This window comes from Traorella sp. mt218, from assembly GCF_055420025.1.
Genome location: NZ_JBVAYM010000001.1, coordinates 1 through 55,335, shown reverse-complemented (window position 1 = coordinate 55,335; position 55,335 = coordinate 1). Strand labels below are relative to the sequence as shown.

The following is a 55,335-nucleotide window of genomic DNA, read 5'->3' as shown; positions in this document are numbered from 1 at the left end:
TATCAAAATCCAATGGTTTTACGCTTGCATATTCAATGCCTGTTTCACAATCTACAAATATATTAGTGATCACACATTTGAATCCATCATATACAACTTTTCACCAATTTTAAATGTTTTCATCGTTTTTCCTCCTGCATTTTGCTTTTATTTCCTATTTATTATATAATATAAGTGTGATTGGGAGGGGCTAACTCCCAATCACTGAAAGCTCTAAGCTTTCTTGACGATGGTTATAAACTTGTGGAGTGCTGATCCATTTGAAGGTTTATAACCTTTTTCTTTGCACCATAATTTATACAGTGCTATAAGTTCCATGTTTACACCTCCTTCCTTACACTATTATTATAAAGGTTTTCCTTTATAATGTCAAGAAAAATATTAAGTTATGTCTATATTTTTTATATTTTTTTATTGATTATATCAAACTTATCCTTTATAATATTTATGGGAGGTGTGCAAATGACTATAACACAAAAAATAAAATTAGCTATTACATATGCAGGCATAAGTGAAGCTGAACTTGCTAGAAGAATTGGAAGCAGTCCCGCTGCTTTTAACCAAAGAATGAAAACAGGTAAATTCTCTGATGATGATCTAAATAAAATTGTAGGTGCTTTAAATGCTACTTTTGAATTTAAAATAAATTTTCCTGATGGTACATCTATTTAATAATAATTAACGATAATAAAAAAACACCCACCCTCAATTAAGAGAGTGGGTATATTTTATTTCTTCAAATCAGATTTCTTGAATGCAGTATTTAAACCATCGCCTAAAACGACACGATCACCGTTAATCTGCGTTACTGTGTATTTATGCTTTAATACATCAGCAATCAGCAAGACTCCTTCATATGAATATCTTGTAGTCGGCGTTACCTTATCTCCTACTTTGATCTCAGATGAAGTAGTAGAACCACCTGCAATATCGCCATCATTGACCCAGCATAAGCCATTGTCTAATAAGTATGTAGATACTCCATTGACTTTTAAACGTCTAGTGATCTTCCCTGTATCACGCATCATTTGATTTGCCGGAATATAATTCCTGATAGCGGCGGCATCCGTAGATGATCTGTAACAAGTCGTGAATCGTACTGTTTCACCTAAAGCATGGGCAAATTCATCACTTGTTTCTTCCGATACCGGATTATCATATTTCAGATAAGGCATCTTAAACCAGTGCGTCCATGTCGTACGCTTGTAGCTTGTATCAGGATGGTTTCCCTTGAAGTATGTAATGACGATCTTCTTGTCAAAGGCTGCGGTAGCTTCGATGACCTGTCCATTTCCTAAGTAAACTCCAATGTGACCCGGTTGGTAGACCATCAGTCCCGGAATTTCAGGAATCGTATCGATCGTTCCTTTTTCTGTTGCTTCATTGAAGAAGCCCGTTTCATTCTTATCCGGACAGGTCTTTCCATAATACGAAGCATTGGAAGAAGAATAATCATGCCAGATAAAGCACTTAATCAATCCTACGCAGTCAAAGATACGTACTCCGTTTTCATAACGACCGATACCGCCTAAACGATAAGCATTTGCTTTATTCTTTTGTTCTTTGCACCATGATACTAAATCTGATGCCTTTGTATAATCATATGCCATATTACTTTTCCTCCTCTTTATTGATCATCTTATCAGCCACTTCTAAGCCATTAACTAAAATAGCCGGTACATTAAAACCAGCTTCTACAAAATTCTCAAGGATACTTCTCAATTCATTAACGATCAATGAAGCCAGTACGAAGTATCCCAGCAAAGTGGTAATACCTAAATCGATTCCGATCGTGTTTCCGATCTCGATAAATACAGCGCTTGCCGAAAAAGCAACAAGGATCATCAGCCAGTAGCCCAGCTTCTTCAATACTCCCTGCCAGCCTTTCATACTGTTTTCTTTGCCGGCAATACGCGACTTCATCCAGCCAGTTAGCCAGTCGATAATGTTGAACAATAGGAAAAGAGCGAACAGGATCCAGTGATCGCCAAATACTACGCTCAACACTGCGATAATTCCTCCTACGATAGCATTATAGGTGTCCATGAAATTAAATACTTTCATTTAAATGTTTACCTCTTTCTGCATTGTTTAGAGCCCCGATGCTTGGCTATAAAAAAAAGAGCTCAAGGCTCTCTCTATACCAGTTCAAAATAATTGCCAACCAAACTTGCACATGTTGCATATAAAGGCTGATCACTATCTCTTATACATTTATATTTCACATCATTTTCAATGTAATATTTATCCTTGAATACTTCCATATTCATGTCATATGGAATCGGGTCCTCAATCGTTCCTGCGTGTTCAATGTCGATAACCTCATATAAAGCAGCAGTTGCCGTTGATGGTGGCTGATTCTCTAGCACTGCTGAAATGTCCTGTCTTACCTTCCATAGCTTCCCTTCGTACTCTATGCGGTCGCCTTCCGAAAATGATTTTCCGATGTATGAAGCCCATGACGGATAACAGCAAGGAATTGAAGCAGCGGTTTCATCATCAAGATTTAATAAAACTATTTTCTTATTTTGAGATACAAGATTGTTAAACTGACTTTCCTGTTTCAACACCTCTTGCATAGGTAAATAAATAAATCTTCCACCTTCATATTTGAAATCATGCAGAATGCCAGCGAATTCATTATATTCTAAAGGTAAATCCTTTCTTTTAAGTGTAATAACATTATCCTTATTTGTATAAATGCAATCCATCGCAATACATCTATTGGTATCATCTAATAATATTGCTGAATCAAGTTCAGATTCTTCTGCGACTGGAATTTCCATAATTTCATCACTCATATCATCACCTCCTAATATTTAATGATATAGTTCATTACTAAGCTTGGCTGAATAAGATTGAAAGCAGCGCCTCCGCCAGTATTTCCAACAGATAACGTAGCATCATGACTATGGCTTCCTGCATCTTCAATATTGATTTCATGTGTATGGGTGCCTGCCGAATTACTGGAAGCGGAGTGACTGTGAGAACCTCCCGAATTGACAGTAATTGTATGTGAATGGTTTCCCGCACTTGCCGCCGTTCCGGATATAGAATGTGTATGTGCACCAGCGCTTCCCATCCCACCAGTATAGGTTGGACTTGTTCCATTACCATTGAGGCCATACACTCCTGTGTTTGACGAGCTTCTAGCAACCCACTCTTGTGCATAAGCATGAATATGATTGCCAGCACTTGCCGCCGTACCACTCACTGTATGCGTGTGTGCTCCTGTTGAATTGCTTGAGGCAGTATGTGTATGTGCGCCACCTGAATTGACGGTAACTGTATGAGAATGATCTCCTGCTGAATCGCTTGACGCATCATGGGAATGGCTTCCTGCACTGCTTATAGAGGCACTGGCACTATGGGAATGTGATGGTATTTCAATGGTTGACAATTGATGCTCCTTTGCACCGGCTGTTTTTCCAAGTGCATTGAATTCTGTATCCGCACTATCCATACCAACTGCCACCCTTGATCGAAGATCAGGAATATTGAATGTAGTTGCACCGTCGCCGGCTCCATACAATGTCTGAATCACATTGAACAGATCACTATATGTTGATCTACTTACTTCCTGCCCTTGACACAGCAAATAACCGTCAGGAGCATTTGCTCCTGCAAATAGAAGGATAGTACCTGCCGGGTTTGCATAGCCTTTAGGTCCTTGTTTTCCTTCCTGACCTTGTGGGATACCTAGATTCAACACTGGTTCTTCGCCTGTTCCTGTGATACTTGCTGTTGCATCTTCCCCAGCTTCGAGTGTCGTCACTTCGCCGATCGTCAAGTTCGGTACAAAGTCGCCGTTTTCAAGCTTCTGCTGAACCTGCTGGGCAATGCTGTTTGCTGACTGGGCAGCTGAATTTGCTTGATCTCTTGCAGTATTCGCTTGTGATGTAGCGGTATTTGCTGATTGAGTGGCATTATTCGCATTTGTGATTGCCGTATCAGCCTCCTCAATCTTCTCATTCGTTTCTGTAATCAAACCATTTACGGATGTGATTAACCCGCTGACTGTTTTCTGCTGATCCTGCGCTTCATCAATTAGATCGTTCAAATCACTTTCGATTTCATCAAACTGGGCTTTGTAGTCACGATCATAAAGCTCACGCATATAATCTTCTACAACCTGAGTCCACTGATCATCAGAAGGAAGAACGACCGTTCCATAAGGTGCAGGTGTACATCTCAGAGAAAGCTGTAATGTCTTTTCAATATGATTCGCATCCTTAGGATCGACTAGACCTATGGATATGTAAATCTGTCCATCCTGTAAAAAAGCTTCGGCCGGAATGTCGAAGCTGTCATTTTCAAATACTGCCAGTGTTGCCTTGAATGCTCCTGATCTCATGAACCAGCCAATGGAAGGCTGAACAATATATGAAGCGTATTCATCATCATCATTCACGAAAGTAACCGGAACATTCGATGATCCCTGTGCTGGAATAATATCCGAATCACATGTCAGCTTTAGTCCGTTTCGAGTAATTGTTATCATTTATTCATCGCCTCCTCCAGCCTTTTTAATCTTGATTCAAGATCTTCAATCTTTTTCTGCTGTTTCTGATATCCATAAACTAATAAAGATGTGATCTGAGAATAATCAATGGAATACATTCCTTCTATTTCGTCCTGATCAACGATAGGATAATCTTCAATTCCGTATTTCTTGAATATTTCAAGCACATCCTGAGCTATCAGTCCGATATTTAAGTTTTGGTCGTTTTTCTTATACCGGTAAGTTTTTATTTTAAGATCATTCAGAACATTAAGATATTTTTCATCCACCAGCTGAATGTCTTTTTTCAACCGAATATCAGATGCACTCGATATACTTGGATAAGCGGTTATTCCACCTCCAGTATTGCATAGTAGTCTATGAGTGTAATCTGAAGTAGAATAATCGTTTCGAAAATCTATAAAGCAAGGAGAACCCCAAATTTCAAAGCCTTGTCCTGCATTACAATAAAAATCATGGTATGATCCATGATAATAAATAGGTTGATCACCTGCATTTATTTCAATAGGAATATCTCTGCTAACCTGACCACCGGTATAAATTGTACTAATTTGAAATCTATATTCATTGTTGTTATGAATATTTATTCGAATACCTCCGCCTGCGCTGTTTTGCTGATCTCCTATCTGAATCATTTCAGCATCTATACTATTTGCATCAAGACCACCAGTATAGATATTCGTTACGTTTAACGCTCCAGGATTCAGAGTAGATTCAAATGTTACTGTTCCGTTTGTAGATGTGCTTTTCATCGTCAGCACACCATCAACAACACCGATAGTCAATGTCATAGTGAAAGTACCTGACATTTCGCCATTGTAGATTCTTTCTGCATAAAGCATATCTCGTGAAGATATATAGCCACTGTTATCAATATCCCAGTTGCTAAATTCTTCATCAGTTGGAGTATAGTTTCCTAGAATGGTTTGTTTAATTTTTTCAATATCACCATTTTTTATGACATACGTCTTTTGGGTCGTTGACGATATAAGTGAACCGTTTATGTTGGTACCATTGATATCCCCACCATTAATCGTTGAGCCTTCTATCTCACCGCTGAACGTTCCGTTTTCCACAACAATATCTTTTGTTGTCAAAACACCAGTATCAAGATTCCAGCTGTTTTTTCCTAGCCTATCGGACAGTATGCCAGTTATGATAGCATTTGCTATCAAGCCATTAGGTCCAAATGCATTTTCCCAAATCCAATCCGTATTTTCAGGATTTCTTTTATTTGAAAATTCCAAACCGGCAGTACCGTATGCAGTTGCACCAAAATTAGGTGAATCAGGATCAAGATCTTCCATTTTTATTGCCCTGACGTCTAACAGTTGAGCAATTTGCCTTTGGATCTGCAATGATGCTTTCGTACCGTCAATGATACCTTGAATATACTGTCCCATGACCGTACCTGTTCCTTTATCAATGACCTTGTCAGCTGCTGAAATCGTGCTGGATACATTATCGATGTAATTGTATGGTTTCGACCCGATTACAACACTCTTAACACAATCCAGGATGCAGTCATAAACTAAAGACTGTACTCTTGATGTAGTTGTTACTCCTAGAATCTGATTCTTGCAGTAGATTGTATCACCTAGAGATACTGTTTCCAGCTCTTTTATATCAGCATAATTTATAGTATTAGCAAGAAGGACCATATCGCACTTAATCGTTACATTAGGTGTATCAATTCCTGCTTCATACTGTTCTTCACATTTTGCCTGTAAGGCATTGTCCAGCTCTGCTTGCGAGTTACAGATGATCATACCTTCAGTATCTTCACTAGACTGGACATCTTCTGCTAAACGCACATCAGAAAACTCCATAACAGCCTGTTTTACAGTTGGATAATTATCAATATTATCTGAATCTACGTAGCCGTTATTGCTCATCATGCGTCCGTTATAGGCTTTTGGATAGATACGAGTTACGACCTCTGAGCTATCTATTTCAACGCTCATTCCATTCTCGGGAATATTTTTTCCGTAAAGCAGCTGTACTCCATGATCAGATCCAATCTTTTTATTGATAATGACCTCATAGTTGTTATAAAGTACCTCTCCACCCCATCGATTGATAAATGAATTTTCATCATCGCTCGTCAGTGCTTCCATAAGATTTTTCATGACATAGTAAGCAGTCGATAGTGATGTAATATCAGATGATCCACTATACTTTGTTCCCTGTGTCATGATATCCAGGGCCTGTTGGCCGTTCTTGTCTGTTGGTCGTACATCAAGCAACATACAGTCATTTTTACTATCAAAGAAAATTGGCTGGGCAGTTGCACTTACTCCGCTTTCATCTTTATCGGTATTGAATATACGGAAAAGCTGATCATCTTCAAGAAAAGACGGCACCTTTAATACAGCACCGTCTTCAATCAGTTTCCATCTTCCTTCCGGATCTCTTGGATGCTCAATAGTAAGCTGCCACGTTTCTGTATCTATTTCACATACAGTAGGCATCAGCACAGCATCACCATTGACATCGTAATTGGTATTTGCTGGCGAGTAAATTTGAATCATGCTTTCCACCCCCAGTATGGTATAACTTCTAACTGAAATCCCGATGAAACACTGATTTCATTGGATCCATGCAAAAGATGAAGCTTGTCATAATCGCCTGTAACAGATGTATTCATGACCGTTCCATCTGTCCTATAAGCACTCATCCTTCGTGTATCGATCGTAAGATTCTGGCCAACATTTGCCGTCATTTCATTCCCATTTACACTAAGAGTACACATTCCTTCGCCAGTGATTTTATATACTGGCATCGATTCCTGAAAAGAGTTATTCAATATTCCTGATGAAGGAAGCGTATAAGATTCCTTTCCTGTGATTTCGAATTCATATGGAATACAAATGAATGTAACAGTAAACTGACCATATTTTCTGACCTGTCTTGCAATATCACCATGATCAACCCATAATACTTCATAATAGCTGTCTGGAGTTTCCGTAAATGAAAGTTTACCATGACCTAACAGCCATTCTTTTAGATTACGCAAAGTTGATAAAAATCGTTTGTTTACAATAGAAAGAGTACATTTTATTTCTATATTCTGTACGGATCCATTTGAAGTTACCAGCGATCCTACTCTTCCAGGAATGTTTGTTTGAGTATATTTTTCATTAGCAGATTTGATTTCAGGGAGATCATACAGAAAACTTCCAAATTCTTCTGGGCGTTTTTCTTTAAAGTAAAAACTTACTGCTTCTTTTACCATCTCATCATCCTCCCTTCACAGCCAATACAGCTTTGTATCTATTTCCAATCTTTTTTATCGTATAATTTGCGATATCTTCACGAATCGTACGATCGCCTACATTTACAGAATTATCAATTTCAATGATTAAACCTTCAAGAAGTCTGCCAACATCAAAAGAATCGCTTGAAGAGATAAAACCGGATGACAAATCAACACCTGTATCAATCGTTGCCATCGCATCTTTATTCATTTTGTCTAGCGCTTCATTTACAGCCCCTGCTTCATCGTCAATACCTACTGCCATTCCTAACGGAATCCATTTTCCAATTTCTTGTTCCATAAGCTTTGATGGAGAGGCAATTCCAAAGAAACTTTTAACGCTATTGAATACATTTGAAGCAGCATCTTTTACACTGTTTACAAGACCTCCTACTGCTCCAGTGATACCATTTTTTATTCCATTGATGATATCTTTTCCAAGTTGAACCCATTTAATATTTTTAAATCCTTCCAATGCTTTTTTGCCAATTTCTACAATTTTTTCCTTAATTGTAGATCCTACGCTTCCGATTCCTTTTCCAATGCTGCTGATAATCGTCGAACCTAAATTCAGCCAATTGATTGCTGTAATAGTATCCCATATAGCAGAAATGATTTGTGGCATATTGGCAATAATGACAGGTATTGCATCAATCAACCCCTGAACAAGCGTTACAATGATATTAAATGCAGTTTCCAGTATTTTAGGAAAATTATCATTAATGCAGCCTGCAATATTTGATACGATTGTAGGTACATATGCAATCAGATCAGGCATTGCATTTGCAATACCTTGTGCAACATTTAATAAAAGATCCATTCCTGCATCTACTATTTCACCAAAATTTGTTCTCATTTCTCCTGTAAACTGCATGATCATTGGCAATACATTCGATAATACTTCAGGAATACCAGAAGCAACTCCTGAACTGATAGATTGTATAAACTTTAATCCTTGTTCTTTCAGCAAAGGCATAGCCGTTGTGATAAAGGTTCCTACTGCACCTGGAAGAGCCATGATAATGTTTCCGAGAGCTGGAAATAAATTATCAAAAAGATAGGTAGATGCAGTTTCGATCAATGCATTCAATGATGGCTGAATATCTTTTCCAAGGGTTAAATTTCCTAAAAAATTCTGTGCAGCAGCTTTCATGGATGCAAATGATCCTGAAAGTGTTGTTGCTGCTTCTTTAGCAGTTGTACCGGTAATATCTAAATTTTCCTGAATAACATGTATGGCACTGTAAACATCCGAAAGATTACTTATATCATATTCAACACCGCTTAGTTCTTGTGCCTTAGCAAGGAGTCTTTCCATCTCTTCCTTAGTGCCACCATATCCTAATTTCAAGTTATCCAGCATGGTGTAATTCTGTTTTGCAAATCCTTGATATGCATTTTGAATGAGCTCCAAGGATGTACCCATTTTATTGGAGTTATCAGCCATATCGATAATAGCCTGATTGGCTGCTTCTGCCGCCTTAGCAGTATCTCCACCTAAAGACTGCAATAATGAAGCAGCGAAACTTGTTGACTGTTCCATATAACTGTTTGCACTTATTCCAGCAGTCCGATATGCTTCAGCCGCATAGGCTTTCATTGTATCAGCACTTTCTTTGAAAAGTGTTTCGATACCTCCGATAGATTGTTCAAGTGCTGCTCCTTCATTAATCGCCATTGATAATGCTTTTCCGATTCCTGCAGCAGCTATGGCTGCTTTAATTTTAGAAACAATAGAACTCCCTGCTCGTTCTCCGGCAGCTTCTGCTTCACCGCCAAGAACATTTTCAATACTTCCTTTTATTCCATCGGCTGATGGTATGATCTGGACATAAGCTTTAGCCAGTTCTGTTCCTGATGACATACTATCCAACCTCCTTTAAAATTCTTTGTCTTTCTCTTTCAAAAGCATCCGCTGATCTGAATGATAAAACATTGCTTTCATTCGATAATTTCCCTGTCAGCTTATCTGTTATTGATGTAGGTCTATTCCTTCCCTTGGAACCATCCTTTGTTTTTGACCATAAAAGATAGGTAAGCCTGTCAACAGCCATAGCCAACAGTATTGTTTCAAACGGATAATTTTGTTTCTGCATTTTTAGTTTTATTCGGGATCCCTCTTTCAGGCCAGCAGAAAAAAGAGCTACCTTACGCAAAGGAAGCTCTCTATAATTGAAAATATGATATGTTTCAGCAAGATCGCACTGAAGCGCATCTTCATCCTCCTTTATCATGCTGGCGAGGGTCATTAGTTTTTTAATTCTTTTGTTGACGTCATTATTTCTGTGAATTCCTGTATAAAATCTGATGCCTTTATTCTTCCGTTTTTTCTCAGAAAATTTTTCAGATTTTTATATTGCTTTTCTCCAAGCAAATGAATGCTGGCATCAACGATCACGCTCATCTCGCCTTTATCAAGCTTTGTCAGCAATTCAAGAAGTTCCCAGTCATCCAAAGCAGTATCGCTTATTGTGTATGAGAACCCTTTCTTGGTTTTTCCTTTAATCATTATGCTGACGCTCCTTTGATATATTCGTAATGTGTGTTTCCATCACTGTCAGGAACCGCTGCAATCGTCACTTCATATCCGATAGCTTCATCATCTTTATATACGATATCGCCCAGTTCCGTTATATTGGCACATGGAATCACGACTCTTTTTAGGATTCCGCCTTTTAATACCATATCGACAACCCATGAGCATGGATCCAGCTCATCACTGTTTGCTTTCACTGTCAGTCCTTCAGCCAGTGTTCCTGAAACATTTTTTTCTCCATAGATTGATTTCAGAACTTCGATATTTGCTGACTCGATTAGTGTGAAGCTGAACGTATCCTCCTTGCTTGTTTGTAGTGTCAGCACTGTATCTCCACCCCAAGCTTTCACATTATCGCTTTCAGGTGAATTTGAATTTGTAAGACCGTCCTCACTGATATACCCAAGAGAAACAAAACCTTCGTCAAGTTCAGCACTTGCATCTGTTGGAAGTGCAGTTTTAAGCGGAGCACGATAAATAGCACCGCCAATCTTAGGTTTACCGGTAGAAACATATTCTGCATTTGACATTCCTATAATCCTCCCTTTCAAAAAGTCAGGTCATATACCGCCTGATATCTGTATTGCTTTTTTGTTGTATCTGTGAAATTGTAGTCTCCGTTTAGTCTTGATTTTGAAACTGAAGGAAGTGAAACGATACTGTCCATTGCCTCTTTCACTTTCTCATTCAGATTCGCAGCTTCATACATGGATTCAGCATAGGACTGAATTGCAATCGTTGCTGAATTGATAAAATTTTCCCTGCTGCTTCCTGTTTTTTCAAAAACTACATATCTTTCAGGAACGCTTGCAGGCTTTTCAAGATAAACAGGAACATCCAGTTTTTCACTCAGATAGTCAAGAATAATCTTTTCAATCATCATTGACCTCCTAACGATTTCAAAATCGTATTATTTTGATAGTTTTCTTTAATTGCTTTTGCACTTACAGCTCCTATGGATGCATTCACACGTGTTTTTCCAGTCATGTATGTAACCTCATACCCGTCACCAAGTTTTGACTGTGCCTGATAAGCAAGGTGTGTGCATATATTCATCATTTCCTGTGATTTCAACAGACTGCGCACTCCTTTGCTGATCAGTCTGACTCTGACCTTACTCATATCTTTCCACCATCACTTTTTTATTCCATGAAAGAGGAATGTTCTCTTCAATTCCTTCTATTGTGAAAGCGAATGAATGCCACGTCTTTCCAAAAAATTTGATTTTTTTGTTCTCCCAGTCGTGAGTGTCTCCTTTTGGAATTGCAAGCGTGTAGACAGCTTTTTTCCCTGTAAGATCAATCGATGTAGTGATATCATCCGTTGATGAAGGGGCCACAAGAACATTTTCAACTTCTACTTCTGTTTCAGTATAAATCGGCCGATTAAATGCATCAGCACCCGTCTGTGTCTGTTCACAAAGTATAACGGTAATCCCTTTAATCATCATAAAATTCAATCACTCCGTATCTTTGTCTTTTAAGACCAAGTCTTGAAAGCTCTGATTTTTTAATGAAAAGGCCTCCGCCTGGTACTAGGAAAGTACCGCTCACTGTATATCCTAAAGCTGACTGACTTGCCTGTGTCATAGGTTCACTGTTTGTAGATGTCATAAGCGTTCTAGCTACAACATCTACCACAACAGATTTGAACACATTTTCAAGAAGTTCACCACTAACCAGCATTTCATCGATATCTTTTCCTACTTTTTTTGCTTCCTGTCTCAAGCTGTCACATACTACAGGAATGAGCTTTTCTGCTTTTTCTGCTTCTTCTTCCGACAATGGCCGAAACAGACTGATAATATCTTCTACTTTCACATAGTCTTCCATAATCATCACTGTTCCTTATTTCTCTGCTTCTTTATCTGTGGCTTTGGAACCTCTTTTTTTCTTCAAGAGGTTTCCAGTCGCCACCTTTGATTGTACATTCTGTATCAATAACTGATTTTGTCTTCGTATTGATATACTTCATTATGCACCCTTAATGATTCTTGCGAAAGAAGAAGCATCAAGAATGCCCCATCCCAGATAGATTTCTGCACGAATATATACCTGATTGTATCCCTGCAAATCCTTTCCTGAATTGTCAGGGTCACCATATTCGATTACTTTCATAGGGATTTCCTTTGCATAGCCCCATTTGAACATATTGGCGAAATCTCCAACAATGGCTTCATCAACATCTCCATTGGAAACTGTCTTGTTCACATCAACAGCAAGTCCGTTGATTGTTCCAGGCTGTCCGCCCCATGCCAGTTCAGGGTAAAGTCTTTCATTTGCAGAATTTTTCAGCGCAGCCAGTGCCTGACGTGCTGTTGGTGATAAAGCCATACCGCTAACTTCACCATCAGAACCTTCAACAAGCGCAATTGCAGATTCAATATTGTCATCAATGCTTGCTGCTACATAAGTTACAGTCTGAGTGACTTTAGAATCAAAATGATTATTTCCAACTACTGAAGAAGCTGATCCTGTACGAGGATTGAACCCGTGGAATGCAGCAATATCAAGACCCTTAGCTACTTTAGCAGCAAATCCTTCATTGAATGCTTTTAAGATATCCACCTTTGCTTCCTCTGAAGCATACATGAATTCATCACTGACACGTGCACCATACTCAAATTTAATAGGCACGATCGTTACTGGTGCAAGCGATACACCACCATGACTCTTTTTACCATTTTCAGCTACGATATCGATTTCACTATCCATCGTAAACGTGAATTCTTTCATTCCATTGAAAGGAATCGGCTGCTGTGTTCCAAGCTTTGCTAAAGATGATTTTCCTTTCACTTTGTTAATAAGATCCGTTACTAATTCAGGATCAAACAATGTTCCTTTACTTAATTCTGTTGCCATTTTTCTACTCCTTTGTCAAACTTTTTGCTAATTTTAAATACGCTTCATCCTTGGTATCTTTCAGAGGATCCTCTGTTGATCTCAAAGGTGCTGTACTCTTGCGAGCTGAACTCAATAACTTCGCAAATGCTTCTGCATCATTGCGAATTGATTCTTCATCAGTTCCCGTAAGTCTGCTAGCCATTTCATAAGGAATTCCATACTCCTGTGCGATTCTCGTTTTTGCCGAGTCGGACTCGTATTTCGCATTTTTTGTCTGTAACTCCTGAATGGATTGCTTATTTTTCTCCAGCTCTCCATTCACCTTTTTCAATTTGGCTTCATAATCAGCGACTGTTGAATCATATTTTTCAGCCTTTTCTTTTAGTGATTCATAATCGCCATACTTCTTGGTGACCGTTTCACGCTCTCGTTTCAGGCGATCAGCGATCATAGAATCAAATTCTTCTTGTGTTTCAATTGGTTTAAATTCTGTCATGTTTTCCTCCATTCCCACTTAACCCGGTGGTATCGGTCATCTATACTAAAAAAGACATCCTTTTTTTAGAATGTCTTTAATAGCTAATTTTTTGTTTTCTCTTTTCCTTACTTTGACTGCAGGCCCAATAGGCTAGAATAACACTATCCATAAGCGATATATCAATATCTTCACGTAATGATCTATATCCAAAACCACCGTTTGAGCCAATAGCTCTTTTTTCACAATTCGTTACTGATCTTGTCAGTGAAGGCTGATTCATGTGAGTCAGCTTTTGTTGAAAAACAGCCAGTTCAAAAGAAGCATTGGCATTGATGATTTCCTTGACCGCTGGCAGAATGATTGATTTTTTAAATTTCGCATCTTTCAGTTCTTCCTTTAGAATATTCTGACCATTTGCACCATCGATTACGACCTGAGCAATATCTGCCTTTTTAAGAAAAGCAATGATCCATGCATTGCCGGCTCTTACTTCACGGCAATCAATAGCCTCTACGAATATCTTCCCATCAGATGTTTTAACAGCTATAGACATAGAAACATTGTTCCCCTCGTGTCCATATTTGATACCTACATATAGCTTTCCTTTCAGTTTAGGAAGTGATCCTGCTTTCAATTCAAGCCATTCTGTTTCACTGATAGCCGATTTCTGATTATATCTAAGCCATAGGCCCAAACGCTGTATGTTAAAGTCAATCTCATCACTTCCAATTTCATCAGTGACCGACCTTTCTGTAAAGACCGTTCCTAATGACGGATTGGTTTCATACCACAGATCTTTATCCCGTACATCTGACTGACGGGCAACTGACCATTCTGCCCATCCTGAATTTTCAAGACCGCCTTCTAAGCATTTCTGACGATACTTCATGAAAACTGTTCCTGAAGAAACTGGCGTAGGCGGTGTACCGCAAAAAATTGTCTGTGGATTTTTGCTATCCGTAACTACATACTTCAATGCTGATTCCTGATCATCTGTATATTCCTGTGCTTCATCTATGACAAGAAGATCAAAACCTTCACCAAGGCCACCTTTTGAAGATCTAGTGCGAAAATCAACACGTGCATCGCTTTCTCTTATGTAGATACACTCTCTTCCAGTGGCTCTAATAGATTTATAATATATACCAGCTTTATCTAAAAGACTGCATAGCCTTTCCCATGCACTGTGTGAAGTTGTAGTTCTATGGGCTGTATGAAGCACTCTCTCGCCGTTTTTTAGAGCATAAAGCTCACGCATGGCCACAATTTCATTTTTTCCATTTCGTCTTGGTACAGAATAGCCGAATTTCGTATGAACCCATAGTCCATCCTCATTCACGGCAAGGATATCCGCCATCATAAGCTCCTGCCATTCCTGTGCTTCCCTACCAGTTGAATTGTATATTTCAATTGCTTCCTGACCTTTTGTTTCAAAATAAGGTAAGATAACGGATTGAGTGGGTGTCTGACGACCTTTTCTGTGTTCAGCCATTTACACCCTCCTGTTTTTATCTTTTTCTTTTATGTCCGACAATCATAGGACATCACCCCCATCATTCATTGATTTTATTCTTCAAATAATGTATAATAAACGTAGATAGAGGTGGTCCTTCGCCCCATATTGGCGGGGGGTCACCTCTATTTTTTATATCTATAAACTTTTATTGAATTTGTTTGTAATACAATAACATCCATGTCACTTTTACTACTTCTTCTGATTCTGTAATCAATATTTGCAACTATTCCCTCAAGTGATACAGATTTTCCTCTAAAATCCAGGATTATACCTCCCGGATTTTCTTTAATTTGCTCTATTCCTCTTCTTACTGCTCCATCTACTGATTTTATCCCTGATACTGTTTTTAAATCCCAGTAATGATTCCTCCATAGATAATCTGGTGTCTTAACACCATCAACTAAAGATTCAATTAGCAGCTTTATATTTCCACCAAAAGTTTGATGTATTAATTCAGCAACTTCAATTTCATTTCTATGCTCATTAACTTTATAGCCATTTTCATAAATGACCTCACCTTCATTCGGAGTAGCAGTACCGTAATAAAAAGGAGTTACGTCTTTCCCCAACAACTGACTAACTCCGACTGTTTTTCTTTTTTCAATTTCCTCTTCATTTCGCCAATCCTTTGAATGAACGTTTTGTATTTTTCCATCACCCGGATAATAGTCAACGGTGCAGCGGCAATTGTTATGTCTGCGATATACATCACGAGGTACATTTGGATATGAATATGTGCCAGCTAATGATCTGCACCAGTCACAGCACCCGCCCATAAGCTTTCTGACAATCTTAGGCTTCATCCCACTTGATGCATGAAATTCAGCATTTGCTTTGACAGAATCATCCACGATACTTTGCGAAAATGTTTTGACCGGATCATTGAGAATCCATGAAACATCATCGAAGTTATCTTCTTTCGCTAAACGATTTATAATTCCATCAATGCGTTCCTGATTCAATTCAGGAATGATTGCTTTGATTCCTAAGTTTGCCTGATCATTTAGAAGTGTCTGAATCTGTCCAGTAGCTTCAGTAATCAATGTATAGTTATTCTTCATCGTTGGATCAAGGATCTTTTGTGCGATGTTATAATACATTTTTCCATCCGGAAGAACATCTGATGAAAGATTGTTTAAATAAGACTTGGAAAGCATTTTACCAACTTCGTAAGCATAGTCATATGCATCTTCATAGGTAGCTTTACCGGATGTTATCTTTTCAGCAATCCTTTTCACAGTATCATTACTGTTATATTGATTATCAAAATCATCTCTGATTTTTTTTAATAGTTCAGGTGCGATATCATCCATATCAGCACCTCCTATTCTTCTTCAGATACGATTGGATCCAGCTCACTTGATTCAATTCCCGTAAGATCTCTTAAGTTATCTTTGTTGAAATAATTTGGTACAGCCTGATTGATCTTTACAGCACCATCACCAATTATAGAAAGCATAGCTGCATCCGGTTCAAATATTGGTTCCCATACAGGCTTTGTTAGATAAAGTTGCCTTCTTATGTAAGGAAAATCATCACGTACACATGCTGCCAGAAAACCGACATTAAGAAGGCAGCTTCCAAATACCCGTTGTGCTTTTCTAGCTGTTAGTCTGAGATTTTCATGAGAAGCTTTGATTGCTTCCGCACTTGATGGATTATCCGATACGAATCCAAGATCATCAAGTGTCAGTCCATTTTCTCCTGCAAAAAGAGAAGCAAAGGTTCGCAATTGTTCAGTATAAGGACTCATGCTTTGTTGTGTAAACTGGCCTAATGTAGGACTGTCACCATCTTCATCTTTCGTAAAAGAAAGCATTGAGCTCATTGTTGCTTTCCATTTTTCAAGTGGATCTGCATCAGGATCAAGTCCTACTACATATTTCTGTGGAAACGAATAAAACTCTGCTGAAATTTCAGAACGCTTGATGGTTCTCAATGCTGAATTGACGATTGACATATTTGCTCTGGAAATACGTGAATGTCCAAACGGACGAACCGCATCAGGACGATAAATAACCGGTACCAGCAATGGATAAGAACAGTTATTCGTGATAATTTCAGATCCCTTTATATTCTTTCTAAAGATTTCTGTTTTTCCTGCTGTAAAATAAGCTTCTATTGACGGCCGACCGTAATTATCACGATCTAACACTGCATATCCTTCAGTCAAAAGATTTGTAATCGGATCAATGATGCCTGTTGCATTGGCTCCGTCTATGACCTGCAGACGTGGAAAACCGTCATCATCTTCAGAAATATAAACAAAACAGCATGATGAAATTAAAGCTGAAAGAATCGCTGAATCAAAAAAGATATCCTGATTATTCATCTGGAATATCTCCATTAAATTGAAGTTATCGTTTTTAAAATCTCTAAATACAAGTCTGTCTGCCAGATTATCCACTGACTTTGCACACCATCCTAAAACAGACTTTAGATTTTTCATGGATGGCGGTGTCATCGGACTGATATCCTTTGCGATATTCTTCATCTCGTAATATTCGTAGCGCAATTTAACTCTTGTCCTTTTTTGATTAAGCTTCTTTCTTAAATATTCGATACCTTTGTAATCCATTTTCTACTCCTTTCCATTTTCACGAGAAAATTTGTGCAGTACGGCAGGGAAGATCTTTCGCCCTCGCGGGGAGGGAGGTATGCCCCCATGTAAAAATGCGCTTTTTTACAATTTATTCTGATCTATAACTAGCCCAATCCATTGATAAAGGCAATATTCGATTACTGATCACTTCTTCTTCCTTTTTAATTGCATTTGGAAGGTGATCAGCTTTGGCTCGGTTGCAAGCCCAATGGGCCAATTGCAGATTGTCAATATCCGAAGGGTGGCCTCCTCTAGCAATCGGAATGATGTGATCTACACATGCTGACAAAGGATGAGGATATTTCAGTGAAAAGTCAACAGGTTTTCCGCAGATACCACAAACTGTCTGAGTAGCAAATACTTTTTTCTTATTCTTCTCAAACGATCCTCTGTGCGTTCCGTATCTTTCAGCTCCTTTATTTGCCATTCTTCCTTCACTCTCCTTTGTTGCCTCAAAGCAGTACATGAAAACAAAATAATAATTAAGGAGGTATAAATTTCTTCATGTACTGCTCCCAGATAACAAAAAAGAGATCTTTTTGATCTCTTTCCAATTTATCTACGATAACATAATAACACGTTTTTTTGGTTACATTGTCGCAACTTTCATTTTTTCTTAAAAATATTTGCTAATGCTTTATTAACATGCTTATACATATTCTGTCTATTAAAATGATATTTTTCAGCAATCATTTCATGATTCTTTTTATAAACATATAAATCTTTAATCAATTTTTCGTCCCGTTTGTTTAACATTCCAAGAATTGAATCCACTTTTTTATTATTGCGAATGCAATCTTCTTTTTCTTCGATAATCTGCGATTCAATATGAAATAATTCATTTCTTCTATCCTTATGTAAATCATGAACAACATAAACACCATCTAATGTTGGAGATTTAACACCTAGAATCTGTACACCTATCTCTTCTAACTTATATTCACATTCAATTTTCTTTTTTTTGCAGTAAATATATCTTTTACATTGAATTTTGAAATCCTCAATTTCATCTTTTATTGTGACCATCTCTGATCCTCCAACTCAGCGATCCTTTTCAACAATACTTTATTTTCCTTTTTCAATTCTTTGATATTATCCAATTCCTTATCTATTTCCTTTTTAACTTCATCTGAACATTTGGAATAGATAAGATTGTTATGAATAAATTTTTCTAAGTCCATGATCTCACCTCCAATAACCAAGTGAACGCAGCCACTCAATAAAATCATTTTTATTTATGATGACATCCTCATCTATGTGATTATTCCATTTAAAATCACTTATTGCCATTTCTGTTGTTATCACTCCATCCGCCCAATCTGTAAATGTCTTTTTATCTCGGTCTGCCGCTAAAGGAGTAGGCCATAACAATTTATAAAAGTCCATATTATAAGCTCCTAGAATGGAAGATCATCCGATGAAATATCCACTGTATCACTGCCAAATTCGCTCTCAACGTTCGTATATTCGCTTTGGTTATAATTTACCTGTCCATATGTGTTTGGTGTTTCCTCTGCCCTCTTTTGAGCCAATATTTGTACACTATCACATACCACCTCAGTCACATAAACAGTGCGATCGCTTCTATCTTTGTAATTACGTGTCTGTATTCTGCCTTCTACTCCAAGCAATGCTCCCTGCTTTACATAATTTGCCATAAAATCAGCACTTTGCCTCCATGCTTGGCAGTTAATGAAATCTGCATCCTGCCCGCCTTCCTGATTGCTTGAAAATCTTCTGTTGACTGCAAGTGTAAAACTTATAACAGAAATACCGGTGTTTGTTTTTCTTAATTCCGGATCCCGTGTAATGCGACCTACCAATACAACTCTGTTGATCATTCTTTCACCTCCTACAAGCACTCATATATTTCAATGTATGTCTTTAACATTTCTCTGTAATTCTCGTTGATATTTTTGAGGATCTCTAACGCTTCAAACAGTGTCATATCCTTTTCATTAAGCTTATTGACCTGCTCTAATCTCATGACCTTCTCTAATGCACTGGTGAAGCTAGGATGATAGGTCAATGCTTTATAGCATACCTCATCATTTTTATTAATGTATTTCTCGCATACTGTAAACTGATCATCCTCAGCTTTGATAAAGTATTTATTGTTTATTTGAATCATACTTCAACCCCATTCTTTTTGCATAATAACACTCCATGTTTCGGCATAGAATATTCTTGTTTTTTAATAAAATAATCGCACTCGATATATACGTGAGCTGGGTATAATTCACTTTTTATGGATGTATGGGCTACTGATAATTCATTAGCATTAGTTATACTTGCAGCTTCTATTTCTCTAAGAAGAACATTAAAATTATTTTTCTTTACACAAATTTGATCATGAATACAATCCTCGCATTTTGTCCTGTTAATTATTGTTGCCATATTATCTCCTTTCACTGGTTAGCTTTTGTTATCGGATAAAATCGGTCCTCTTGATATTCAATAATACTTTCAAAATGATATGAAACGCTCAATTTATCAAAGCTCATTACCTTCAAAATTTGACAAGGTATCTTATACTCATCATCCCAAACCCACATGCCTTCATGAAGTTCTTCAAATTTGTATGGATCTGGATATAATAATTCATAATATCCATCAAGCTCTTGTCTGCAAGATTTATATTCCTCGACAAATTCAAAGTGTTCATTTATGAGCTGAACAATTAGATTATGCTCCTTTTGCAAATCTTCACCAGCCAAATTCGCTGAATTATTTGCTTCGAACCATATCGCATCAAATGCAAGGATGATTTCTTCTTTAGTCATCATCATCCATGCACCACTCTTTCCATTCTTCATTATCCCACGTGCTCATTATACTCTCGGTATCGTCAATGTTTAGTGATAGAAATATACACGCTTTGTTTAAACCTTTTTCAAGCTTTCTTATATACTCAATATCATCTTCTGCTCTACTGTTCCAAGCCTTAACAGCTTTCTCACCATACTCTGCATTATAAAAGCAAACATCGGCGCCACAGTTTAAGCATGTAAACACAACTGTTTTCATCATAGGTGCTACCATCTTTTTAACCTTTTTTCCACAAAACGGACATGGTTTTAATTCTTTCATTCAATCCACCCCAATTCTTTGCATTGCTGATTGATTGCTTTCAATTCACTAATTGTTATTGGAAGGCATGCATCCTCATCAGTTAAATCGCTTTTTAAAAAAGTTTTTGTATCCAAAAGAAAAGTAATTACTGCTTCTTTTTCTTTACTTTCATACAAACTGCAACAAGAAGCTGACAGAAACCTTTCCTGTTCCTTAGGATCTAAGTCCTTTCTGATCCCTACATGCACGTATTCATTCTTTTTACATCCATAATGGAAGAAATTATATTCCGTCTTCTTTTTGCTTCTGTTCAGATACTTGCATGTTGAACAACTTCTTTTCATCGCATAACCTCGCTATACCCCATCAACAAAAGCTGATTCTTTAATCCATTAACACTCCTTGAATACTTTCCCAAATGCTCCCATCTTTCCGATGTAGAACCTTTTTTCTTGTTTGTCACTGATGAATGAATTTCATGTCCATTGAACTCTTTCATGTAGATGCTTGAAGCAGTTTCTCTGATCATCTTCACTTCATACATGATTTGCTTCCTCCAACAACTTCTGAAACTCTGCAATCTCTTCTTCACTTGCCTGCTGATATGTTTCATCGTCATTTTCATACCAATCAGGTAATTTACGCTCTTTGGAATTACGCATCTTCTGCTTCTTATGTTTCTCTATCTGCTCCTGTGCTTCTACAGCAGTCTTGATTCCTGCGCCTTTCCAGTTTCTCAAGATAGTGTCAATGTACGCTAAAGACCTTGCATTGTTCTTTACCGCTTCACTTAATGCCAGTTTTAAAAGATCATCGCTGTACTCATTCTGCCAGTCTGCTATTGTCTGACATTCGATTGATGAAAGTGGTCGTTTAAACTCGTCCTCAAAAAAACCTAACACATTTTCATTTTCATTATCATTCTTCATTCTACATTCTTCATTTTCATTTACATTATTCATTTTCATTGCGTTATGCTTAGGTTTGCTTTTGGTTTCGATTAGGTTTTCACTTTCTTCTTCTTTAGGTTTCTGCTCGGTTTCCTTTTTTGGTCTGCCACCTTTTGAACCATTTTGATATTTTTTAATGTTTGCAATAAGCTGTGGTTTTATTAAAGTCCATATAGCTTTTGGTGTTGCTTTTAATTCGGGTTCTTCTTCATCAAATATAAAACCACAGATACTGCTCAACACTTTTTCTCTTTCTGCTGGCTTCAACTCTTTTACAGCTTCCCAAAAACTTCTGTAAAAGATAAAGCTATCTCTTTTCATGTTTCTTTCACCTCGATTCCAAAACGTTCTGCCATAAGCCTTTTCTTAAGCTTATATAAAGGTGTCAGAACACCTTTTACATCTTCCACTACCAATTTGTCGTCCTCATAATAAACGAAGTCAGCAACGTATTTTATGGCTTTTCCATAACGTGATTTATCTATTAGAGTATATGGCACTTGACGTTGAAGGTCTTTTATTACTCCTGCCTTTTCCAATATCTTTAATTCAAGATATCTTTTGGCTTCTTTCTTGCTGTCAAATCTGATTCCATCTACTATCGTTTTGCAGTTATGATACTTAGGCATGTAGTTGATCCTCATGGTTCTTCAAATATTCCCTTGCAAGCCTGCACATTTTGAATAAGCTCTTGATTCTTTTTGCATTCTCACTTAGAAAATCTTTGACTTCTTCTCTATTGGTAGGTCTCCAATATCCGTCAAATCCACTCTTTGAACAGATCAATTCAAAATCTCTTAATTCAGCAATGATGTCTCTTACTTTTCTGTCATCCATATGTGTTTTTTTACATAGCTTTTCACGTGTTACCGCATTATCTTTTCCATATGGAATTGCATTTAATACAAGCTCCTGTGCCTGTGTTCTCAATTTTTCTGCATCCATTTTTACTCCTCTTTAAATACTCTTAATTTTCCTTTTTTAATGAAATACTCAATTTTCTTATCAATTGTTATCGGTGAAAGCTGATATTTATTTATGAATGCTTCGTTTCCGATTGTGTGACATTCAATATGATGTTGTCTGCACAAAGGCAAGGCTCTTTTTCCTAGATGCGAAACATTCTTTCTGTTTTCGCCCATACCGATAGAATCAACATGATGAATATCTGCCCTTGATCCACATATTACACATATCCTTTTTAAACACATGGAATAGGTCTGCTTTTCATCAAATGTATATCCATAATCATCAATTAATTTCTTCGCAAATGGTATTTCCTGATCTATGCAGAAATTGATGATCGTATCTATCAGACCGTTTGCATAGGTCATATCGCATGTGCTAAGGCTTTCTACCTCTATATCTCTCAGCTTCGCATTATACGTCTGTAAAAGCATTCTTACCCATTCCTTATCCTCGCCTGTGTAATAAGAAATTTCGCCACACAAAGCAAATATAAACGCTCTCTGCTTATCCGTTATTGCCCTGTTGTCTACGAGCTTTACATTCACCTCAAGTGCTTTTCCAGTTTCGAGATACATATCATTGGCAAGCGACAATTTATAGTCCTTTAAGATGTACTCACCATGTAACTTTTGTAGCTTCGCCATATCTTTCAAGCACCTCCAAAATTTCTTCTTCTGTCTTAGGGTCTATTTCTACAAGCTGTCCTAAATCCTTCTTAGGAAGCCATATACAGTAGCACTTCTTATATTTTTTTCCTTTCGCTAACTGATACATACCTAACTGCCATTCAAGGCTTTCTATATCAACTTTTGTAGTTGTTTTTGTATCAATCAGACTTTCTTCATCCAATACATAAGCAGTCATATCCAGCCTTCCAGCGAAGCGATCCCCATAATGAACGATTTCTTCCATTGTTATCGGCTTAATTTGATACTCTTCCTTGAGCTTTAGATACTGGTTGAATGTTACCTTTTCCATATCCGTCAAACATGGCTCTTTGCCTTTCTCGTATGCTTCAATCGCTTCATGGATATGTGTACCAAAGAGTGCCTTTTCTTCAAGCACTCTCGCTGGTACATCTTTATATTTCTTAGGAAATATGAATCTTAATATTTCACTAACACTGGGTACTAGAACGCCCCCAACTAAATACTGGTGTGTCTGTTCGATAAATTCTACTTCCATGTGACCATCACGCTCGATTTAACTGGTGATTCTTTCAAAAACTTATCATAAAGCCCTTGATCCTTTAACTCTTTTGTATCGACTGTTTTACGTGTTGTTGGAGCCTTATATATAATCGTTACAAATTCATTTTCAAATGACTTTATGCCATTCTTTTCCATTGCATTAAGCATCGCCTGCTTAATTTCCTTTTCCTGCATTTCCATCTTAGCTTTTTCCACTTGAAAGTCATGCAGTTTCTTCATCACTTCTTCTGCCACTGTAATATGGCCATCTTGAACCTTAACCAATTCCATTATTTATTCCTTCTTTCCTTTTAAAATTCCAATTGCTTCTGAGGCTTGATTGATAGTCAATTCGCTTAATTCATTGACTTTGTAATACTTCTTCATCCCCTCGATTCTTTCCTCACTTCCTAATTCTTGAATTATTTTAATTTGATTTTCAGTAGCCATCACTTCGGCTTTTTCTTTTTTGTTTTCTGCATTTTTAGCATTCGCCTTTGCTCTTGCTTCGATTTCTTCTCTTTGCTCCGGTGAATCTGAATCCTTGTTGTCATCAAGATTGAACAATCCATTCAAAGCATACTTTCTAGCATAGGAAGAACATGATCCTGTGACCTGTGAAGCATCCATCCCTTTCTTGGCTTCTTCCTCACGAGCATAAGCAATATTGGTGACTTCCTTATCACTATCCCAGTCGCATAATGTCGCAATTCCTTTAATATAAAAGCGACCGTCAACATTAACGACCTCATCGCTTACTACCAGTGTTGTCCTATACTTCATGCACACTGGCTTTGCAGTGTCGAAGATCGTTTCTGCATTTCTGTAATAATAATTTCCAAATTTATTGTATAGATTCTTTGGCACATTGATTTCATTCTGAATGTGTGATAGCTTTTCATAAACGCTCATTGTCTTGAAGCTATCATTGATTTCCTGTGCCATCTCTTTACTCACTTTCGGTACTGCCATTTTCAAACATCCTTTCTATCTTTTCCTCACGCCATTCTTCTTCATAAGCTAATGCTTGAAGGTCATAATATTCTTCATTCATGGCTAGTCCTCCTTGAAATATCCTTGTAAATCAGCTACTAGGAAACAGCCAATCACAATTACCAGTAAATCGAATCCGTTCATGCTTTCGCCTCCTGTGCCCTAATGACTTCATCAAGTTCTTTTCTTATCGTTTCCAGAAACTCGTCATATCGTCCTGCTGGCACTTTCACAGTCGTAGGATAACCCATCTTTAAAGCAACGGCTGTCCTTACTGCATTCCATGCTGTGTACCAGTTGAAGCTGAGTTTCTTACTTGATACTTCATCTCTGAAATACAGTTCCAATTCTTTCATTCTTTTGTCTTTGACTGGCTTTGTGTGCTCAACTGCTTTCTGCACTTCTTCGCTGATAAGCTGTCTTAATCTTTCTTCTGATAAAGTTACTTGTTCCATATAAAAAACCTCCTGTAATTTCTAACTAAACAAGTTGCTTGAAATCCTCAAGAGGTTGCCTTAAATATTAAATTGAAAATATCATACCTTATATGGTATAATTCTTGTGCAATCTCTTTGAGGTTGTTGATTGGGTGTTGCTCTCTGGTTTGCCGACTAAATAGCAACGCCCTTTTCTTATTTGATATATTCTTTTAGTGCTTCTCTTACAACTTCGCTAAAAGTCATATCATTTCTTTTCGCATAATTTTCGACTTCTCGTAATAGAGCTTCGTCAAATTTTATGCCCTTAAAGATTTTAATTGGGTTATCTTTCATAGGTCTACCCATCTTTTTTTTAGGCTCGGGCATCTATCCTCCTTTCTCTCTGGTTTGCCTATAGATATTATACTTTAGGTTAAACCAAAAGTCAAGGAAGTTTCTATGGATTTCAAAGAAATGCTTTAATTTATTTACACGTAATAATACATACTTTTTCTATTGACATACGTATTATTACGTAGTATAATATAAGCGTGATAAGGAGGTAAACATATGCCAATGACGTCTAAGGAAATGTGTAAACTCCTTAGGAAGAACGGATTCATCGAATTGAAGCATGCCTCTACTGGGCATCGCAAATTCTACAATCCTAATTCAAAAAGGACTACGATCGTTCCTTGTCACAGCAAAGACCTAAAGAAAGGCATGGAACATGCTATTCTGAAACAGGCGGGGCTTAAATAGCCCTGCTGGGTCTTATAAAAGAAAGTGAGGTATTTCTCTATGTCTACTGTTTTCTATCCTGCTGTCTTCCATAAGGCAGAACCAGATGAAGTTGGTTTCTGGGTTGAATTTCCAGATTTGCCCGGATGTTTCACACAAGGCGATACGTTTGAAGAAGCATTCAGCTATGCCCAAGAGGCTTTAGGACTCTATTTAGACGATGAAGCAAATGCCCAGTCATTCAGCAGTCCTTCGACAGTTGAGCATATTCAGCATGAATTTCCAAACGATACAGTTATGCTTGTGGGATATGACTCTATTGCTTATGCCAAAAAGTATAAGAATAAGGCAGTCAAGAAAACCCTTAGTATTCCCGAATGGCTGAATGAAGAAGCTACCAAAAAAGGCATCAACTTCTCTCAAGTCTTGCAAGAAGCACTTATATCTAAACTCTAGCATTTCTTTTGCACCCTCACGGGTGCTTTTTATTTGCAACTTTATTCAGTTTTCAAAGAACATTCTTTTTATTTCTTCACATACACATCTGTATAGAACATGTCCATGTATTCATCTTCAACGAATATATCAATCACATTGCCTTTGACTGCTCCACCGCAATCCTCAGCAATATATACATGTCCATCTATAAGAACCTCAGTTCCATATGGAATTACATTAGGATCAACCGCTATCGTTCTTCCCTCTGTGGCTATTGCACCTGTGGATGTGTTTCTGCCATTTTCTGATAACCAGTAGAACGTAATTTTGAACTTACCTAGGTATTCCCACGTGTTCCATTCCTTAATAGCTATATTCTTATTTGTTTTTTCTTCATATGCCTTTACCGGCTTCCTTGCTGGGTTCCCAAGCATAAGCACAAGAATAATTAATATAATCTTCTTCAAATTGAATTTTCCTCCAATTTATGCTAAAATTTAAGTGTCTTATTTAATAAGACGTTCTTCTGGACACCTTGGATTTTCCACACTCGAAGGTGTCTTTTCTTTTGCCTGCTTTTCCTCAATCTGTTGCATAAAGCGAATGCACGCTTTTTCAATTGCTTTTTTATCAGGCGGATGATCATAATGAATAGTTACCGAAACACCATTCAATTCAAATTCTTTTTTCATGTACGACTCCTTTCTTTTATTGCTCACTTTCTAATTGATTTATGGTAATATTTATCTGCTGGAAAGCGAGGATCATAAATGAAATCAAATAAAAAACAAATAATAAAATTTATCCTTAAAAACGAACCTGTATTAACACAAACTATTGCTGATAAATTCTATAAATCTGATTATTACAAGGCCCATGTTGATTTAAAATTACTACAACAAGATGATTTAATAATGACCCATGAAGGAACATCCGATAATATAGAATTTTTCGAGCTTACAATTAAGGGGAAAGAATACTTGAATGTCTTTAAGGAAAAAACCTTTCGCTTTTATCTTCCATTAGTTATTTCTATTTTTTCTTTAATCGTTTCAACTATCGCTTTATTGACACAGTTTCATTAATGTCAAGATGGATACAATTAAAGCTATAATAGAAATAGTCAAAGCAATCCAAAATAAAATTTCTTCCTCGTTGTAATAGATCCAATCTTTTATTTTTTTCTTCAATGTTTCACCTCCCTAATCACACTTTAAAAACCACACTTGATAAAGATCAGCAACCATTCTGTTTCTTTCTTCGTTTGAATGTTCATAAGTTAAATCAACCAATTTTTCACTCATATTCAGAACCTTTTTTCTGTCAAATAATTCATGATATTTAATCATATCTAAATAGCGATTACTGAAATCAGTTACGATCAATTCTGTTTCATGACGTTTTTTGCATTGCTTGCATTTACATATGTAGCTGATCTTTCCTATTTTCCCTGAAGATAAGACTAAATACATTTTTTTCACCTCCTTATTCCTTGAAAATAAATTTCTAATGGTGAATTTAATTCACAGTATCTTTAAAAAAAATATCCCTTGAGCATTTTAACAAATTACAGATTGACTGAATTTCGCTTGCCTTAAACTCATTTTGATTGTTTAATTTTAAAAGAAATCCCTGCTCAGATAAGCCTATTTTAAAAGCTACTTCCTTTTTTGTTAAACCTCTTTGACGAATAATTTTTTCCAATTCAAATGTGTCAGTCATATTATCCTCCTTTCGTGAATTTAATTCACACTCATAATATATACTATCTGTGAATTGATGTCAACAAAAAAATGTAATAAATTAAAAAAATGTTGAATTAAATTATACTTAATGTTATTATCATTATACGAGGTGGTTATATGCTAGACTTATATAAAAATATAAAACGATTAAGACAGCAATTAAGTATGTCGCAAGATGAACTTGCACAAAAAACTGGATATACATCGAGAAGCAGTATAGCAAAAATAGAAGCTGGTGAAGTAGATCTAAGCCAATCTAAAATTAAGGCTTTTGCTGATGCCTTATATACAACACCTCAAGCATTAATGGGATGGGGGAATGATGAGCAAATATACAAATCTGCTGGCATTGATTTCATTCGTGTTCCTTTATACTCTAATCTATGCTGTGGAAATGGTGGTTTTGTTGAGGATAACATTCTTGAATATGTTCCTGTGCCTAGCAAGGGCTTATCTGCAACTGCTGAATATTTTTGCCAAATTGCAGATGGTGAGTCCATGAAAGATGCAGGCATTAATAATGGGGACTTGCTAGTGTTTGAAAAAACAACATACATAACTAATGGATCTATCGGTTGCTTCTGTGTAGATGACAATGTAGCTACTTGCAAAAAGTACAAAGAACAAAGTGGAATGATTATGCTTCAGCCAATGAACAGTGAGTTTGATTCTATACCTGTTGATCCAATGAATTCAAGTTTTAGATGTTTGGGAAAATTAAAAAAGGCTATCAAAGATTATGATAAATAGTTAATACGTTAGCAAAATAATATATCTGGTAATCACACGAACTGTGTTTACATATATCAGGAGGGGGATAAAATGAAGTTTAAACTAAACAAAGAAAATAACGCACCGAAACAACAAGTTGAGATTTCTTCCGCAGTATATAGTAGAGCAAAAGCTATACTTGATGAAGAAGGAGGGAAAGAGGTTTCATCAATAAAAAAATTGAGAGAAGAATTTGGTCTTAATCTTATTGAAGCTAAAACAATTATAAGCAACATTCATGATGGTGATCACACTTCATCAGAGAACATGCCAGTTTCTAAACCTGTTTCATATTCAATCATCTATAAAGGCGGACATCCTAAATTAAACAAAGAAAAGAGTGGAGCAATCACAATATATGATACAGGAATCACTATAACCTGTGGTCTTAGTGGTTCAGCATATATTCCATTTAGTGATATGGTAGGCGTTCACTTTGAAACTACAGATCAAATAGAGAAAAGAATTACTGCTACCCGCTTACTGACACTTGGTGTTTTTGCTTTAGCATTTAAGAAAAAGAAAAAAACAACTGAAAAATTCTTCACTATTGATTATGAAGAAAATGGTCTTGAAAATACAGTTTTATTAAGCGGTCCAAATGCACAGATTGCTCATTCTGAAACATTTAATAGATTATCAAAATATAAACTTAATAATAAGCCTAACGAGAGCGTACAACAAGAAACAGTTCAAACAAATGATCCTTATGAAGAATTAAAGAAGCTAAAAGAATTGCTGGATATGGGAATTGTTACCCAAAAAGAATTTGACAAAAAGAAAAAAGAGTTGCTAGGATTATAAAATAAAAACACCCCAAGGAGTTATGATATATGAATGATGAAGAATTACAACATATTTACCTCTATATGGATGATTCTGGAAAGATATCCAAATATGAAGATTATGCAATTTTTGCAGGTATCGTTTTCCACGATAAAAATGAAAAATCTGAATTCACAAATAAATACAGATCTATCTGTAATCAAATAAAGTGTAATTATTGCTGGGATACAATATCCTATTGCAACAATGATTGCCCAGAAGTAAAAGCTAACCATATCAGTAATTCTGATAGAAGAAGAATTATGCAATTAAGCAAGAAATTTGTTACTTTTGGTGCAATTATCTATAATAAAAATTTGCGACAAGACATTATCAATCGACAAGCTTCAAAAGGTAGGTTTGTAGAATATTCTCAGCGCCGTATTATTAAAAAAACTATACAACATTTGATTCATAAAAATTATATAAATCCTAATAAGCCAGTTTATTTACATATAAATATCGATGAAATGCCAACAAAGACAAATGGATACTATACCTTACAAGAAGGTTTATTGGAAGAACTTTGTCATGGTATTTTGAATTTTGATTACGGAAGATCTTTCCCTCCAATCTTGTTTAACGAATTAAAAGTACAAGTTATTTATAAAGATTCAAAATATGATTATGGAATCCAGATGGCAGATATTATTGCCAATACTATTCGTAGGGCATTTGTATTTAATAACAACTGGTTTAATTCACTCAATTATATAAAAAACAAGCTAAAAATAAATGTTGTGTTGAGATTACCTAATTAAAAGAAAAAGAAAAGGCCTGCCTTGCAGACCTTAACCTAACTGGGAAGACGTACTTAACATACGCTTAGTTCTTTGAACCATTCACCAATTATTGACCAGTCGAGAATAAAGTATCTCCGGTATTTATATTATACAATATTGTTCGAAAATTTCAACATTTTAACTCGATTTCACACAATTTAACTTAATGATTTTTTCGTAAGAAATTCATTAAAAATATCAATTGCACACTTATTTTAGGGCTTATTTTCGTGAGATTTTCATGAGAAATAAAAACCACCCTACGCCAATAGGATGGTTCAACAAGCAGTACGCCAATACTGCCGTATAGAAAAATTGATTACCACACCAGTTTTTCTATACCCAATTTTACCAAAAAAGGAGGGTATTTACAAATGTTATTTATCAACTGCTTTTATAAACTGAATACATGCCTCTTCTATATCTTCTTTTTTAGGAAGATCATTATAATGAATGACTACAATAATATTATCTATCATCATTTCTATCGTTTTCATTTTTCTCCTGAATATAATGAGTGTGAGGTGAAAGCATGTCTGAATATCTGATGTACCTGAGAAAGTCACGTGCTGACTCTGAAAGTGAATCTGTTGAAGAAGTCCTTGCAAGGCATGAAAAGCAACTGCAGGAATATTCATTAAAAGAGATAGGCTATCGAATACCAGAAGATGATATTTATCGTGAAGTTGTTTCCGGTGAAACGATAGATGACCGTCCTCAAATCAATATACTGCTTCGTAGAATCGAAAACAAAGACATCAAGGGTGTTATTACCATTGAGCCACAAAGGCTCACTAGAGGTGATATGCTGGACTGTGGAACGATCGTTCATGCTTTCAGATACACAGATACACTTATCATGACACCTACTAAAGTATATGATCTATCTAATAAATTTGACCGTAAATTCTTTGAAATGGAATTATCAAGAGGTAATGACTATCTTGAATACACTAAAGAGATTCTTCAACGTGGAAAAATGGCATCAATTAAGAATGGTGACTACTTAGGAAATTTCAATCCTTTAGGCTATGACAAGATAAAAATAGGAAAAAGCAGCACTTTGGTCCCAAACAAAGATGCTGATACTGTACGATTGATATTTGATCTATATGTAAATAAAGGGCTCGGATGGACACGCATTGCAAGGCAGTTAGACGCTATGGGAATCAAACCAAAAAGAAGTGATCACTGGAATCCCCAAACGATCCGTGCTATTCTTCAAAACCCAGTCTATATTGGTAAGATCCGTTGGAATTATAGAAAAGGTATTAGGTCGTATGAAAACGGCAGGCTAGTAAAACACACTCCACGAAACAATGACTGCATGATCATTGATGGAAAGCATCCAGCTATCATAGATGAAGAATTATTTTATAAAGCACAAGAGATCATAGGGTCAAAGCCTAAGAATACACCATCCGTGAAACTGATAAATCCGCTAGCTGGCTTACTGTTCTGCAAGAAATGTGGCAAGGCACTTTCCTATCGAACTTATAGCAACTGTGAACCAAGATATCTATGTAATAATCAAGTGTATTGTGGAAGCCGTTCCTCAAAAGCTGAAGATGTTATCAAAGCAGTTGTAGATTCTCTATACAGAAATATTGATGATTTTGAGTTTAAATTAGAGCATCAGAGCGTAGATAACACCGAGATGTATGAGAATATTATCCGCAACCTAGAAAAGGAGCTGAATAAGCTTGAAATACGTCAAAATGAATTGTATGATTTACTTGAAGATAAAATTTATACACGAGAAGTCTTTACTGCTAGAAACAACATGCTAGCGGTTCAAAGAAATGATCTAAATGAAAAACTTGCCAACGCTAAACGAATGAAGCCTATCGTGATCAATTATCAGGAAAAGATCGTTAAGTTTAGTAAAGTCGTTGAATATCTTAAAGATAAAAAGGTTGATGCTGATGCGAAAAACAGATTGCTGAAAGAAATCATTGATAAGATAGAATACAGCACATCCCCAATAAAAGGCGGTAAAAAAGGCCGCTGGGATAAGCATCAGGTTAAATTAGATATATACTTAAAATAACATATAGCATGCTGGCAACATTTCCTCACTGCCGATGTCTGTTAATAAAGCAACGATCTGTGGATAAGGCATCGCATAACGCTGATGAAGATAGCGATTGCTGGCACCCATTTCACCATCAGGTCCGCCCAAAGCGGTTAATATAAGTCTGGCCATTTCTGGATCAGCTTTTTTAATATTTACTGGAAACTGAAGCATTTTTTCATAAGTCCACATAAATTATTCCTTTCCTTCCCAAGGCCATGGGCACGTTGCCCATTCCCAACCAAATTCGGTATCGACGCCTTGATTTGTCAGAGGACCGAATTTACATTCATAAAGTCTTTCTAAACGAGCCAGTTTTTTTCTAATGATACGATAATAGCGTAAAGCTTCAAAATCGCAAGGATGCGTATCTAAAAATAATGCGGTTTCTACTAATGCGAAATCTAAAACCTGAATACGGCACTTTAATTTTCTCTTAAATTTTTTTTCTTCTTCGCACAATTCACGTGAACGCTGGCAGCACTCATCTTCTTCTTGACAGTCGAACCATGACTCATCACTTTGTGCGGCATCACATCGAGAGTTACATCCAAATCTTTCATCTTCATTAAAATCTCGACATTCGCTACAACGTGCTGTTCTTTCACAGCATTCGCCATCAAAATCGTTATCATGACAGCAATCATTTTCTCGTTCATGGCAGTGACACTCATCATGATCATGACATCCTTCTCTGCCTCTTTCCTCACACTCACACTTCCGTCTGTGTCCATCATCACAGTCACAATCCCTGTCACTATGATACGTATCATAGTCATCACAGTCGCAATCTCTGTCACGGCGATGGCAATCAAAATCATCACAGCCGTTTCTTCGATCATAATCGCCTATGCGACGGCGATCATATCCGTTATATTCACAATCATCATCACAAAAATCAAAATCGCGGTCACAATCATAATGGTTTTTTTCGCAGAAATCAAAGCTATCGTTATTTCTCACAATGTCTTCCTCCTATTCCACATCCACTAAAAGGCATATCCAGTTCATTAAACAGTGTGCCACGTGCAAGTGCAACATCTAACTTATAGATTCTGCGCCATGACTGCTTACGAACATAAGCCATTGCCAAAGGACGTGAATCCCTACGGTTACGGCTACATCCAAATTCTTTGCTCATATTTAGCTGATTCCTTTCTGAGGTATTCCTCACTCATAGAATATGGAAGAAGATACCTCCTTCCTAGGTAAATTTCTTATAGACAAAAACATATCGATCATATCTTTAATCAGTAAAAAAAATGAGGAAGTTATTCTTCCTCATGTTCAAACTGTGAATTATACAAGCGATAATAGAAGCCTTTCTTTTCCAAAAGTTCTTCATGCCTGCCTTGTTCTACGATATCGCCATGATCCATACATAAAATGAGATCAGCATCCCTGATGGTAGAAAGACGATGAGCAATGATAAAGCTTGTTCTTCCCTTCATCAGATTATCCATTGCTTTCTGTATCAGAATTTCCGTACGTGTATCAACACTAGAGGTTGCTTCATCAAGGATCAGGATCTTCGGATCTGTCAGAATGGCTCTGGCAATCGTTAAAAGTTGTTTCTGACCCTGTGATATATTATTGGCATCCTCATTTAAAATGCTGTTATAGCCATCCGGCAAAGTCTTGATAAAGTGATCGACCTGAGCGGCCTTTGCTGCCTGGACGACCTCCTCATCCGTCGCATCCAATTTTCCATAACGTATATTATCCGCAATAGAAGCACTATATGACCATGTATCCTGTAAGACCATGCCAAACAAGCTTCGCAGATCATTTCTGGTAAACTGTCGGATATCCAAGCCATCGATACAGATTGCACCTTCATTCAGTTCATAGAAACGCATCAGCAGTTTCACGATCGTTGTCTTACCGGCACCCGTAGGACCTACGATTGCTACCTTTTGTCCCTGCTTGATATCCGCTGTAAAATCATGGATGACGATATTATCCGGCTGATAGCCGAATTTCACATGGGCAAAGATGACATCGCCTTTGATATTCTCGACATTCAATGGATATTGGGTATCCGGTTCTTCTTCCTCTTCACTTAAAAATTCAAAGATACGCTCACTGCTTGCCATCGTCTGCTGTAAGACATTCGAAATATTCGCTACCTGTGTCAAAGGCTGTGTAAAGCTTCTCATATAAGAAATGAAAGACTGAATATTACCTACTGTGATCACACCGATGGATGCATAATAGCCTCCCAGAACACAGATGGCAACATAGCCGACATTACCGATAAAGCTCATGATCGGCATCATAAGCCCTGACATAAACTGGCTCTTCCAGCCTGATTCATACAGACTGTTATTTAATTTTTCAAACTGTTTCGTACTTTTTTCTTCACCGTTATACGCCTTAACGATGATATGAGCACCATACATTTCTTCTATATGACCATTGACATGACCTAAATATTCCTGCTGGCTGACAAAATAGCCCTGACTCCGTTTAACGACCACGCTGATGAAGATCATCGAAATCGGCAAGACAAGCAAGGCAACGCATGCCATCTGCCAGCTGATAGAAAACATCATATATAATACACCGATCACCGTAGTCAATGACGTTACGATCTGGGTCAATGACTGGTTCAGAGAATTGGAAAGAGTGTCCACATCATTGGTGATACGGCTAAGTACTTCACCATAGCTTGTTTTATCATAAAAGGACAATGGAAGCTTATGAATCTTTGCTGCCAATTCCTTTCGCATCTGATAGCTGACCTTGTTGGCCACACCGCTCATCAGCCAGCCCTGCATGTATGAAAATAAAGCACTCAGAACATAAAGCCCCAGCAAAAGAAGGATCGTTCTGAGGATTCCGTCATAATCCATACCGCCACTATTTGTAATGATATTCATCAATCCCTCATAGATTTTCTGAGTCGCATCACCCATGACCTTAGGACCTATGATTGAAAATACCGTTGAACAGATGGCAAAGATCATAACAAGGATGATCGTGATCTTATATTTTCCGAGATATTTCACCAGCTTGATAAATGTACCTTTAAAATCTTTCGCTTTTTCCGCAACCATCATGGCATTAGGGCCGTGACCTCTTCTAGAAGGTCTTTTAGATGTCATATTTGCTTCTGCCATCTTATAATTCCTCCTTTGATAACTGACTTGAGGCGATTTCATAATATGTCGGACAATTCTTCAGAAGCTCTTCATGCGTTCCTTTGCCGACCACTTTTCCCTCATCTAATACAATGATCTGTTCAGCATGCATGATGCTGCTGACACGCTGTGCAACGATCAAAATCGTTGCATCGCTGGTATGCTTTGCAAGAGCAGCACGTAAGGCTGCATCGGTTTTGAAATCAAGTGCACTGAAGGAATCATCAAAAATCAGAATAGGCGCTTTTTTTGCCAGCGCACGGGCAATGCTTAAACGCTGACGCTGACCGCCACTGACATTGGCACCACCCTGGGCAATATCAAAATCATAGCCTTCTTCCTTGGCACTGATAAAATCATCGGCCTGAGCTACCTTCGCAATCTCACGGACCTCATCATCACTTAAATTTTCATTGCCATATTTAATATTTTCCTTGATCGTTCCCGATAAAAGAATGCCTCGCTGAGCAACATAACCGATCTGATCGTGAAGATCATGCTGAGTCACATCCTTAACATTGACACCATTGACCAGGATCTCACCCTTGCTCACATCATAGAAACGTGGAATCAGATTGACGAGCGTGCTCTTACCGGAACCCGTAGAACCGATAAAGGCAGTCGTTTCCCCAGGCTTTGCGACAAAGGAAATATCCTGCAGCACATTTTCATCGGCATCTCCATAATTAAACGATACATTTCTAAATTCAACATAACCCTTATATTCTTCTTTAAAAGGAAGCGGATGAACAGGATCCTGAATCATGCTCTCTGTTTCTAACACATCCGCAATACGTCCCGCACTGACGCTGGCTCTTGGAACAAGGATAAAGATCATGGCAATCATGACAAAGCTCATGACCACCTGCATCGAATACTGCATGAAAGCCATCATATCACCAACCTGCATCTGGCTTTGGGCAATCTGATGGGCACCAACCCAAATGATCAAAAGCATCATGCCATTCATCATCAGTGTCATAAAAGGCATCATCACGGCCATCGTACGATTGATGAACAACTGGGTCTTCGTAAGATCGGTATTAGCCTTATCAAAACGCTTCTCTTCAAATTTCTGATTTTTAAAGGCACGTACGACCATCAGACCATTTAAGTTTTCTCTGGCAACCAGATTTAATTTATCAACCAATTGCTGGATGATCTTAAACTTCGGCAAAGCAAAGATAAACATAAAAATAATCATCAGCATGACTACCGTTATTCCTAAACCTAATATCCAGACCATGCTTGTATTACGTTTAAAAATCATGATCAAGGCTCCAATTCCCATGATCGGTGCACTGATGATCATTCGCAAACCCATCATGACCAATTGACTGACCTGTGTCACATCGTTTGTATTTCGCGTGATCAATGAAGAAGTTGAATATTTATCAAACTCTGCATTTGAAAATCCTTCGACCTTCTTAAAAATATCTTCTCGAAGATCTCTGCCGACACCGTTGCTCACACGTGAAGCAATAAAGCTGACTGCAATCGTGGCACAGATGCCGATAAAGGCAATACCCAGCATCTTAGCGCCGCTTTTTAAGATATATTCGCTCTGCATCGCTGAAGGATCCTCACCGGCTTCCTCATAGAACATCTTGGCAAAGACAACACCTGTACCACTGCGCATCGTTTCATCTAAGGCAAGCGCACTGCTGCGAGCATCACTGAGATCCATCATTTCAAAAAATGGCTTTGCGGCATATAATTTCTGAATATCAATATCATTGACGGATTCACTGAGATCACCCGTACCTTCTGCCGGCTGCATCTTTTGAAGGGCATTGATCAGCGTCCATTCACTTACCGAAAAAATCTCATCTAAGGTTTCACGATCCACATCTTCTTTCAGATGATAATATCCATCCTCCAGCACATAGGAATCTTTAACCAGGGAAACCTCATCTTCTTCCATGAACACGCTTAGAAAATCAAGACCATCCTCACTAATGACATCCACGGATGCGTGTTCGATCCCGCTTTGCTGGATGCCGACATTGACGATATCGCTCATCACATCCGGAAGCTTTAGATCACATATATTAGAAGCAAACAAAAGTCCAATAGCTACCGCGATCATAAGCAGATACGGCTTTAAGTATTTTTTTAGTCGTAGCATTTCTAACGTCCTTTCTTTTCAAAATCATCTAAGATCTGATCAATACGCAAGATCAGGTTCTTAAATTGTTCTTTTTCATCATCACTGAATTGGGCAACGATCCAGCTCATAGATTCTTTGATTTCAGCTTCTGCCTGAGCAATCACTTCTTTTCCCTTTTCTTTCAGGCTTACATAACTGAAACGCTTATCTTTTTCGCTTGTAAACCGACAAATATAACCTCTAGATTCACACTCCTTCAAAGCCTTGGATATTGCCGGCCGGCTAACATGAATCGTATCAAAAAGATCATTGACCCTCATGGCTACTATTTCTTCACCGGCTATTTTCATAGGCACTGCTTGTGCATCGATCGTTTTCAGCATCGAAAACAATGACATCGAAAGCGTCGGTGACAGTCGCAGATGATGCATTTTTTGTTTGATCTTTATCAAGGTTTTCATCTGCTCCTTATTGATTTCATACATGCAATCACCTCCAATAGTTAACCATATTAACTATTATAATCATCTCATCTTCTAAGTCAAGAATTAATACCATCTTTTAAAAGGATATGCTCTGCCAAAGAAACATTCATTTCCACTGCCTTAAGACATTCCTCTTCTTTCAGATCAAAACGCGATGAATGAAGATCCTCTTCACTGCTTAAGCCGCAAAGATATAAGCAACATGAACACTTTTTGCGATAAAATGAAAAATCTTCGCTTAAATAAAGGGGTTCCATCGTCACATAATCCTTTTTAGCAATTTGCGAAACGAGCCGAACCAGTCCTTCATCATTGACGACCCTTTCATAACCATCTGAAAAGCAGATCTTCGATAATGTATGATATTTTTCATCCATTTCCTTTAATTTATCGATCATCTGGCAACGAAGCTCATCAAAGCTCTCATCTTCAAAACTGCGTAAGGTACCTTCCAATATACCATTGGCAGCAACTGCATTACAGACTTCACCACAGTTCATTTTCCCAAAATGAATCAGTGATGGGCTTGATTTTATTTTCAGCTCAGCGATCCAATCTAAAAATAAGCACAAAGTCCGCATGACATCAATTCCTTTTTCAGGATGAGCCGCATGAGCGCTTTTGCCTTGTACAATGATCTTGATCTCACTGCTTCTTGCCATCAACACACCGCTGCGGCATCCGATCTTATCATTTAAATGCGGATAGACATGTGCCGCTATCAGATATTGAACCTTATATTTTTCAAAAATACCTTTTTGGATCATATGCTTGGCACCACCACCGCTCTCCTCTGCCGGCTGAAAGATAAAAAGCAGAGAATATTCAAAAGGATGCTGAATAAAATAATGCAAGGTACAGATCATGATCGCCATATGTGCATCATGACCGCAGGCATGCATCGCCTTGTTTTCAGATGCATAAGAAAACAGGTTTTCTTCCTTTACAGGCAATCCGTCTAATTCACAACGAAAAGCAATACATGCCGTATTTTTCCCCGGCAAATAAAAAACACCGCTGAAGCCATCATACGCATCAGCCGCTATGGGAATACTATTTACAACATAAGCCATCGTATTAAAGGTATCAAAGCCTGTTTCGGGCATTTGATGCAAATCTCGTCGGATCCTTACAAGCATATCATAAAGAGCCTTTATTTCATTTCTTATTTTCATGATTTATTCTATGCAAAAAAAATCATGTTCATGAAAAAAAGGATTTCAAGTGAAATCCCTATTTTAAATGACTCTTATAAAAAGATCTATTTTCAAGTGCAAACTGTCGTGAAGTAAATTCTCCTTCATTCACACCTTCATAAGCTTTCGTGATCACATTCATTCTGGCATCGATATTATCGATATAATGAAGGATCTCAGCTTCCGGTATCATCGGCAAGACAGGTGAGCCATATTCATATTCACCATGATGTGAAAGGATCATATGACGTACAAGCATAATTTCTTCACCTTCCAGACCATTTTCATGTGCAATTTCAGCTACGATGGCCTGCATGATGGAAATATGACCCAAAAGTCTTCCTTCAACTGTATATTCCGTAATGACCGGTCCGCTCAATTCCACACATTTGCCAATATCATGCAAGATCACTCCCGTTATCAGCAATTCTTTATTTAACGAAGGATAGCATTCACAGATGGCAAGCGACAGGCGGATCATTCCCCAGACATGGGTAGCCAGTCCTCCTACAAAATCATGATGGATCTTGGCCGCCGCAGGATAATTATAGAAATCAAGCTCATAATGCTCCATGACCTTGAGAATCAACGTCTTTAATGTCTGATTTTCAAAAGAATCAATGATTCCTGTAATCTTCTTTTTTAATTCACTTCGAGGAATATCCCCCTCTTTGATGAAATCATTTAAATCGATCTGTGAGCGATCAATGACCTTGACAGCATTGATCTTCATCTGAAGCTGCTTATTGTAATTTAAAACTTCACCGTCAACTTCCAAAACCATTCCTGGTTTAAGCATTTTTACTTCTTCACTTGATGGGGACCAGTATTTCGCATCCATGCTGCCCGTCTTGTCCTGAAGCACACAGGAAAGATAGGTGGCTCCTTTGCTGGTCACTCCTTTGGTAAGTGAGCTTAACAAAAATGTAAAACGTCCGCGTGATCCATCCTTCAACTCATTAATTTTCATCATTAAAAATCTCCATTTCTTCTATTGCGACAAGTACATCCTCAGAGCTGAAGCCCTTACGGATCAACTGATTGAGCACCCTACGTTTGAGATCCTCTCCGCTATATTTTCGTGAATATGTCCGAATTGCTTTTTGGATCGTCTTATATAAAGAATCTTTATCATTCAGAAACTCATCCGTAAATTCATAATGATTGACGACGTCTTTCGCAACATCAAAAGAATATCCATGATTGATCAGACGAGAGATCAGCATCTGTTTTTTCATCTTGACGCTGCCTTCCTTCATCGTCTTTTCATTTTTTGAGATATAGCGGATCGCCTTCGCTCTTTCTGAAGCATCGCTGTAAGAATCCACCGCTTCTTTTACCATTTCATAAGGAAGTCCTTTTTTTACCAATGTACGAATGATCTTCTCTTTTCCCTCTAAAGAATCGCTCATCTTCTCCAAGTGATTCATCAGATAGGCTTGATCATTGATATATCCTTTTTCTTCCAGCTTATCAATGATATCATTCATCGCTTTCGCATCCAAAGTATTCTCTTTTAAAAGGATATCGTACATTTCCTTCCGGGTACGATCTTTGGCAGCAAGCTTTTTGATGCATAAAATCCATGCTTTTAAGATAACTTCTCTGCGCTGAAGCTCCTGCAGGGTCAGTTCATGGACAATGCCGTCTTTTTTCAATTCAAAGGCAAAATAATCTTCGAGTGAAACCATACACTTGATTTCTTCATCCTGTGAATCCTTCAAGGTCAATGTCACATATTCACTGTTACTTTTGACTTTTTTGATCGTCAAGGTCTTAAAATAAGAAGCATACGCCTGTTCATAGCAGGCAATCACTCTCTCATAAAATACTTCTGTATCATATCCCATGACTTTTTTACGGGCATAGTGCCCCATTTCCTTCCGCTCTTCTTCACTGAGAGCAAAGAAATCAGCCAACCGGTCCGAAAAAGTATCCTCTTCGATAAAATAACCGCTTTTCCCTTCATCGATCAAATCCAGCAGCACCTCATCTTTTCGCGCAAACACAGGAAGCGAACAGCTCATGGCCTCAATATAGGTCATGCCCTGGGTTTCGCTCGTTGAACAGCTGACAAAAGCCGCAGCACATTCATAGAACGCCGGTATCAATTCTCTTTCCTGGCGATCTGTAAAGATGACATTTTTTTCGATTCCTTCCGTCTTGGCCAGCTCCTTTAATTCTTCTAAGCTCGGCCCGCCGCCAACGATCATAAGCTTATGATGTTCGTCAGCCAGTGCAAATTTTTTAAAACCGCGAATCACGACATCAATCGACTTTTCACTGGCAACTCGCCCGACATAAATGATGACCTGGTCTTCCTGCCTTATTCCATATTTTTCTTTTAGACCAGCTACCAGTACCGGATCGATATTATCGGCATTGAACTGACTCAGATCGATTCCCGTAGGAATGACATGGATCGGTGCCTTGACGCCATATCGGATCAACGTTTCTTTTGTCTTCTGCGAAGGTGCGATGACTACCTGTGCCGCATCATTCCAAATTTTAGATAAGGTGCTTACCAGCGTTTTTGTCGCCTTATCCACGATTTCCAATCCGAAGATATTCAAATAATGCGTATAATCCTCATACATCGTATGATACGTCGAAACGATCGGTATATTCAGATCCTTCGCAATATTACGCCCGAAAATGCCCACACCAAATTCCGTATGCACATGTACGATATCCAGATTCATCGCCTTGACCTCTTCTTTAGCCTTGAGCTGTAACGGTGAGGACATATTATAGCCATAGAGCCATTTAAGCTCAATGCCCGGAAGCCGTAAGATATTGCCTTCGCGTTTTAAATGCAGAAGTCCCTTGTGATTGGCAATCACAAAGACATCATGTCCATGCGCTTCCAATGCCTTACGCAAGGTTTCAACGCTTGTGGCAACTCCGTTGAGATCCGGCAGGTAGGTATCCGAAAACAGACCTATTCTCATGTGATGATCCTCCTTCTTCTAATCTTCTCGATAATAAACATAATACAGCCAATGATCAAAGCCAGATGGAAGGTAACCACCCTCCATAAGATCAGTATCGTAGATACTTGTGTCAGCGGCAGGATCAGCGAATAAAGCTGAAGGAACATCATCTCTGTACCACCGCTGGCTCCGGGAACCGGAAAAAAGGTATTGGCCATGGATATATAGCTGGAAAGTGCCAGTGAATCAATAAAATTCATATCGACATGGATCAGCTTGCCAATCATATACGGAATGGAATAATAGACCGTAAGACGTAAGATATTAACTATGACCAATTTCCATATTAATTTTTTATTACTTCTGTTCTTATTGATATTATTCGTAAAAGCTTCCAAATAGTCATCACACTTCTTGATCGCTTTATTTGCATCACGGATGAGATGAAGCTTATGAAGCAGCGTTACGATACACAAACAAAAATGCTTGAACTTTACCGGAAAAAAAGCCATTGAAAAAAGCATTGCCAACACGATCCCGTTCATCAGATAACCGATAAAGATCATCACGAAGAGCGCCGGAACCCGACTTGAAAATACAGGAAAGCGGAGCAGGACCAATACCGTTGTATAAAATATCAGTACCACCTGATACATGACGAAGTCCAGCCATAAAATACCTGCCGCATCGCTTGAGTCGATTCCCTGCTTATAAAACACATAAACCTGACCTACCTGTCCGCCGCTGGCACTCGGTGTGATACCGCTGAAAAAACCGCCGACATAGGCATTTGATAAAGACGGCAAAAATTTATAATGCGGATACTTTTCCTTTGCAATTACATAAAGCGAAAGGGCCACAAATATAAAATAGAACAGCGAACAAGCCATGATCCCTATAAAATTCAAAGGTGAAATGCTGCTTAATTCCGCCAAGACAGCATCTTTATCATCCTTGAGCACATACCACAGCGCAAAGCCTGTCAGTCCAACCAGAAGCACGATGCTCAAGGCATATTTTTTAAAATCCTTTTTCATAAATTTCCCTCACAAACACTCTCATAGATCTTCTTCAGTTCACGTCCCACTTCCTGAATGCTTCTCTTTTCCGCAGTGATCCTTCCCTGCTCTCTTAGATCTGCACATTCATGATTTAAGATCTTTCTGAGCTGCGTAATAAATTCTTCATTATTTTTTCCCTTATAACAATTTTCTCCATTCACCAGCCATGGATCATATACAGGAATATCGCGCAATAAAACGTTCTGTGAGCTTGCCAATGCTTCCAGTACAACGATACCTTCTGTTTCTTCATAGCTTGGGAAAAAGAAACAGCTGGCGTTGGCATAAGCACCTTCAATGACCGCACCCTTGACATATCCCGGCAGGATCACATTGTTCGGATGATCCTTTGTGATCACATCCCGTACCTTTTTCGGAATGGAGATCAGCGGGGTATAGCCAAACCAGATAAATTTTATATCCGGCATCCTTCCGGCAACCTCCATAAAATCCAAGATTCCCTTTCTTTCAAAATATAATCCTACAGAAATGATGACCTTATCTTCTTCTTTCAATGAAAAATAGCGTCTGAAAGCCTTGACCTTTTCCGGATCATAATGAAAACGATTCAGATCGATGCCATTGCTTAAGGCATGGATAGGAACGGTGATCCCATATCCCTCAAGCAGCTTTTTAGAATAAGGGGTCGGTGTCAGAATAAGATCTGCTTTAGAATAATAACTAATCAGCATCTTTTTAAAGACCGGAGCAATCTGATTGCTTAACACAAACGAATTGCGAAAATCTTCTTCTGTGGAATGCGCATGATAGATGACCTTACAGCCCTTGCTACGCGCTTTATTGATCACCGGCAAGGAGCTTACACCGACTGTATTGATATGTAAGATATCATAATCATCGTCCGGATCGAGCGTATAGCTGATGCCTGCTGACTCACAAGCCGCCATCTGATGCTTTAAAGCCCGGCCGATCCCGCTTGTTTTGATGATTTCTTTACCTTCAAAATATAGACAAACCTTCATAGAAGCCTCCACATGTTTCAATTCATCTTTACCATTATAACATGTTTTTCCCCTGGATTCTCAATAAAGTGAAAGTCTTACAAAATTGAAAGAAAAATGCCCTTGCGGACACTTATTTCTGAGAATGAAGAACAGCGGCATGAACAAGGCCTGTAAACAGTGGATGCGGACGATTCGGACGGGATTTAAATTCCGGATGAAACTGGACACCGATATAAAAATCATGATCTTTTACCTCAATTGCTTCGACCAGCTTTCCATCAAGGCTCGTTCCCGCAATGACCAGTCCTGCCTTTTCCATATCTTCGCGATAATCATTATTAAATTCATAGCGGTGACGGTGACGCTCATGAATGACAGGTTCATCGTAAAGCGAGATCAGCTTTGAACCTGAGGTAAGCTGACAAGGATAAGCTCCTAAGCGCATCGTACCTCCCTTAGAGATTTTATCTGACTGATGCTCCATGAAATGAATGACGCAATGCTTGGAAAGCGGATCAAACTCATATGAATTGGCATCCTGATATTGAAGGACATGACGGGCAAACTCGATCGTCATGACCTGCATGCCAAGACAAATGCCTAATAGCGGAACATGATGCGTCCGTGCATAATAAGCTGTTTCAATCATTCCTTCGATTCCGCGAAGGCCAAAGCCTCCCGGTATGATCAGGCCGTCACATTCCTTCAGCTTATCTTCAACATTGAATGGTGTGATCTCTTCACTGTCGATCCATTGGATCAAAACTTTGGCACCAAGGGCATAACCGCCATGATATAACGACTCCATTACTGAAAGATAGGCATCATGCAGCTGGACATATTTGCCGACCAAACCGATTTTGACCTCTCGCTCACAGCTGTTGATTCTCTCTACCAGACTTTTCCATTCGCTCAGATCGATTGGTTTCGGAGGCAGTGACAGCTGAGCGCAGACAACCTCGGAAAAATGCTGTTTCTCTAACATCAAGACTACTTCATAAAGGCTCTTGCATGTTTCGTTTTCAATAACACATTCCGGTGAAACATTACAGAATAGTGAGATCTTCTTACGTATGCTTGATCCTAAATGACCATCACTGCGGGTAACGATGATATTCGGATGAATCCCGTAAGATTGTAATTCCCTGACCGAATGCTGCGTCGGTTTGGATTTGTATTCATTGCTTCCGGAAATATATGGGACCAATGTTACGTGAATAAAACAGCAATTTTCACGTCCTACCTCTATTGACAGTTGACGTGCAGATTCCAGAAAAGGCTGACTTTCAATGTCGCCAACCGTACCGCCAATTTCAGAAATGACGATATCTGCCTCGCTTTTTTCACCGACCTGATAGATATATTTTTTTATTTCGTTGGTAATATGCGGCACGACCTGTACCGTTTCACCAAGATACTCTCCTTTTCTCTCGGCAGTAAGCACCTTATGATAAACCATTCCCGTCGTCAGATTGGAAAAATGATTCAAATTTTCATCAATAAAGCGTTCATAGTGTCCCAGATCCAGATCTGTTTCTGCACCATCTTCGGTTACGAATACCTCTCCGTGCTGATAAGGGGACATCGTACCGGGATCCACATTGATATAGGGATCTAATTTCTGGCTGATCACCTTATAACCGCGATTTTTTAAAAGTCTTCCAAGTGAAGCTCCGGTAATACCTTTTCCAAGACCGCTCACGACTCCACCTGTAATAAAAATATATTTTCTCATCTTAATCTCCTTTGATATGACGGATAATGATCTTAGCTACCTGTAAACGGCTAAGACGATTATCCATTGCTTTCTTTTCAATTGTATAATGCGCCTTTTCTTCTGAATAATGAAATTTTTCAATCAACAGACATTTGGCCCGATCCACCAGCCGGATCTCATCGATTTTTTTCATCAGATCATCTTTCTGTGCCCGAATCACATCCATTTTCTGACATGTCACATTTAAAAACTGCATAAAGCTATCCCACTCATCCATATCAAAAATGCTGCGGACATATACATTTTCCAATGCCTGCGCCATCTCTTCCACCATTTCACTCTTCACCCACAAAACAACAAGACAATAGGGATCAGTCGCCGCATAACGTGCCAGCATATCACCAAATTCATTGATCAGCGGTGTCATGATCATCACACAGGAATAAGTCTGTGAGCTCAGCCGCCGCCGAACCTCCACACCGCTTGTCAAGACATCGACCGTATCAAAATACATCTGACAGCGTGCTGAAAATGGTGAAGATATATTGCCTGCAAGAAGACAGCTTTTCATCCTATTGGCTGTAAACCTTTAAGATATTTTCATTTAGGAAGGATGAAAGAAAAGATGAATGTTGTGCGATCTTGCGAGCTTTTTCAAGATTCGTGGGTAATTTTTCACAAGAAGTTTCTTCACACATACCGGCTTCCAACATACAGGCAAGCGCCAGATATGGATTGCACAAGCTGTCGGCAGAATGAACGATCAGCCATTCTTTGTCAATTTCAATCAATCGTTTCGGATCAAGCCGATTCACTCTTTCATAGGATTCTTCCTTGGTATCAAGAATTGCACAGATTTCAGGAAGACGTTTTTGAATACGTTCTTTAAACTGCTTCATCGCTTCATCACGTTCATCAAGAAGGACATCATTTTTTTGTATCGCAATACGGAAATGAAGTCCGCTTCCCGGCTGATCTTTGATCGGCAAAGGATGAAAGCTGGCACTATATCCGCTCAATGATGCCATCGTAGCTACCACGCTTTTATATGTCATGATATTATCACAGGCACACAGGGGTTCATTTTCCGCAAAAACGATTTCATTCTGTCCCCATCCTGCTTCATGATGACTGCTTAATGGCTGGATCGACATCTTTTCTAAGGTCAAACAGATATCACGGCGAATATTTTCTGCCTGATCGAGGGGTGCTATATCAAAATAGGAACCATGATCGATCGGCTCGGTTGTTTCATGACCGTAGGCATCATTTTTAAAAAGATAAAATTCACATTCAACGCCTATTTGAAACTCATATCCCTTTTTCTTTCCCTTTTCAATCGTTTGACTGAGTATATCCCTTGAATCATATTCCATATGACGACCATTTTCATCAACGATATCACAATACAGACGAATCACACGACCGCTTTGCGGACGCCACGGCAAAAGCGAAAGCGTATTTGCTATCGGTCGTAAAAAAGCCTTTTTATGAAAAAAGCCTTGGAATTTTGAGGTGTCAAAAGGAATCCCTTTTGAAAATGCTTTTTCTAATTCACAAGGCATGATCGACATATTCTTCTGTGTTCCTTCAAGGTCACTAAAAGCAAGGCGGATAAATTTCACATCATTTTCTTCCACAAACCGTAAGACTTCTCGTTCCGTTTCTCTCATAAAATCCCCTAAATGAAAAAAGCATTCAACATAAAAAAACATGTGGAACGCCTTTGTTCTACAGATATATCTTAAATTCTCATCTTTCATTTGTCAATTATTTTCTTTATTTTTTAATGTTTTGAAACAGATTTTATTTACAAATAAAATTGCCTAAAATATAAAAAAATGATATCATGTATCAGTAACAGTTAGGAGTGAAATTTATGCCGAGTTATGTTGTCGTAGGTTGTCAATGGGGGGATGAAGGCAAAGGAAAAATCGTAGATGTCTTAGGTGAAAAGGCCGATATGGTCGTACGCTTTCAAGGCGGAAACAATGCCGGTCATACCGTAGTCGTCAACGGTAAAAAAACTGTCCTGCATCTGCTGCCAAGCGGTGCTTTGCATCCAAATGCGAAATGCGTCATTGGTCCGGGAGTCGTCATCGATCCATTTGTCTTTCTGCAGGAGATCGAATCGCTGGAAAGCCAGGGCTTTGACAGCTCACATATCCTGATTTCCGATTGTGCGCATCTGATCATGCCTTACCATATCAAATTAGATATGTTGCAGGAGGAACGCTTAGCCAACAATAAAATTGGAACGACAAAAAGAGGGATCGGCCCTTGTTATGCCGATAAATATACGCGCATCGGCTTAAGAGTCGGCGATTTGCTGGATTTTGAAACTTTTAAAAAACGTCTGGCTTCGACTTTGGCGATCAAGAATGAACAGATCACCAAGCTTTATCACGAGGAACCTTTTGATTATGATCAGCTGGTCGAACAGTTCCGAGAAGTCAGAGAAAAGCTGCAGAAACGTATCATTGATTCCGTTACGCTTGTCAACGATGCTTTAGACAGTAATCAGCATGTGCTTTTTGAAGGAGCACAGGCAGCTATGCTGGATATCAATTACGGAACCTATCCTTATGTCACAAGCTCTTCTCCGACCAGTGCCGGTGTATGTGAAGGAGCCGGTGTATCACCACATAAATTAGATAAGATCATCGGTGTCGTGAAGGCTTATTCCACACGTGTAGGAGAAGGACCTTTTATCACAGAGCTCAATGATGAAAATGGTCAAAAGCTCAGAGAGATCGGAAATGAATACGGAGCTACGACCGGCAGGCCAAGACGCTGTGGCTGGCTGGATCTTTGTGTAGTAAAGCGCGCAGCCATCATCAATGGTCTTACTGATATCGTCATTACCAAAATCGACGTATTAGACAGCTTTGAAAAAATTCCGGTATGCGTTGCCTATGAGATCAACGGCAAACGTACGACCGCTATTCCAAGCTCCCTTGAAGAATATGCTAAGGCAACACCGATTTATGAAATGATGGACGGCTGGTGTGAAGATATCACAGCTATTCGTTCTTATGATGATCTTCCTGAAAATTGCAAGAAGTTTCTTGCGAAAATCGAAGAAGTCACCAAAACAAAGATTTCTCTTGTTTCAGTAGGTCCTGACCGCGAAAACAATATCCTTGTTCATGAAATCTAAAAATACACCTCACGGTGTATTTTTTTTATTCTATTTCTTGAATTGGCGCATCCGGATCATAATTTGGCTGTTCAAAACGTATCGTCCCGTTCCACTTTTCTATTTCGATCGGACTGACGATCGATTCCGGCAGCAAGGCAAAATATTCAGAAATCTTCCAATCCATATTACTCGTTGTGATCAGCTTTTCATTTGAATAAGGCAGTATCCTGTTATTTCTCATCCGATCGAGGTCAAAGGCAAAATTACTCATGATCTCCATATGAGAATTCTTTAAGAAACAGCTGTATATCCGATCCAAAAAATCAGCATCAATGATCGACACCTCATAGGTATCATTAGCTCCAAAGCTGACACAAGGCTCATAAGAAGTCGTCAGATCCAGAAATGATTGGCTTACAAAGCTCCATCCTTCATCGCTGTCAAGCATGGAAACCAGCCTTCTGAGCTCTATAGAAGTAAGATTCGTAAAAGAAGAACGTTTATAATTATTCAAAAAATTCATGAGCTTCGTTGTCTTTAATTCATCCCTCTTCTCAAATATTCCTTCAATAATGGTATTAAGATCATCACTGCTTCTATAATAATCAGCAACCTGTCCGGCATTCATCGTGACATCCTCCATCACACAGACATCTTCAACGCATACCTCTTGAGGAATATTTATTCCCTGCATGATATCCACACAATTCAAGATCGATTGAAAGCTTGTCTTAATGAAATAATCGAATTCCACACCGAATATGCTCTCGATCGAATACAATAAATTATCAATACCATTATAAGAAACATTATATAAAGCGTCGGGATAAGAATCATAAGCCACATTAGGAATATACAGATTATTCGGTATTTCGATCAACGTGACCTCATGGTCAATCGGATCGATAAAAAGCAACAGACACTTCAATGAATAGGAAACATAATCTGCCGGCAGATCATCCTCACCCAAGGTAAGCAAAATGCTTATCGGCTGGCCCTCCTCCAAAGGCTTTGCGGTATGGGATATCAAAACCTCATGAACATTCTGATTCAAAAGAACAAGCTTATGACTTATCTGCGGATAAGCAGCTTTTAAAACCGCTAGGTTATGATCGCTGAGGATCATTCCCTGAATCTCATCTTCCTCCAATGCATGTATCAGATATTCCATACTGTAATACTCGATCAGCTGACAGTTTTTTGTCTGAAATGAAGCATTGATATCATCAAAGGCCTGGATATGATTGCGATCATTCATCACAAAACCGATTTTTTTGCCATCCAGTTCCTCTGCTTCCTTTACATTTTCATCATTGCTTAACAGATTCATCTGATAATACATGACAATGCCATCTGTTTCCTGCTGGCTGACAGAGCGAAGGCTTCCTAAATAAAAACCCCCAACTACCAGCGAAATACTGAAAATGAATAAAACAGAGCGTCGCAGCCATGCCAGCTTCTTAGTTAATAACAGCCAGATGAATATTCCGACCAAAAAAGCAATAAAAAGAAAAATCAGTAAGATGAGCCAGAAAAAAGAAACAATATTCCCTAAATATAACTGGGTCGATATAAAAATGGCGGACACCGTAAAGATGATCAGTAAAATCAGATCGATCGTGGTGCTGATCCTGTCTTTTCTCATGTGTCCACCTCCATTCTGCTTAGAAATTATGTCTCAGATAACTTGGAAAATAAGCCGGAACCGTGTCATAGTAATTTTCAACCGTAATGACCTTTGGATCCAGTTCAAAGGTATTTTCATATCGTTCCATATCATTTAAATCGAAAGCAAAGTCACTGAAGCTTTCATCTGATTTCATCGTCACATACAGATCATGTACATGCATGATATCTTCTTCCTCTAAAAGTACCGCATAAAGATCCTGGCTCGTATAACTTGCACAAGGAAACAAATATTCATAATTTGAATTAACGGTAGAAGAACCAAATGTCCATGCATGGCCATCACTGATGGCATTCATCACAAAGGATTTTACACTGCTCATCGGAAGATTCGTAGATACATAATTCGATGCGACATTCAATACATCTCCTGCTTTCAAAGCACCTTCTACGGAAAGCAGCTTATTGACGATGGCTGATATGATATCACGCTGAGCCTGTTCTCTGCCCTTGACATCCCAGCCGGCTGTATGCCGGTGACGCGCATAAGCCAATGCCTGCGAACCATTGAGATGCTGATAGCCCTTATTCAGACAGATCAGATCAGCAGAAGCAAACGAACGATTTTCATCCTGTTCACAGAAATCCAGCTGTACATCGACATCAATGCCTCCAAGGGTATCTACGATCTCGATGAGTGATTCAAAAGTCACTTTCGCCGTATAATCGATCTCAATGCCGAAAATACGCTCCAAAGCAGCCGCTCCGGCTTCCACGCCATCCCATCCTAAATGCGTCAGCTTATCCGGATAATCATTATATTTCGCATTAGGCACATAGGTATCACGATTGATGGAAATCATTTCTACATGATGATTTTGCGGATCGACCATTAACAGCATGTTCACATCGCTCAAACCATTATAAGTAGGCTCACCCATATCATCCATTCCGGAAACATAAACGACAAAAGGCTTGCTTAAATCGTTATCAACAGTATCAGACTCTGACGTTGTTTTCATCTCGATCGTATGAATGATCTTATAATCATCGGAATAAGTACTATTCTCCTTCTGAATCTCAAAGCTTTGATCCTGATCGCTGATCATTGCCGCCTCGATTTCATCAGCATTTAAAGCAGCAAGCATTTCATCAACACTGTTATATGCCATTTCCTCCATCGAATAGCTTTGCAGCTGTTCAATGGAATAAGTGATCAGCGCATTCGCATGATCCACATATCCTAACGTTTCAACATCGTCCATGCTTTGCAATGAAGAATCCTCAAGAGCAATGACATACATCCTGCTGATATTGGTAGATCCGTCATCAACATTCGCAAAGGCACTTCGTATCCTTCCCTGGAATACGGCACCAAAGACAAGCAGTACACATAACCCCGCCAGCAAAATCTTACGAATGACAAAGACAGCCATATTTTCTATTCGAAAGGTAGCAAATATCAAAAGAAAAATCAACAGTAAAACAACACCGGCAATCAGGATATAGTTCATCGGTATCATTTCACCGGCAATTGCTTCAATCAAAAAATATAAGCTGCCTGCCAAAAAAAGGATCAGCAATACCAAATCAATTCTTTTATTGATTTTCTTCGTTCGATCTTTCAAAATATCACTCCTATCTTAAAATCTATACCTTAAATACTCAGGAAAGTATTCGGGCACCACTTCATAATAATTTTCCAGAGTTATTACATGTTTGTCAAGAGTAAATGTATCCATATACTTTTCCATGTCATCCAAATCGAAAGCAAATTCATTAAAATGAATCTGAGTATTCATGGACGTATAAATATCATGAACAAGCTGAATATCACTTTCTTCCAGCAATACGACAGAACGCTCCAGATCATTTTCCATCGCACATGGCAATAAGACCTCAACATCACCATTGACCGTTGAAGAACCAAATGTCCATCCGTGACCGGAATCGATCGCACTTTTCACAAAGGAACGTGCACTGTCCATCGACATATTCGTCGAAACATAGCTGGCGGCCACATTGACAACATCTCCCAGTTTCAAGGCACCCTCAACGGATAACATCTTATCCACGATCGCAGCAATGATATCACGCTGAGCCTGTTCTCGGCCTCTGACATCCCAGCCCTCCGTATGACGATGACGTGCATAAGCCAGTGCCTGTGAACCATTGAGATGCTGGTAACCTTTTTCAAGATGGATCAGATCGCCCTCAGCAAAGGAGCGATTCTCATCCTGTTCAGTAAACGATATCTGAACATCGACATCGATGCCACCTAACGTATCAATGATTTTGATCAGTGATTCAAAGGTAACCTTCGCATAATAATCGATTTCGATCCCAAAAATCCTCTCAAGCGTCTCCATTGCGGTTTCCGGTCCATACCATCCCAAATGCGTCAGCTTATCCGGATAATCATTCATCATCGGATTCGGTATATAAGTATCCCGATTGATAGAAATCATCTCCACATGATGATTGACAGGATCAACCATCAAAAGCATATTTACATCATGAAGTCCCAGCTGGGTCGGCTCGCCCATGTTATCAAGTCCCGCTACATAGACAACAAACGGCTTTGACGTTAAATCGCTTTGAACCACATCATTATTGCTTTCAACCGTCATCTCTATCGTATGTATCGTTTTATATTTTCCTGAAAAACTGCTGTCATTTAATTCCTGAAGCGTCTGATCCTTGGCGCTGATCAATACCGCATCTATTTCTTCATCATCGAGATCTGCCAGCTCATCTTCTAACGTATCATACATTTTATTCCTCAATGAATATTCATTTAGCTGCTTTAACGAATAATCCAACAGATCATCACGCTGGCTCAGATATCCAAGCACCCCCACATCCTCGATGCTTTCATAATCATTGTCCTTCAAGGTAATGACATACATATAGTCCTTATAATAAGAACCGTCATTCACATTAGAAAATGCATTTCTGATCTGTCCCTGAAAAATACCGCCAAATAACAAAACACAGCATAAAACCGTTAAAAACACTTTTCTGATGATTCGAAAGGCTGAATTCCTGACTTTAAAAGTCAGAAAGATTCCTACAAATAAAATTAGAACAGCGGCCATAAATATAAAGATATATTTCAATGGAATCAGATTTCCCATGATCGCTTCGATACTGAAATAAAATCCTATTACTAAAAATAATAAAAGCAGGACCAAATCTACCTTGTTGTTGATTTTTTTCCTTTTCCTTGTTCTCATATCGTTTCTCCTAAAAAATAACAGTTGTATTATACCACTTTTCATAAAGGATTAAATGTGAAATTTTGTGATAATGCTTCAAATGCCGATTCTTTGCATGACTGCATGGACAAGCAGCTTCTTTCATATACATAGTCAGCTTTTGTCAGTAACATATAAAAAAGGAGATCATTCTCCTATAAATCTTTTAAATTATTATCCAGCAGATCCTGCATGATCTGTTTTTGCGTCGGATCATTTGTATATTGCATGACCAATCGAATACATTCTTTAGCTTCTTCCAGCTTCTGATTCGCTTTTAATACATAAGCTTTCTTCAGATTCCAGACTGCCTTGTCCGCATCATCACAGTTTTCCAGCTTCTCATCAATATACGGAAGTGTTGAAATATCCTTATCAAAATACATCTTCATATCCATATCGATCGTCTTTTTCATTTCCGGATCAAGCTTATTTTCATCAATAAAGGCATTCATCTTACGCTGCATGTTTTTAGCGTTTGATTCACTATTGATCGTAATAAAATATTGGAAAGCTGTCTGATAAACCGCAAACCGCTGATTCCGATTCATGCGCATCTGTTCCATCAGTGAAATCTGTTCCTTTACCTTTTTATCTGCACCTCTGGCAATATAATTGTTCAAACGCATGAATTCACGGTTATAAGGTGGGAATAAATATTTCACCATAAAAGAATCAACAAGCTTTAAAAATTCATCTTCATCCGTCATGATAGCCTTCATCAGTTTGATCGTATATCTTTTTTCCAAATATTTTCTCACAAGATTCATGACCACGACTACTAAAATACCGACTATGACGGCTATTAAAATTCTGTTATCCATATTTCCTCCAAAATCATTAACCAACATGTAGATTGTATCATATTTGATATAAAAAAAAAAGTTTTATTTCTCACATGCCTTCTCTTATAAAAACGCTCGATTTCAGGCTTTCTTCCCAAAATAAAATCCCACTTCCAGATAAGTGAAATTTTTT

At 38.2% G+C, this 55,335-nt stretch carries 70 protein-coding genes; 9 read left to right on the top strand and 61 right to left on the bottom strand.

From position 1 onward, the window contains the following. Positions 1-462: 462 nt before the first annotated feature. Positions 463-672: a hypothetical protein gene (locus tag ACZYT3_RS00350; protein ID WP_464087275.1), complete on the top strand. Its 210-nt coding sequence runs from the start codon at positions 463-465 to the stop codon at positions 670-672. 56 nt (positions 673-728) lie between these two features. Here ACZYT3_RS00350 and ACZYT3_RS00345 read toward each other — a convergent pair whose 3' ends face one another. The 39 genes from ACZYT3_RS00345 to ACZYT3_RS00155 all read right to left on the bottom strand — a co-directional run bounded on the left by ACZYT3_RS00345 (position 729) and on the right by ACZYT3_RS00155 (position 25,733). Beyond that, positions 729-1,610, bottom strand: coding sequence for a hypothetical protein (locus tag ACZYT3_RS00345; protein ID WP_464087274.1), 882 nt, complete (start codon positions 1,608-1,610; stop codon positions 729-731). 1 nt (position 1,611) lies between these two features. Beyond that, positions 1,612-2,064, bottom strand: coding sequence for a phage holin family protein (locus tag ACZYT3_RS00340; protein WP_464087273.1), 453 nt, complete (start codon positions 2,062-2,064; stop codon positions 1,612-1,614). Positions 2,065-2,138: 74 nt separating this feature from the next. Then, complete coding sequence (locus ACZYT3_RS00335; RefSeq protein ID WP_464087272.1) at positions 2,139-2,801, bottom strand: hypothetical protein; 663 nt, start codon at positions 2,799-2,801, stop codon at positions 2,139-2,141. A gap of 11 nt (positions 2,802-2,812) precedes the next feature. Continuing rightward, complete coding sequence (locus ACZYT3_RS00330; RefSeq protein WP_464087271.1) at positions 2,813-4,501, bottom strand: tail fiber protein; 1,689 nt, start codon at positions 4,499-4,501, stop codon at positions 2,813-2,815. Continuing rightward, a complete protein-coding gene (locus ACZYT3_RS00325) occupies positions 4,498-7,053 on the bottom strand; it encodes a phage tail spike protein (protein WP_464087270.1) in 2,556 nt (851 codons plus the stop codon). Before ACZYT3_RS00325 ends, ACZYT3_RS00330 begins: the two co-directional genes overlap by 4 nt. Beyond that, positions 7,050-7,757, bottom strand: a complete 708-nt coding sequence (locus ACZYT3_RS00320; RefSeq protein WP_464087269.1) for a distal tail protein Dit — start codon at positions 7,755-7,757, stop codon at positions 7,050-7,052. Before ACZYT3_RS00320 ends, ACZYT3_RS00325 begins: the two co-directional genes overlap by 4 nt. Before the next feature lie 4 nt (positions 7,758-7,761). Continuing rightward, positions 7,762-9,642, bottom strand: coding sequence for a phage tail protein (locus ACZYT3_RS00315; protein ID WP_464087268.1), 1,881 nt, complete (start codon positions 9,640-9,642; stop codon positions 7,762-7,764). Between the two features lies 1 nt (position 9,643). Further along, a complete protein-coding gene (locus ACZYT3_RS00310; RefSeq protein WP_464087267.1) occupies positions 9,644-10,027 on the bottom strand; it encodes a DUF5361 domain-containing protein in 384 nt (127 codons plus the stop codon). Next, the gene (locus ACZYT3_RS00305) at positions 10,027-10,287 is read right to left on the bottom strand and encodes a hypothetical protein (protein ID WP_464087266.1); all 261 of its coding nucleotides are present in this window, start codon (positions 10,285-10,287) and stop codon (positions 10,027-10,029) included. The genes ACZYT3_RS00310 and ACZYT3_RS00305 overlap by 1 nt, the downstream gene beginning before the upstream one ends. Further along, a complete protein-coding gene (locus ACZYT3_RS00300) occupies positions 10,287-10,844 on the bottom strand; it encodes a phage tail tube protein (RefSeq protein ID WP_464087265.1) in 558 nt (185 codons plus the stop codon). Before ACZYT3_RS00300 ends, ACZYT3_RS00305 begins: the two co-directional genes overlap by 1 nt. A gap of 17 nt (positions 10,845-10,861) precedes the next feature. Then, a complete protein-coding gene (locus ACZYT3_RS00295; RefSeq protein ID WP_464087264.1) occupies positions 10,862-11,194 on the bottom strand; it encodes a hypothetical protein in 333 nt (110 codons plus the stop codon). Continuing rightward, entirely contained in the window at positions 11,194-11,436 is a 243-nt protein-coding gene (locus tag ACZYT3_RS00290) for a hypothetical protein (protein ID WP_464087263.1), read from the bottom strand. The genes ACZYT3_RS00295 and ACZYT3_RS00290 overlap by 1 nt, the downstream gene beginning before the upstream one ends. Beyond that, positions 11,429-11,764 carry a hypothetical protein gene (locus ACZYT3_RS00285; protein ID WP_464087262.1) on the bottom strand — a complete coding sequence of 112 codons (336 nt, stop codon included), beginning with the start codon at positions 11,762-11,764 and terminating at the stop codon, positions 11,429-11,431. The genes ACZYT3_RS00290 and ACZYT3_RS00285 overlap by 8 nt, the downstream gene beginning before the upstream one ends. After that, positions 11,754-12,146 carry a phage Gp19/Gp15/Gp42 family protein gene (locus tag ACZYT3_RS00280; RefSeq protein WP_464087261.1) on the bottom strand — a complete coding sequence of 131 codons (393 nt, stop codon included), beginning with the start codon at positions 12,144-12,146 and terminating at the stop codon, positions 11,754-11,756. The genes ACZYT3_RS00285 and ACZYT3_RS00280 overlap by 11 nt, the downstream gene beginning before the upstream one ends. Positions 12,147-12,287: 141 nt before the next feature. Continuing rightward, on the bottom strand, positions 12,288-13,175 hold the full coding sequence (locus ACZYT3_RS00275; protein WP_464087260.1) for a phage major capsid protein: 888 nt from the start codon (positions 13,173-13,175) through the stop codon (positions 12,288-12,290). 4 nt (positions 13,176-13,179) lie between these two features. Further along, on the bottom strand, positions 13,180-13,653 hold the full coding sequence (locus ACZYT3_RS00270; protein ID WP_464087259.1) for a capsid assembly scaffolding protein Gp46 family protein: 474 nt from the start codon (positions 13,651-13,653) through the stop codon (positions 13,180-13,182). Between the two features lie 76 nt (positions 13,654-13,729). Then, entirely contained in the window at positions 13,730-15,127 is a 1,398-nt protein-coding gene (locus ACZYT3_RS00265; protein WP_464087258.1) for a terminase, read from the bottom strand. A 146-nt stretch (positions 15,128-15,273) separates the two neighbouring features. Further along, positions 15,274-16,464, bottom strand: a complete 1,191-nt coding sequence (locus ACZYT3_RS00260) for a hypothetical protein (RefSeq protein ID WP_464087257.1) — start codon at positions 16,462-16,464, stop codon at positions 15,274-15,276. A gap of 11 nt (positions 16,465-16,475) precedes the next feature. Then, entirely contained in the window at positions 16,476-17,729 is a 1,254-nt protein-coding gene (locus tag ACZYT3_RS00255) for a phage portal protein (protein WP_464087256.1), read from the bottom strand. Positions 17,730-17,841: 112 nt separating this feature from the next. Next, positions 17,842-18,180 (bottom strand): HNH endonuclease, encoded by a 339-nt coding sequence (locus ACZYT3_RS00250; RefSeq protein ID WP_464087255.1) that lies wholly within the window; start codon positions 18,178-18,180, stop codon positions 17,842-17,844. Between the two features lie 179 nt (positions 18,181-18,359). Then, positions 18,360-18,779, bottom strand: a complete 420-nt coding sequence (locus ACZYT3_RS00245) for a hypothetical protein (protein WP_464087254.1) — start codon at positions 18,777-18,779, stop codon at positions 18,360-18,362. After that, a complete protein-coding gene (locus ACZYT3_RS00240; protein ID WP_464087253.1) occupies positions 18,767-18,934 on the bottom strand; it encodes a hypothetical protein in 168 nt (55 codons plus the stop codon). The genes ACZYT3_RS00245 and ACZYT3_RS00240 overlap by 13 nt, the downstream gene beginning before the upstream one ends. A 4-nt stretch (positions 18,935-18,938) precedes the next feature. Beyond that, the gene (locus ACZYT3_RS00235; RefSeq protein ID WP_464087252.1) at positions 18,939-19,139 is read right to left on the bottom strand and encodes a hypothetical protein; all 201 of its coding nucleotides are present in this window, start codon (positions 19,137-19,139) and stop codon (positions 18,939-18,941) included. 11 nt (positions 19,140-19,150) lie between these two features. Beyond that, the gene (gene ssb / locus ACZYT3_RS00230; RefSeq protein ID WP_464087251.1) at positions 19,151-19,594 is read right to left on the bottom strand and encodes a single-stranded DNA-binding protein; all 444 of its coding nucleotides are present in this window, start codon (positions 19,592-19,594) and stop codon (positions 19,151-19,153) included. A gap of 11 nt (positions 19,595-19,605) precedes the next feature. Then, positions 19,606-19,884, bottom strand: coding sequence for a hypothetical protein (locus tag ACZYT3_RS00225; RefSeq protein ID WP_464087250.1), 279 nt, complete (start codon positions 19,882-19,884; stop codon positions 19,606-19,608). Further along, positions 19,881-20,150, bottom strand: coding sequence for a hypothetical protein (locus ACZYT3_RS00220; protein ID WP_464087249.1), 270 nt, complete (start codon positions 20,148-20,150; stop codon positions 19,881-19,883). Before ACZYT3_RS00220 ends, ACZYT3_RS00225 begins: the two co-directional genes overlap by 4 nt. Positions 20,151-20,161: 11 nt before the next feature. After that, positions 20,162-20,536, bottom strand: a complete 375-nt coding sequence (locus tag ACZYT3_RS00215; RefSeq protein ID WP_464087248.1) for a hypothetical protein — start codon at positions 20,534-20,536, stop codon at positions 20,162-20,164. Further along, a complete protein-coding gene (locus ACZYT3_RS00210; protein WP_464087247.1) occupies positions 20,529-20,843 on the bottom strand; it encodes a Lar family restriction alleviation protein in 315 nt (104 codons plus the stop codon). Before ACZYT3_RS00210 ends, ACZYT3_RS00215 begins: the two co-directional genes overlap by 8 nt. Continuing rightward, on the bottom strand, positions 20,840-21,169 hold the full coding sequence (locus tag ACZYT3_RS00205) for a hypothetical protein (protein WP_464087246.1): 330 nt from the start codon (positions 21,167-21,169) through the stop codon (positions 20,840-20,842). Before ACZYT3_RS00205 ends, ACZYT3_RS00210 begins: the two co-directional genes overlap by 4 nt. Further along, complete coding sequence (locus tag ACZYT3_RS00200) at positions 21,166-21,369, bottom strand: hypothetical protein (RefSeq protein ID WP_464087245.1); 204 nt, start codon at positions 21,367-21,369, stop codon at positions 21,166-21,168. The genes ACZYT3_RS00205 and ACZYT3_RS00200 overlap by 4 nt, the downstream gene beginning before the upstream one ends. Beyond that, positions 21,362-22,096, bottom strand: coding sequence for a DnaD domain protein (locus tag ACZYT3_RS00195; protein WP_464087244.1), 735 nt, complete (start codon positions 22,094-22,096; stop codon positions 21,362-21,364). Before ACZYT3_RS00195 ends, ACZYT3_RS00200 begins: the two co-directional genes overlap by 8 nt. After that, positions 22,093-22,404, bottom strand: a complete 312-nt coding sequence (locus ACZYT3_RS00190; protein WP_464087243.1) for a DUF1064 domain-containing protein — start codon at positions 22,402-22,404, stop codon at positions 22,093-22,095. Before ACZYT3_RS00190 ends, ACZYT3_RS00195 begins: the two co-directional genes overlap by 4 nt. Then, positions 22,397-22,720: a hypothetical protein gene (locus ACZYT3_RS00185; protein ID WP_464087242.1), complete on the bottom strand. Its 324-nt coding sequence runs from the start codon at positions 22,718-22,720 to the stop codon at positions 22,397-22,399. Before ACZYT3_RS00185 ends, ACZYT3_RS00190 begins: the two co-directional genes overlap by 8 nt. A 2-nt stretch (positions 22,721-22,722) precedes the next feature. After that, positions 22,723-23,388, bottom strand: coding sequence for a putative HNHc nuclease (locus ACZYT3_RS00180; RefSeq protein ID WP_464087241.1), 666 nt, complete (start codon positions 23,386-23,388; stop codon positions 22,723-22,725). Further along, positions 23,360-23,929, bottom strand: a complete 570-nt coding sequence (locus tag ACZYT3_RS00175) for a hypothetical protein (protein WP_464087240.1) — start codon at positions 23,927-23,929, stop codon at positions 23,360-23,362. The genes ACZYT3_RS00180 and ACZYT3_RS00175 overlap by 29 nt, the downstream gene beginning before the upstream one ends. Further along, on the bottom strand, positions 23,920-24,225 hold the full coding sequence (locus ACZYT3_RS00170) for a hypothetical protein (protein ID WP_464087239.1): 306 nt from the start codon (positions 24,223-24,225) through the stop codon (positions 23,920-23,922). The genes ACZYT3_RS00175 and ACZYT3_RS00170 overlap by 10 nt, the downstream gene beginning before the upstream one ends. A 3-nt stretch (positions 24,226-24,228) precedes the next feature. Continuing rightward, on the bottom strand, positions 24,229-24,906 hold the full coding sequence (locus ACZYT3_RS00165) for an ERF family protein (RefSeq protein WP_464087238.1): 678 nt from the start codon (positions 24,904-24,906) through the stop codon (positions 24,229-24,231). A gap of 161 nt (positions 24,907-25,067) precedes the next feature. Then, positions 25,068-25,382, bottom strand: coding sequence for a hypothetical protein (locus ACZYT3_RS00160; RefSeq protein WP_464087237.1), 315 nt, complete (start codon positions 25,380-25,382; stop codon positions 25,068-25,070). A 177-nt stretch (positions 25,383-25,559) separates the two neighbouring features. Then, positions 25,560-25,733: a ribbon-helix-helix domain-containing protein gene (locus tag ACZYT3_RS00155; RefSeq protein WP_464087236.1), complete on the bottom strand. Its 174-nt coding sequence runs from the start codon at positions 25,731-25,733 to the stop codon at positions 25,560-25,562. Between the two features lie 183 nt (positions 25,734-25,916). Between ACZYT3_RS00155 and ACZYT3_RS00150 the strand changes: the two genes are divergently transcribed. Together ACZYT3_RS00150 and ACZYT3_RS00145 are read left to right on the top strand one after the other, a co-directional pair. Beyond that, entirely contained in the window at positions 25,917-26,108 is a 192-nt protein-coding gene (locus ACZYT3_RS00150; protein WP_464087235.1) for a type II toxin-antitoxin system HicA family toxin, read from the top strand. Positions 26,109-26,147: 39 nt separating this feature from the next. Continuing rightward, entirely contained in the window at positions 26,148-26,543 is a 396-nt protein-coding gene (locus ACZYT3_RS00145; protein WP_464087234.1) for a type II toxin-antitoxin system HicB family antitoxin, read from the top strand. A 68-nt stretch (positions 26,544-26,611) separates the two neighbouring features. Here ACZYT3_RS00145 and ACZYT3_RS00140 read toward each other — a convergent pair whose 3' ends face one another. Further along, positions 26,612-26,992 (bottom strand): 3D domain-containing protein, encoded by a 381-nt coding sequence (locus ACZYT3_RS00140; RefSeq protein WP_464087233.1) that lies wholly within the window; start codon positions 26,990-26,992, stop codon positions 26,612-26,614. Between the two features lie 39 nt (positions 26,993-27,031). Further along, positions 27,032-27,217, bottom strand: coding sequence for a hypothetical protein (locus ACZYT3_RS00135; protein ID WP_464087232.1), 186 nt, complete (start codon positions 27,215-27,217; stop codon positions 27,032-27,034). A gap of 78 nt (positions 27,218-27,295) precedes the next feature. On the opposite strand from ACZYT3_RS00135, the gene ACZYT3_RS00130 reads away from it, so the two are divergent. Further along, on the top strand, positions 27,296-27,610 hold the full coding sequence (locus tag ACZYT3_RS00130) for a hypothetical protein (RefSeq protein WP_464087231.1): 315 nt from the start codon (positions 27,296-27,298) through the stop codon (positions 27,608-27,610). A 117-nt stretch (positions 27,611-27,727) separates the two neighbouring features. Here ACZYT3_RS00130 and ACZYT3_RS00125 read toward each other — a convergent pair whose 3' ends face one another. Further along, positions 27,728-27,997, bottom strand: coding sequence for a hypothetical protein (locus tag ACZYT3_RS00125; protein ID WP_464087230.1), 270 nt, complete (start codon positions 27,995-27,997; stop codon positions 27,728-27,730). A gap of 46 nt (positions 27,998-28,043) precedes the next feature. Further along, positions 28,044-28,247: a helix-turn-helix domain-containing protein gene (locus tag ACZYT3_RS00120; RefSeq protein ID WP_464087229.1), complete on the bottom strand. Its 204-nt coding sequence runs from the start codon at positions 28,245-28,247 to the stop codon at positions 28,044-28,046. A gap of 140 nt (positions 28,248-28,387) precedes the next feature. On the opposite strand from ACZYT3_RS00120, the gene ACZYT3_RS00115 reads away from it, so the two are divergent. From ACZYT3_RS00115 to ACZYT3_RS00100, 4 genes are all read left to right on the top strand, one after another. Then, complete coding sequence (locus ACZYT3_RS00115) at positions 28,388-29,020, top strand: LexA family protein (protein ID WP_464087228.1); 633 nt, start codon at positions 28,388-28,390, stop codon at positions 29,018-29,020. A gap of 72 nt (positions 29,021-29,092) precedes the next feature. Further along, positions 29,093-29,845 carry an SHOCT domain-containing protein gene (locus tag ACZYT3_RS00110; RefSeq protein ID WP_464087227.1) on the top strand — a complete coding sequence of 251 codons (753 nt, stop codon included), beginning with the start codon at positions 29,093-29,095 and terminating at the stop codon, positions 29,843-29,845. Between the two features lie 29 nt (positions 29,846-29,874). Continuing rightward, entirely contained in the window at positions 29,875-30,627 is a 753-nt protein-coding gene (locus tag ACZYT3_RS00105) for a DUF3800 domain-containing protein (protein ID WP_464087226.1), read from the top strand. 553 nt (positions 30,628-31,180) lie between these two features. Then, positions 31,181-32,698: a recombinase family protein gene (locus tag ACZYT3_RS00100; RefSeq protein ID WP_464087225.1), complete on the top strand. Its 1,518-nt coding sequence runs from the start codon at positions 31,181-31,183 to the stop codon at positions 32,696-32,698. Here ACZYT3_RS00100 and ACZYT3_RS00095 read toward each other — a convergent pair. The 14 genes from ACZYT3_RS00095 to ACZYT3_RS00030 all read right to left on the bottom strand — a co-directional run bounded on the left by ACZYT3_RS00095 (position 32,690) and on the right by ACZYT3_RS00030 (position 48,005). Next, on the bottom strand, positions 32,690-32,914 hold the full coding sequence (locus tag ACZYT3_RS00095) for a manganese catalase family protein (protein WP_464087224.1): 225 nt from the start codon (positions 32,912-32,914) through the stop codon (positions 32,690-32,692). The genes ACZYT3_RS00100 and ACZYT3_RS00095 overlap by 9 nt on opposite strands. A 3-nt stretch (positions 32,915-32,917) precedes the next feature. After that, positions 32,918-33,685, bottom strand: a complete 768-nt coding sequence (locus ACZYT3_RS00090) for a spore coat protein CotJB (RefSeq protein WP_464087223.1) — start codon at positions 33,683-33,685, stop codon at positions 32,918-32,920. Then, entirely contained in the window at positions 33,675-33,863 is a 189-nt protein-coding gene (locus ACZYT3_RS00085; protein ID WP_294562786.1) for a spore coat associated protein CotJA, read from the bottom strand. The genes ACZYT3_RS00090 and ACZYT3_RS00085 overlap by 11 nt, the downstream gene beginning before the upstream one ends. 130 nt (positions 33,864-33,993) lie before the next feature. Then, complete coding sequence (locus ACZYT3_RS00080) at positions 33,994-35,844, bottom strand: ABC transporter ATP-binding protein (RefSeq protein ID WP_464087222.1); 1,851 nt, start codon at positions 35,842-35,844, stop codon at positions 33,994-33,996. A 1-nt stretch (position 35,845) separates the two neighbouring features. After that, positions 35,846-37,993, bottom strand: coding sequence for an ABC transporter ATP-binding protein (locus ACZYT3_RS00075; protein WP_464087221.1), 2,148 nt, complete (start codon positions 37,991-37,993; stop codon positions 35,846-35,848). Positions 37,994-37,995: 2 nt separating this feature from the next. Continuing rightward, positions 37,996-38,460 carry a MarR family winged helix-turn-helix transcriptional regulator gene (locus ACZYT3_RS00070; RefSeq protein ID WP_294562783.1) on the bottom strand — a complete coding sequence of 155 codons (465 nt, stop codon included), beginning with the start codon at positions 38,458-38,460 and terminating at the stop codon, positions 37,996-37,998. Between the two features lie 56 nt (positions 38,461-38,516). After that, positions 38,517-39,635, bottom strand: a complete 1,119-nt coding sequence (locus tag ACZYT3_RS00065) for a M20 metallopeptidase family protein (RefSeq protein ID WP_464087220.1) — start codon at positions 39,633-39,635, stop codon at positions 38,517-38,519. Between the two features lie 58 nt (positions 39,636-39,693). Beyond that, a complete protein-coding gene (locus tag ACZYT3_RS00060; protein WP_464087219.1) occupies positions 39,694-40,629 on the bottom strand; it encodes a 3'-5' exoribonuclease YhaM family protein in 936 nt (311 codons plus the stop codon). Then, positions 40,616-42,607, bottom strand: a complete 1,992-nt coding sequence (locus ACZYT3_RS00055) for a glycosyltransferase (protein ID WP_464087218.1) — start codon at positions 42,605-42,607, stop codon at positions 40,616-40,618. Before ACZYT3_RS00055 ends, ACZYT3_RS00060 begins: the two co-directional genes overlap by 14 nt. Further along, the gene (locus tag ACZYT3_RS00050) at positions 42,604-43,626 is read right to left on the bottom strand and encodes a lysylphosphatidylglycerol synthase transmembrane domain-containing protein (protein ID WP_464087217.1); all 1,023 of its coding nucleotides are present in this window, start codon (positions 43,624-43,626) and stop codon (positions 42,604-42,606) included. Before ACZYT3_RS00050 ends, ACZYT3_RS00055 begins: the two co-directional genes overlap by 4 nt. Next, complete coding sequence (locus ACZYT3_RS00045) at positions 43,623-44,633, bottom strand: LTA glycolipid anchor biosynthesis glycosyltransferase, IagA/BgsA family (RefSeq protein ID WP_464087216.1); 1,011 nt, start codon at positions 44,631-44,633, stop codon at positions 43,623-43,625. Before ACZYT3_RS00045 ends, ACZYT3_RS00050 begins: the two co-directional genes overlap by 4 nt. 112 nt (positions 44,634-44,745) lie before the next feature. Then, on the bottom strand, positions 44,746-46,350 hold the full coding sequence (locus tag ACZYT3_RS00040; RefSeq protein ID WP_464087215.1) for a CTP synthase: 1,605 nt from the start codon (positions 46,348-46,350) through the stop codon (positions 44,746-44,748). Between the two features lies 1 nt (position 46,351). Next, on the bottom strand, positions 46,352-46,903 hold the full coding sequence (locus ACZYT3_RS00035) for an ANTAR domain-containing protein (RefSeq protein ID WP_464087214.1): 552 nt from the start codon (positions 46,901-46,903) through the stop codon (positions 46,352-46,354). Between the two features lies 1 nt (position 46,904). Beyond that, positions 46,905-48,005 (bottom strand): glutamine synthetase beta-grasp domain-containing protein, encoded by a 1,101-nt coding sequence (locus ACZYT3_RS00030; RefSeq protein ID WP_464087213.1) that lies wholly within the window; start codon positions 48,003-48,005, stop codon positions 46,905-46,907. A gap of 206 nt (positions 48,006-48,211) precedes the next feature. On the opposite strand from ACZYT3_RS00030, the gene ACZYT3_RS00025 reads away from it, so the two are divergent. Beyond that, entirely contained in the window at positions 48,212-49,492 is a 1,281-nt protein-coding gene (locus tag ACZYT3_RS00025) for an adenylosuccinate synthase (RefSeq protein ID WP_294562774.1), read from the top strand. Positions 49,493-49,517: 25 nt separating this feature from the next. On the opposite strand, the gene ACZYT3_RS00020 is transcribed toward ACZYT3_RS00025, so the two are convergent. The 4 genes from ACZYT3_RS00020 to ACZYT3_RS00005 all read right to left on the bottom strand — a co-directional run bounded on the left by ACZYT3_RS00020 (position 49,518) and on the right by ACZYT3_RS00005 (position 55,181). Then, on the bottom strand, positions 49,518-51,119 hold the full coding sequence (locus tag ACZYT3_RS00020; RefSeq protein ID WP_464087212.1) for an LCP family glycopolymer transferase: 1,602 nt from the start codon (positions 51,117-51,119) through the stop codon (positions 49,518-49,520). A gap of 19 nt (positions 51,120-51,138) precedes the next feature. Further along, positions 51,139-52,728, bottom strand: a complete 1,590-nt coding sequence (locus tag ACZYT3_RS00015; RefSeq protein ID WP_294562772.1) for an LCP family protein — start codon at positions 52,726-52,728, stop codon at positions 51,139-51,141. Between the two features lie 15 nt (positions 52,729-52,743). Further along, the gene (locus tag ACZYT3_RS00010) at positions 52,744-54,336 is read right to left on the bottom strand and encodes an LCP family protein (RefSeq protein WP_464087211.1); all 1,593 of its coding nucleotides are present in this window, start codon (positions 54,334-54,336) and stop codon (positions 52,744-52,746) included. Between the two features lie 176 nt (positions 54,337-54,512). Then, positions 54,513-55,181: a hypothetical protein gene (locus ACZYT3_RS00005; protein WP_294562770.1), complete on the bottom strand. Its 669-nt coding sequence runs from the start codon at positions 55,179-55,181 to the stop codon at positions 54,513-54,515. Positions 55,182-55,335 lie beyond the last annotated feature (154 nt).

Excerpts from the sequence above, each read along its gene's own strand:
- ACZYT3_RS00350 (WP_464087275.1), top strand. The coding sequence starts at position 463 with ATGACTATAACACAAAAAATAAAATTAGCTATTACATATGCAGGCATA.
- ACZYT3_RS00345 (WP_464087274.1), bottom strand. The coding sequence starts at position 1,610 with ATGGCATATGATTATACAAAGGCATCAGATTTAGTATCATGGTGCAAA.
- ACZYT3_RS00340 (WP_464087273.1), bottom strand. The coding sequence starts at position 2,064 with ATGAAAGTATTTAATTTCATGGACACCTATAATGCTATCGTAGGAGGA.
- ACZYT3_RS00335 (WP_464087272.1), bottom strand. The coding sequence starts at position 2,801 with ATGAGTGATGAAATTATGGAAATTCCAGTCGCAGAAGAATCTGAACTT.
- ACZYT3_RS00330 (WP_464087271.1), bottom strand. The coding sequence starts at position 4,501 with ATGATAACAATTACTCGAAACGGACTAAAGCTGACATGTGATTCGGAT.
- ACZYT3_RS00325 (WP_464087270.1), bottom strand. The coding sequence starts at position 7,053 with ATGATTCAAATTTACTCGCCAGCAAATACCAATTACGATGTCAATGGT.
- ACZYT3_RS00320 (WP_464087269.1), bottom strand. The coding sequence starts at position 7,757 with ATGGTAAAAGAAGCAGTAAGTTTTTACTTTAAAGAAAAACGCCCAGAA.
- ACZYT3_RS00315 (WP_464087268.1), bottom strand. The coding sequence starts at position 9,642 with ATGTCATCAGGAACAGAACTGGCTAAAGCTTATGTCCAGATCATACCA.
- ACZYT3_RS00310 (WP_464087267.1), bottom strand. The coding sequence starts at position 10,027 with ATGACCCTCGCCAGCATGATAAAGGAGGATGAAGATGCGCTTCAGTGC.
- ACZYT3_RS00305 (WP_464087266.1), bottom strand. The coding sequence starts at position 10,287 with ATGATTAAAGGAAAAACCAAGAAAGGGTTCTCATACACAATAAGCGAT.
- ACZYT3_RS00300 (WP_464087265.1), bottom strand. The coding sequence starts at position 10,844 with ATGTCAAATGCAGAATATGTTTCTACCGGTAAACCTAAGATTGGCGGT.
- ACZYT3_RS00295 (WP_464087264.1), bottom strand. The coding sequence starts at position 11,194 with ATGATTGAAAAGATTATTCTTGACTATCTGAGTGAAAAACTGGATGTT.
- ACZYT3_RS00290 (WP_464087263.1), bottom strand. The coding sequence starts at position 11,436 with ATGAGTAAGGTCAGAGTCAGACTGATCAGCAAAGGAGTGCGCAGTCTG.
- ACZYT3_RS00285 (WP_464087262.1), bottom strand. The coding sequence starts at position 11,764 with ATGATGATTAAAGGGATTACCGTTATACTTTGTGAACAGACACAGACG.
- ACZYT3_RS00280 (WP_464087261.1), bottom strand. The coding sequence starts at position 12,146 with ATGGAAGACTATGTGAAAGTAGAAGATATTATCAGTCTGTTTCGGCCA.
- ACZYT3_RS00275 (WP_464087260.1), bottom strand. The coding sequence starts at position 13,175 with ATGGCAACAGAATTAAGTAAAGGAACATTGTTTGATCCTGAATTAGTA.
- ACZYT3_RS00270 (WP_464087259.1), bottom strand. The coding sequence starts at position 13,653 with ATGACAGAATTTAAACCAATTGAAACACAAGAAGAATTTGATTCTATG.
- ACZYT3_RS00265 (WP_464087258.1), bottom strand. The coding sequence starts at position 15,127 with ATGGCTGAACACAGAAAAGGTCGTCAGACACCCACTCAATCCGTTATC.
- ACZYT3_RS00260 (WP_464087257.1), bottom strand. The coding sequence starts at position 16,464 with ATGGATGATATCGCACCTGAACTATTAAAAAAAATCAGAGATGATTTT.
- ACZYT3_RS00255 (WP_464087256.1), bottom strand. The coding sequence starts at position 17,729 with ATGGATTACAAAGGTATCGAATATTTAAGAAAGAAGCTTAATCAAAAA.
- ACZYT3_RS00250 (WP_464087255.1), bottom strand. The coding sequence starts at position 18,180 with ATGGCAAATAAAGGAGCTGAAAGATACGGAACGCACAGAGGATCGTTT.
- ACZYT3_RS00245 (WP_464087254.1), bottom strand. The coding sequence starts at position 18,779 with ATGGTCACAATAAAAGATGAAATTGAGGATTTCAAAATTCAATGTAAA.
- ACZYT3_RS00240 (WP_464087253.1), bottom strand. The coding sequence starts at position 18,934 with ATGGACTTAGAAAAATTTATTCATAACAATCTTATCTATTCCAAATGT.
- ACZYT3_RS00235 (WP_464087252.1), bottom strand. The coding sequence starts at position 19,139 with ATGGACTTTTATAAATTGTTATGGCCTACTCCTTTAGCGGCAGACCGA.
- ssb (WP_464087251.1), bottom strand. The coding sequence starts at position 19,594 with ATGATCAACAGAGTTGTATTGGTAGGTCGCATTACACGGGATCCGGAA.
- ACZYT3_RS00225 (WP_464087250.1), bottom strand. The coding sequence starts at position 19,884 with ATGATTCAAATAAACAATAAATACTTTATCAAAGCTGAGGATGATCAG.
- ACZYT3_RS00220 (WP_464087249.1), bottom strand. The coding sequence starts at position 20,150 with ATGGCAACAATAATTAACAGGACAAAATGCGAGGATTGTATTCATGAT.
- ACZYT3_RS00215 (WP_464087248.1), bottom strand. The coding sequence starts at position 20,536 with ATGACTAAAGAAGAAATCATCCTTGCATTTGATGCGATATGGTTCGAA.
- ACZYT3_RS00210 (WP_464087247.1), bottom strand. The coding sequence starts at position 20,843 with ATGAAAGAATTAAAACCATGTCCGTTTTGTGGAAAAAAGGTTAAAAAG.
- ACZYT3_RS00205 (WP_464087246.1), bottom strand. The coding sequence starts at position 21,169 with ATGAAAAGAAGTTGTTCAACATGCAAGTATCTGAACAGAAGCAAAAAG.
- ACZYT3_RS00200 (WP_464087245.1), bottom strand. The coding sequence starts at position 21,369 with ATGTATGAAGTGAAGATGATCAGAGAAACTGCTTCAAGCATCTACATG.
- ACZYT3_RS00195 (WP_464087244.1), bottom strand. The coding sequence starts at position 22,096 with ATGAAAAGAGATAGCTTTATCTTTTACAGAAGTTTTTGGGAAGCTGTA.
- ACZYT3_RS00190 (WP_464087243.1), bottom strand. The coding sequence starts at position 22,404 with ATGCCTAAGTATCATAACTGCAAAACGATAGTAGATGGAATCAGATTT.
- ACZYT3_RS00185 (WP_464087242.1), bottom strand. The coding sequence starts at position 22,720 with ATGGATGCAGAAAAATTGAGAACACAGGCACAGGAGCTTGTATTAAAT.
- ACZYT3_RS00180 (WP_464087241.1), bottom strand. The coding sequence starts at position 23,388 with ATGGCGAAGCTACAAAAGTTACATGGTGAGTACATCTTAAAGGACTAT.
- ACZYT3_RS00175 (WP_464087240.1), bottom strand. The coding sequence starts at position 23,929 with ATGGAAGTAGAATTTATCGAACAGACACACCAGTATTTAGTTGGGGGC.
- ACZYT3_RS00170 (WP_464087239.1), bottom strand. The coding sequence starts at position 24,225 with ATGGAATTGGTTAAGGTTCAAGATGGCCATATTACAGTGGCAGAAGAA.
- ACZYT3_RS00165 (WP_464087238.1), bottom strand. The coding sequence starts at position 24,906 with ATGGCAGTACCGAAAGTGAGTAAAGAGATGGCACAGGAAATCAATGAT.
- ACZYT3_RS00160 (WP_464087237.1), bottom strand. The coding sequence starts at position 25,382 with ATGGAACAAGTAACTTTATCAGAAGAAAGATTAAGACAGCTTATCAGC.
- ACZYT3_RS00155 (WP_464087236.1), bottom strand. The coding sequence starts at position 25,733 with ATGCCCGAGCCTAAAAAAAAGATGGGTAGACCTATGAAAGATAACCCA.
- ACZYT3_RS00150 (WP_464087235.1), top strand. The coding sequence starts at position 25,917 with ATGCCAATGACGTCTAAGGAAATGTGTAAACTCCTTAGGAAGAACGGA.
- ACZYT3_RS00145 (WP_464087234.1), top strand. The coding sequence starts at position 26,148 with ATGTCTACTGTTTTCTATCCTGCTGTCTTCCATAAGGCAGAACCAGAT.
- ACZYT3_RS00135 (WP_464087232.1), bottom strand. The coding sequence starts at position 27,217 with ATGAAAAAAGAATTTGAATTGAATGGTGTTTCGGTAACTATTCATTAT.
- ACZYT3_RS00130 (WP_464087231.1), top strand. The coding sequence starts at position 27,296 with ATGAAATCAAATAAAAAACAAATAATAAAATTTATCCTTAAAAACGAA.
- ACZYT3_RS00125 (WP_464087230.1), bottom strand. The coding sequence starts at position 27,997 with ATGTATTTAGTCTTATCTTCAGGGAAAATAGGAAAGATCAGCTACATA.
- ACZYT3_RS00120 (WP_464087229.1), bottom strand. The coding sequence starts at position 28,247 with ATGACTGACACATTTGAATTGGAAAAAATTATTCGTCAAAGAGGTTTA.
- ACZYT3_RS00115 (WP_464087228.1), top strand. The coding sequence starts at position 28,388 with ATGCTAGACTTATATAAAAATATAAAACGATTAAGACAGCAATTAAGT.
- ACZYT3_RS00110 (WP_464087227.1), top strand. The coding sequence starts at position 29,093 with ATGAAGTTTAAACTAAACAAAGAAAATAACGCACCGAAACAACAAGTT.
- ACZYT3_RS00105 (WP_464087226.1), top strand. The coding sequence starts at position 29,875 with ATGAATGATGAAGAATTACAACATATTTACCTCTATATGGATGATTCT.
- ACZYT3_RS00100 (WP_464087225.1), top strand. The coding sequence starts at position 31,181 with ATGTCTGAATATCTGATGTACCTGAGAAAGTCACGTGCTGACTCTGAA.
- ACZYT3_RS00095 (WP_464087224.1), bottom strand. The coding sequence starts at position 32,914 with ATGTGGACTTATGAAAAAATGCTTCAGTTTCCAGTAAATATTAAAAAA.
- ACZYT3_RS00085 (WP_294562786.1), bottom strand. The coding sequence starts at position 33,863 with ATGAGCAAAGAATTTGGATGTAGCCGTAACCGTAGGGATTCACGTCCT.
- ACZYT3_RS00080 (WP_464087222.1), bottom strand. The coding sequence starts at position 35,844 with ATGGCAGAAGCAAATATGACATCTAAAAGACCTTCTAGAAGAGGTCAC.
- ACZYT3_RS00075 (WP_464087221.1), bottom strand. The coding sequence starts at position 37,993 with ATGCTACGACTAAAAAAATACTTAAAGCCGTATCTGCTTATGATCGCG.
- ACZYT3_RS00070 (WP_294562783.1), bottom strand. The coding sequence starts at position 38,460 with ATGTATGAAATCAATAAGGAGCAGATGAAAACCTTGATAAAGATCAAA.
- ACZYT3_RS00065 (WP_464087220.1), bottom strand. The coding sequence starts at position 39,635 with ATGAAAATAAGAAATGAAATAAAGGCTCTTTATGATATGCTTGTAAGG.
- ACZYT3_RS00060 (WP_464087219.1), bottom strand. The coding sequence starts at position 40,629 with ATGATGAAAATTAATGAGTTGAAGGATGGATCACGCGGACGTTTTACA.
- ACZYT3_RS00055 (WP_464087218.1), bottom strand. The coding sequence starts at position 42,607 with ATGAGAATAGGTCTGTTTTCGGATACCTACCTGCCGGATCTCAACGGA.
- ACZYT3_RS00050 (WP_464087217.1), bottom strand. The coding sequence starts at position 43,626 with ATGAAAAAGGATTTTAAAAAATATGCCTTGAGCATCGTGCTTCTGGTT.
- ACZYT3_RS00045 (WP_464087216.1), bottom strand. The coding sequence starts at position 44,633 with ATGAAGGTTTGTCTATATTTTGAAGGTAAAGAAATCATCAAAACAAGC.
- ACZYT3_RS00040 (WP_464087215.1), bottom strand. The coding sequence starts at position 46,350 with ATGAGAAAATATATTTTTATTACAGGTGGAGTCGTGAGCGGTCTTGGA.
- ACZYT3_RS00035 (WP_464087214.1), bottom strand. The coding sequence starts at position 46,903 with ATGAAAAGCTGTCTTCTTGCAGGCAATATATCTTCACCATTTTCAGCA.
- ACZYT3_RS00030 (WP_464087213.1), bottom strand. The coding sequence starts at position 48,005 with ATGAGAGAAACGGAACGAGAAGTCTTACGGTTTGTGGAAGAAAATGAT.
- ACZYT3_RS00025 (WP_294562774.1), top strand. The coding sequence starts at position 48,212 with ATGCCGAGTTATGTTGTCGTAGGTTGTCAATGGGGGGATGAAGGCAAA.
- ACZYT3_RS00020 (WP_464087212.1), bottom strand. The coding sequence starts at position 51,119 with ATGAGAAAAGACAGGATCAGCACCACGATCGATCTGATTTTACTGATC.
- ACZYT3_RS00010 (WP_464087211.1), bottom strand. The coding sequence starts at position 54,336 with ATGAGAACAAGGAAAAGGAAAAAAATCAACAACAAGGTAGATTTGGTC.
- ACZYT3_RS00005 (WP_294562770.1), bottom strand. The coding sequence starts at position 55,181 with ATGGATAACAGAATTTTAATAGCCGTCATAGTCGGTATTTTAGTAGTC.